The organism is Streptomyces alanosinicus, from assembly GCF_014650595.1.
GTDB lineage: Bacteria > Actinomycetota > Actinomycetes > Streptomycetales > Streptomycetaceae > Streptomyces > Streptomyces alanosinicus.
In genome coordinates this window covers 864,034-921,704 of sequence record NZ_BMVG01000001.1, presented here as the reverse complement: position 1 = coordinate 921,704, position 57,671 = coordinate 864,034, and the positions used below count along the sequence as shown (strand labels likewise).

General features: G+C 71.1%; 48 protein-coding genes, 2 tRNA genes and 2 pseudogenes (2 of these 52 only partly in view). 36 read left to right on the top strand and 16 right to left on the bottom strand.

Annotation, left to right across the window (positions count from 1 at the left end; all coding sequences use genetic code 11):
• From IE277_RS04180 to IE277_RS04170, 3 genes are all read left to right on the top strand, one after another.
• Positions 1–99: the 3' end of an NUDIX hydrolase gene (locus tag IE277_RS04180; protein ID WP_189948564.1), read on the top strand. Its footprint begins 387 nt before the window's first position; 99 of the gene's 486 nt are visible here — the last part of the coding sequence; its start codon lies beyond the left edge, outside the window; it ends in the stop codon at positions 97–99.
• Between the two features lie 200 nt (positions 100–299).
• A complete protein-coding gene (locus tag IE277_RS04175) occupies positions 300–2,081 on the top strand; it encodes a TIGR03767 family metallophosphoesterase (RefSeq protein ID WP_189948562.1) in 1,782 nt (593 codons plus the stop codon).
• 148 nt (positions 2,082–2,229) lie between these two features.
• Positions 2,230–3,423, top strand: coding sequence for a glycosyltransferase (locus IE277_RS04170; RefSeq protein ID WP_189949213.1), 1,194 nt, complete (start codon positions 2,230–2,232; stop codon positions 3,421–3,423).
• Between the two features lie 222 nt (positions 3,424–3,645).
• On the opposite strand, the gene IE277_RS04165 is transcribed toward IE277_RS04170, so the two are convergent.
• Entirely contained in the window at positions 3,646–4,455 is an 810-nt protein-coding gene (locus IE277_RS04165) for an SGNH/GDSL hydrolase family protein (RefSeq protein ID WP_189948560.1), read from the bottom strand.
• A 69-nt stretch (positions 4,456–4,524) separates the two neighbouring features.
• Here IE277_RS04165 and IE277_RS48730 point away from each other — a divergent pair, with 69 nt between their 5' ends.
• On the top strand, positions 4,525–4,659 hold the full coding sequence (locus IE277_RS48730) for a hypothetical protein (protein ID WP_268252141.1): 135 nt from the start codon (positions 4,525–4,527) through the stop codon (positions 4,657–4,659).
• A gap of 17 nt (positions 4,660–4,676) precedes the next feature.
• On the opposite strand, the gene IE277_RS04160 is transcribed toward IE277_RS48730, so the two are convergent.
• Together IE277_RS04160 and pepN are read right to left on the bottom strand one after the other, a co-directional pair.
• Positions 4,677–5,714: a hypothetical protein gene (locus IE277_RS04160; protein WP_189948558.1), complete on the bottom strand. Its 1,038-nt coding sequence runs from the start codon at positions 5,712–5,714 to the stop codon at positions 4,677–4,679.
• A 229-nt stretch (positions 5,715–5,943) separates the two neighbouring features.
• Positions 5,944–8,523 (bottom strand): aminopeptidase N, encoded by a 2,580-nt coding sequence (gene pepN / locus IE277_RS04155; RefSeq protein ID WP_189948556.1) that lies wholly within the window; start codon positions 8,521–8,523, stop codon positions 5,944–5,946.
• Positions 8,524–8,677: 154 nt separating this feature from the next.
• Between pepN and IE277_RS04150 the strand changes: the two genes are divergently transcribed.
• On the top strand, positions 8,678–9,322 hold the full coding sequence (locus IE277_RS04150; RefSeq protein WP_189948554.1) for a DsbA family protein: 645 nt from the start codon (positions 8,678–8,680) through the stop codon (positions 9,320–9,322).
• Here the strand turns inward: IE277_RS04150 and IE277_RS04145 are convergent.
• Positions 9,309–10,067 (bottom strand): annotated as a pseudogene (locus IE277_RS04145) (FGGY-family carbohydrate kinase); the annotation flags it as partial. The gene IE277_RS04150 and the pseudogene IE277_RS04145 sit on opposite strands and share 14 nt — an antisense overlap.
• On the opposite strand from IE277_RS04145, the pseudogene IE277_RS04140 reads away from it, so the two are divergent.
• The 4 genes and pseudogenes from IE277_RS04140 to IE277_RS04125 all read left to right on the top strand — a co-directional run.
• A pseudogene (locus IE277_RS04140) lies at positions 10,047–10,735 on the top strand (FGGY-family carbohydrate kinase); the annotation flags it as partial. The pseudogenes IE277_RS04145 and IE277_RS04140 sit on opposite strands and share 21 nt — an antisense overlap.
• Positions 10,736–10,943: 208 nt before the next feature.
• The gene (locus IE277_RS04135) at positions 10,944–11,870 is read left to right on the top strand and encodes a terpene synthase family protein (protein WP_189948553.1); all 927 of its coding nucleotides are present in this window, start codon (positions 10,944–10,946) and stop codon (positions 11,868–11,870) included.
• A complete protein-coding gene (locus IE277_RS04130; protein ID WP_189948552.1) occupies positions 11,867–12,652 on the top strand; it encodes an SDR family NAD(P)-dependent oxidoreductase in 786 nt (261 codons plus the stop codon). The genes IE277_RS04135 and IE277_RS04130 overlap by 4 nt, the downstream gene beginning before the upstream one ends.
• Positions 12,649–13,260 carry a histidine phosphatase family protein gene (locus IE277_RS04125; protein WP_189948550.1) on the top strand — a complete coding sequence of 204 codons (612 nt, stop codon included), beginning with the start codon at positions 12,649–12,651 and terminating at the stop codon, positions 13,258–13,260. Before IE277_RS04130 ends, IE277_RS04125 begins: the two co-directional genes overlap by 4 nt.
• 124 nt (positions 13,261–13,384) lie before the next feature.
• Here the strand turns inward: IE277_RS04125 and IE277_RS04120 are convergent, their stop codons facing one another.
• The 7 genes from IE277_RS04120 to IE277_RS04090 form a co-directional block, all read right to left on the bottom strand.
• A complete protein-coding gene (locus IE277_RS04120) occupies positions 13,385–14,032 on the bottom strand; it encodes a superoxide dismutase (RefSeq protein WP_189948548.1) in 648 nt (215 codons plus the stop codon).
• 134 nt (positions 14,033–14,166) lie between these two features.
• The gene (locus IE277_RS04115; protein ID WP_189948546.1) at positions 14,167–15,555 is read right to left on the bottom strand and encodes an amino acid permease; all 1,389 of its coding nucleotides are present in this window, start codon (positions 15,553–15,555) and stop codon (positions 14,167–14,169) included.
• Between the two features lie 121 nt (positions 15,556–15,676).
• On the bottom strand, positions 15,677–16,573 hold the full coding sequence (locus IE277_RS04110) for a TauD/TfdA dioxygenase family protein (RefSeq protein ID WP_189948544.1): 897 nt from the start codon (positions 16,571–16,573) through the stop codon (positions 15,677–15,679).
• A 93-nt stretch (positions 16,574–16,666) separates the two neighbouring features.
• A complete protein-coding gene (locus IE277_RS04105) occupies positions 16,667–17,401 on the bottom strand; it encodes an ABC transporter ATP-binding protein (protein WP_189948542.1) in 735 nt (244 codons plus the stop codon).
• Complete coding sequence (locus tag IE277_RS04100) at positions 17,377–18,222, bottom strand: ABC transporter permease (RefSeq protein WP_189948540.1); 846 nt, start codon at positions 18,220–18,222, stop codon at positions 17,377–17,379. Before IE277_RS04100 ends, IE277_RS04105 begins: the two co-directional genes overlap by 25 nt.
• Positions 18,219–19,262, bottom strand: a complete 1,044-nt coding sequence (locus IE277_RS04095; RefSeq protein ID WP_189948538.1) for an ABC transporter substrate-binding protein — start codon at positions 19,260–19,262, stop codon at positions 18,219–18,221. Before IE277_RS04095 ends, IE277_RS04100 begins: the two co-directional genes overlap by 4 nt.
• A gap of 205 nt (positions 19,263–19,467) precedes the next feature.
• Positions 19,468–20,667 carry an ROK family transcriptional regulator gene (locus tag IE277_RS04090; RefSeq protein ID WP_189948536.1) on the bottom strand — a complete coding sequence of 400 codons (1,200 nt, stop codon included), beginning with the start codon at positions 20,665–20,667 and terminating at the stop codon, positions 19,468–19,470.
• A 481-nt stretch (positions 20,668–21,148) separates the two neighbouring features.
• Here IE277_RS04090 and IE277_RS04085 point away from each other — a divergent pair, with 481 nt between their 5' ends.
• The gene (locus IE277_RS04085; RefSeq protein ID WP_189948535.1) at positions 21,149–21,769 is read left to right on the top strand and encodes a biotin transporter BioY; all 621 of its coding nucleotides are present in this window, start codon (positions 21,149–21,151) and stop codon (positions 21,767–21,769) included.
• Positions 21,770–21,893: 124 nt separating this feature from the next.
• Here the strand turns inward: IE277_RS04085 and IE277_RS04080 are convergent, their stop codons facing one another.
• Positions 21,894–23,321, bottom strand: coding sequence for an amino acid permease (locus IE277_RS04080; protein WP_189948534.1), 1,428 nt, complete (start codon positions 23,319–23,321; stop codon positions 21,894–21,896).
• 215 nt (positions 23,322–23,536) lie between these two features.
• On the opposite strand from IE277_RS04080, the gene IE277_RS04075 reads away from it, so the two are divergent.
• Positions 23,537–24,022: a ribose-5-phosphate isomerase gene (locus IE277_RS04075; protein WP_189948533.1), complete on the top strand. Its 486-nt coding sequence runs from the start codon at positions 23,537–23,539 to the stop codon at positions 24,020–24,022.
• Positions 24,023–24,144: 122 nt separating this feature from the next.
• Positions 24,145–24,954, top strand: coding sequence for an Fpg/Nei family DNA glycosylase (locus IE277_RS04070; protein WP_189948532.1), 810 nt, complete (start codon positions 24,145–24,147; stop codon positions 24,952–24,954).
• Between the two features lie 95 nt (positions 24,955–25,049).
• Here the strand turns inward: IE277_RS04070 and IE277_RS04065 are convergent, their stop codons facing one another.
• Positions 25,050–26,288, bottom strand: coding sequence for a GNAT family N-acetyltransferase (locus IE277_RS04065; RefSeq protein WP_189948531.1), 1,239 nt, complete (start codon positions 26,286–26,288; stop codon positions 25,050–25,052).
• 175 nt (positions 26,289–26,463) lie between these two features.
• Here IE277_RS04065 and IE277_RS04060 point away from each other — a divergent pair, with 175 nt between their 5' ends.
• The 13 genes from IE277_RS04060 (at position 26,464) to IE277_RS04000 (ending at position 42,188) form a co-directional block, all read left to right on the top strand.
• Entirely contained in the window at positions 26,464–27,645 is a 1,182-nt protein-coding gene (locus IE277_RS04060) for a PP2C family protein-serine/threonine phosphatase (RefSeq protein WP_189948530.1), read from the top strand.
• Between the two features lie 170 nt (positions 27,646–27,815).
• A complete protein-coding gene (locus IE277_RS04055; RefSeq protein WP_189948529.1) occupies positions 27,816–28,148 on the top strand; it encodes a hypothetical protein in 333 nt (110 codons plus the stop codon).
• A 54-nt stretch (positions 28,149–28,202) separates the two neighbouring features.
• Complete coding sequence (locus IE277_RS04050; RefSeq protein WP_189948527.1) at positions 28,203–28,511, top strand: pore-forming ESAT-6 family protein; 309 nt, start codon at positions 28,203–28,205, stop codon at positions 28,509–28,511.
• An 88-nt stretch (positions 28,512–28,599) separates the two neighbouring features.
• On the top strand, positions 28,600–29,037 hold the full coding sequence (locus IE277_RS04045; RefSeq protein ID WP_189948525.1) for a DUF6507 family protein: 438 nt from the start codon (positions 28,600–28,602) through the stop codon (positions 29,035–29,037).
• Complete coding sequence (locus IE277_RS04040; protein WP_189948523.1) at positions 29,034–31,817, top strand: ADP-ribosyltransferase; 2,784 nt, start codon at positions 29,034–29,036, stop codon at positions 31,815–31,817. The genes IE277_RS04045 and IE277_RS04040 overlap by 4 nt, the downstream gene beginning before the upstream one ends.
• Positions 31,818–31,864: 47 nt before the next feature.
• On the top strand, positions 31,865–32,266 hold the full coding sequence (locus IE277_RS04035; RefSeq protein ID WP_189948521.1) for a hypothetical protein: 402 nt from the start codon (positions 31,865–31,867) through the stop codon (positions 32,264–32,266).
• A 5-nt stretch (positions 32,267–32,271) separates the two neighbouring features.
• Entirely contained in the window at positions 32,272–32,985 is a 714-nt protein-coding gene (locus tag IE277_RS04030; protein WP_189948519.1) for a DUF6508 domain-containing protein, read from the top strand.
• Positions 32,986–33,097: 112 nt separating this feature from the next.
• The gene (locus IE277_RS04025; protein ID WP_189948517.1) at positions 33,098–33,607 is read left to right on the top strand and encodes an HD domain-containing protein; all 510 of its coding nucleotides are present in this window, start codon (positions 33,098–33,100) and stop codon (positions 33,605–33,607) included.
• A 33-nt stretch (positions 33,608–33,640) separates the two neighbouring features.
• A complete protein-coding gene (locus tag IE277_RS04020; RefSeq protein WP_189948514.1) occupies positions 33,641–33,934 on the top strand; it encodes a hypothetical protein in 294 nt (97 codons plus the stop codon).
• A 13-nt stretch (positions 33,935–33,947) separates the two neighbouring features.
• Positions 33,948–35,303, top strand: coding sequence for a type VII secretion integral membrane protein EccD (gene eccD, locus IE277_RS04015; protein ID WP_189948512.1), 1,356 nt, complete (start codon positions 33,948–33,950; stop codon positions 35,301–35,303).
• Positions 35,304–35,329: 26 nt separating this feature from the next.
• Entirely contained in the window at positions 35,330–36,706 is a 1,377-nt protein-coding gene (locus IE277_RS04010) for a CpaE/TadZ family protein (protein ID WP_229880583.1), read from the top strand.
• A 48-nt stretch (positions 36,707–36,754) separates the two neighbouring features.
• Positions 36,755–40,747: a type VII secretion protein EccCa gene (gene eccCa, locus IE277_RS04005; RefSeq protein ID WP_189948510.1), complete on the top strand. Its 3,993-nt coding sequence runs from the start codon at positions 36,755–36,757 to the stop codon at positions 40,745–40,747.
• Positions 40,748–40,763: 16 nt separating this feature from the next.
• Entirely contained in the window at positions 40,764–42,188 is a 1,425-nt protein-coding gene (locus tag IE277_RS04000) for a DUF6177 family protein (RefSeq protein ID WP_189948508.1), read from the top strand.
• Between the two features lie 9 nt (positions 42,189–42,197).
• On the opposite strand, the gene IE277_RS03995 is transcribed toward IE277_RS04000, so the two are convergent.
• Complete coding sequence (locus IE277_RS03995) at positions 42,198–43,385, bottom strand: acyltransferase family protein (protein WP_189948506.1); 1,188 nt, start codon at positions 43,383–43,385, stop codon at positions 42,198–42,200.
• 441 nt (positions 43,386–43,826) lie between these two features.
• Between IE277_RS03995 and IE277_RS03990 the strand changes: the two genes are divergently transcribed.
• Both IE277_RS03990 and IE277_RS03985 read left to right on the top strand, forming a co-directional pair.
• Positions 43,827–44,021 (top strand): hypothetical protein, encoded by a 195-nt coding sequence (locus IE277_RS03990; protein ID WP_189948504.1) that lies wholly within the window; start codon positions 43,827–43,829, stop codon positions 44,019–44,021.
• Positions 44,022–44,148: 127 nt separating this feature from the next.
• Positions 44,149–46,347: a protein kinase domain-containing protein gene (locus tag IE277_RS03985; RefSeq protein ID WP_308433348.1), complete on the top strand. Its 2,199-nt coding sequence runs from the start codon at positions 44,149–44,151 to the stop codon at positions 46,345–46,347.
• Positions 46,348–46,419: 72 nt separating this feature from the next.
• On the opposite strand, the gene IE277_RS03980 is transcribed toward IE277_RS03985, so the two are convergent.
• A tRNA-Gly gene (locus IE277_RS03980) sits at positions 46,420–46,493 on the bottom strand.
• A gap of 161 nt (positions 46,494–46,654) precedes the next feature.
• Here IE277_RS03980 and IE277_RS03975 point away from each other — a divergent pair.
• From IE277_RS03975 to clpX, 5 genes are all read left to right on the top strand, one after another.
• Positions 46,655–46,731: transfer RNA gene (locus IE277_RS03975), tRNA-Pro, on the top strand.
• A 178-nt stretch (positions 46,732–46,909) separates the two neighbouring features.
• Entirely contained in the window at positions 46,910–48,277 is a 1,368-nt protein-coding gene (gene tig / locus IE277_RS03970; RefSeq protein ID WP_189948502.1) for a trigger factor, read from the top strand.
• Positions 48,278–48,595: 318 nt separating this feature from the next.
• Entirely contained in the window at positions 48,596–49,201 is a 606-nt protein-coding gene (locus IE277_RS03965) for an ATP-dependent Clp protease proteolytic subunit (RefSeq protein ID WP_189949207.1), read from the top strand.
• Positions 49,202–49,268: 67 nt separating this feature from the next.
• Positions 49,269–49,943, top strand: coding sequence for an ATP-dependent Clp protease proteolytic subunit (locus IE277_RS03960; protein WP_308433347.1), 675 nt, complete (start codon positions 49,269–49,271; stop codon positions 49,941–49,943).
• 169 nt (positions 49,944–50,112) lie between these two features.
• Complete coding sequence (clpX, locus tag IE277_RS03955) at positions 50,113–51,399, top strand: ATP-dependent Clp protease ATP-binding subunit ClpX (RefSeq protein WP_189948500.1); 1,287 nt, start codon at positions 50,113–50,115, stop codon at positions 51,397–51,399.
• A gap of 73 nt (positions 51,400–51,472) precedes the next feature.
• On the opposite strand, the gene IE277_RS03950 is transcribed toward clpX, so the two are convergent.
• Complete coding sequence (locus IE277_RS03950; protein WP_189948498.1) at positions 51,473–52,426, bottom strand: hypothetical protein; 954 nt, start codon at positions 52,424–52,426, stop codon at positions 51,473–51,475.
• 275 nt (positions 52,427–52,701) lie between these two features.
• Here IE277_RS03950 and IE277_RS03945 point away from each other — a divergent pair, with 275 nt between their 5' ends.
• From IE277_RS03945 to IE277_RS03930, 4 genes are all read left to right on the top strand, one after another.
• A complete protein-coding gene (locus IE277_RS03945) occupies positions 52,702–53,097 on the top strand; it encodes a transposase (protein ID WP_308433346.1) in 396 nt (131 codons plus the stop codon).
• A gap of 143 nt (positions 53,098–53,240) precedes the next feature.
• Positions 53,241–55,865 carry a valine--tRNA ligase gene (locus IE277_RS03940; protein ID WP_189948494.1) on the top strand — a complete coding sequence of 875 codons (2,625 nt, stop codon included), beginning with the start codon at positions 53,241–53,243 and terminating at the stop codon, positions 55,863–55,865.
• 105 nt (positions 55,866–55,970) lie between these two features.
• Entirely contained in the window at positions 55,971–57,485 is a 1,515-nt protein-coding gene (gene folC / locus IE277_RS03935; protein ID WP_189948492.1) for a bifunctional tetrahydrofolate synthase/dihydrofolate synthase, read from the top strand.
• A 9-nt stretch (positions 57,486–57,494) separates the two neighbouring features.
• A protein-coding gene (locus tag IE277_RS03930; protein ID WP_189948489.1) for a DUF4233 domain-containing protein crosses the window boundary here: on the top strand, positions 57,495–57,671 show its start. Its footprint extends 186 nt past the window's final position; only the first 177 of its 363 coding nucleotides appear in the window; it begins with the start codon at positions 57,495–57,497; its stop codon lies off the right edge, out of view.

The window sequence follows — 57,671 nt, the reverse complement described above, 5'->3', positions numbered from 1 at the left end:
CTCATCGACACCGCGCTGCGTCTGTGGCGGGAACGTCCCGCGAACGGCCGGCTCACCGCCGAGGCCCCTCCTCTACCCCGGGAGATGAACGAGGAGTAACTGTCCCTGGGCGTCCCGCAATCCACTCCATGGCCACACCCGGTACCGCGTGATCCACGTACGGTGATCGGCGGTGCGCGTTGCCGTCGCGTTCACGCGCAGGTCATCCCCGCTGCCAACGATCGAGAGCGAGCGGGGTGTTCGCGTCTGCGACGGCCCGCGACCACAGCCGACGCGTCCGCACCCGGGGAGATCGCGCCATGCCGCGCATACGCTCTGTCGCCACCTCCGCTCTGGGGGTCAACCGCCGTACCGTCCTCGCCGCCGCCGGAGCTGTCACGCTCTCCGCGGGCGTCGGCTACGCCCTGCGCCCCACGGACAGCGAGGCCGCCACCACGTCGCCGGAACCGGCCGACGGGGCCGGGGCCCCCGTCGCCCCCGCCGCCCGCTCCGGGCAGGCCGCCGAGGCGACCCCGCTCGCCCCCTACACCAAGGGCACCACCCTCGCCTCCGTCGCCACGCCGCGCGCCGGCTCCGGCTACCGCCGGCTCGGCGACGGTGCCGGCTGGCAGCGGGTCGTACGCGGCGAGCTGGCCGCACCCAAGTCCGGCCGGGCGGGCCGCCGTACCGCCCTCGCCGCCTTCGTGCAGTTCACCGACCTGCATCTGCAGGACGTGCAGCACCCGCTGCGGCTGGAGTACCTGCGCTCCAACGGCGTGCACTCCTGGCGCCCGCACGAGGCGCTCACCGTGCAGGGCGCCATCTCGCTCGTCGAGCGGGTCAACACGCTCAAGGGCGCCCCCGCCACCGGCGCCCCGCTGCACTTCGTGATGACCACCGGGGACAACACCGACAACAACGCCCACTCCGAGCTGGAGTGGTTCATGAAGGTGATGAGCGGTGGCCGCATCAGCCCCAACTCCGGTGACCCCAGGCACTACGAGGGCGTGCAGAACAGCGGGATGAAGCTGTACTGGCAGCCCGACGCCGCCCTGCGCGACAACGACAAGGCGCTCGGCTTCCCGCACCTGAAGGGCTTCCTGGCCGCCGCGATCCGCGAGGTGCAGAGCCCCGGCCTGAAGCTGCCCTGGTACTCCACCGTGGGCAACCACGACGCCCTCCCGCTCGGCTGCTTCGGCTCCCACGGCGACCCGTACCTCGCCGAGGCGGCCGTCTCCGGCAAGAAGCTGATGGACGTGTCCGCGCGGGACGCCATGAAGCTGGGGGACGCCATCAAGGGCGTCAACGACCCCAAGGGTGCCCACTACCGGGACTTCCTCAAGGCCCACGCCCGCTCGATGCGCTCGGTCACGGCCGACGAGAAGCGTGCCCCCTACACCCCGGCCGACTACCTCAAGGCCCATCTGGACCCCGCCCACCAGGGCCTCGGCCCGGTCGGGCACGGCTACTCCTCGGCGAACCTCTCCGCCGGCACCCAGTACTACGCCTTCCGCATCTCCGACGACGTCATCGGCATCAGCCTCGACACCACCGACGCCGGCGGCCTCCCCCAGGGCTCCCTCGGCACCGCCCAGCTGATGTGGCTGGACAAGACGCTGAAGGACAACAAGGACTCCTACGCCGTCGTCTTCAGCCACCACACCAGCACGTCGATGGACAACACCCGGCCCGACCCGGCCCGGCCCGGCGAGAAGCGGCACGGCGGCGCCGAGGTGCTCTCCGTGCTGGGCGCCCACGCCAATGTGCTGGCCTGGGTGAACGGGCACGTCCACAAGAACGTCATCACCCCGCACAAGGGCTCGGGCGCCCGCTCCTTCTGGGAGATCTCCACCGCCTCCCACATCGACTACCCCCACCTCGCCCGCATCGTCGAGCTGGTGGACAACAAGGACGGCACGATCTCCGTGTTCACCACGCTGATCGAGTCCGCCGCCCCGCACCGCACCGACTTCGCCGACCTCTCCCAGACCGGCCTCTCCGCGCTCTACCGTGAGCTGGCCTACAACGCCCCGGGCGCCAGCACGACCCTCGGCGGCGCCGCGGCGGACCGGAACACGGAGCTGGTACTGAAGAAGGGCTGAGCGTAGCATTCACGTCGTTTCGTGTTAACCCGTACGCAATGTCCGTACCGCCTCATATCGGCTAACCCGCTGTTCACGGGGATGGCTCGATCTTCTCGATCATTTATGCAAGGCGGGTGGTCGTGTGCGCGCTTCGCACGGACTGCGTGTGCTGTCGGTCTACGAGGGCTTCTTCTCCGGCGGAGCCCGGATCGTGCACAGTGACGTCGTACGGGGACTGGCCGAGGGCGGCCAGTCCCACCAGGTACTCAGCATCCATGGCGAGGTTCTCCGCGAGGCCACCCGGCAGCGCATGGAGGACGACCACTGCTACCGGGAGCTGACCGCCGCCGGCATCGGCGTCACCTCGCTCGGCCGCAGCGCCGGCCTGGTGGACGGGGCGCTCGCGGCGAATGCTTTCAGCGGGCCCGAGCTGGCCGAAACCGCGCGGGCGATGGCCGGGGCCGATGTGATCCTCTCCCTGAAGGAGCAGCCGCTGGCCCTGCTGAACCAGGCCGGTCTGCCCCGCCGCCCGGTCGTCGTCGCCCTGCACCGCTCCGACCCGGAGAACCAGGGCCCCGCCCTGGACGAGCTGAAGGCCGCCATCGCCGACGGCACGGTGGCCGCATGCGTGTGCTGCGCCGAGTCCACCCGGGCCGCCTACGAGGCCGCCGGCATCCCGGCCGGGCTGCTGCACGTCATCCCCAACGGCGTCGACCTGCTCCGCTTCCGCCCCGACCCGGCCGCCCGGCTCGCCCTGCGCACCTCGCTCCGGATCGCCGACCGGGCACCCGTCGTCGTCTTCGCGGCCCGGTACGCCGCGATGAAGAACGTCCCCCTGCTGCTGCGCGCGGCCCGCGTCTGGCTCGCCCGTGAGGGCGGTGGGCACCTGGTGATGTGCGGGGCCGGTATGACCCCGGGCAACCCCGGGCTGCGCGCGGACCTCGCCGACGCCTTCGCGGACGCGCCGGCCCTCGCCGACCGGGTGCGTCTGCTCGGCGTACGGCACGACATGCCGGCCGTGTACGCAGCCGCCGATGTCGTCGCCCTGACCTCCGTCTCCGGGGAGGCGGCGCCGCTGTGTCTGATCGAGGGCATGATGTGCGGCGCGGTTCCGGTGACCACCGATGTCGGCGACAGCGCGGCCATCGTCACCGGGCTGGGCTTCGTCACCCCGCCGGACCCGGCCGCGATCGCCCTGACCTGGTCCGCGGCCGTCGCCGGGCGCGCGGACCTGGCCCCGGACCTGGAGGCCGCCCGTGAGCGCTTCAGCCGCACCCGGATGATCGCGGCCTACGCGGCGCTGCTGGACCGGCTGCACGCGGAGGCCGCCCCCGCGCCGTCCCTGCCGGACCCGCTCTAGTGCCCCGGCAGGCAACGTTCGCCCCGTCGCGACGCCCGGCACGCCCTCTCGCCGCACCGGCCGAAAGCCCACGTACGCCCAGTACGGGGACTTCCGGCCGGCACTCCCCCAGCCTCCGGCCGGGGGGACCCCCAGAGCACGCACCGGACGCCGCTCCTTCACGGGCAAACGTTGCCTGCCGGGGCACTAGCGGGCACCGCTCCCGTTTCGGGCGGCCCGGTTTCAGGTGACCCGGTCGAGAGCCGCCAGATAGCCATGGGCCTGCCCGGGCGCGGTCGGGTGGTACGACTCGGTGACGATCGGTATGTCGACACCGCGCATCCAGGGGCTGCGGGAGCAGATCTCATGGCCGGCGAAGGCGGGCCTGACGTCGGCGAAGGTGAATCCGTGGGCCGCGGCGAGCCGGGCGATCACGGTGTCGAGGTGGTCCACGCCGTCGTTGACGGCGGCGCGGGCCCGGTCCTGCAGGCCGACCTGGCAGCCGCCGCTGAGGTGATAGAAGCGCGGATAGCCGAGCACCACGACACGGGCCGCCGGAGCCCGGTCCCTGATCGCCGAGTAGAGCCGGTCCAGAGCGTGCACGAGGGACCTGTCGACGGTCGAGCGGGCGCGGTCCACGGCGGACAGGCACAGCGAGGTGCCGCCGAGGGCGCAGGTCGCCATGACGGAGGCGAAGCCGGAGTCGCTGCCGCCGACGGTGAGGGTGACCAGCCGGGTCCGGGGGCCGAGCGGGCCGAGCTGGCCGGAGCGGACGTCGTCGGCCTGCGCGCCGTTGCACGCGGGGAACGCGAAGGAGCTCGCCCCGTGGGCCTCGGCCCACAGCACGGGGTACGCCCGGCTGCTGCGCTTGCAGGCCGTGCGGCCGGGGAGGTAGTCACCGGCGCCGACCCCCGCGGAGTAGGAGTCGCCGAGGGCCACGTAGCGCATGGCCGCGGTCAGGGGCGCGCCTTCCACGGTCGTGGGGGCGGCGGAGAGACAGGCCGTGGCGAGCAGGAGCGAGGACGAACACGCCACTATCCGGGAATGTCGCATACCTCTCGTCTACCGTGCCCCGATCGGCTGCCGCCTTTCGGGTTCCGCCGTCCGGGTGAACTCTCCGCGGTGGCCGACGGCGACGCGGTGGTCGACGACGCGGTGGTCGACGACGCGGTGGTCGACCACGACGAGGAGGGGCCGCCGGAATCGGTCCGGTGGCCCCTCCTCTCCCCTCCTGAGGGCTCCCCCTCGCCCCCTTGATGCCTCCCGGTCCGTCACTACCGGGGAAGCACCACGACATAGGCGGCCGGGTCGCGGTCGACGGACGCCATCAGAGCCGTGCGGATCACCGTCGCCTGCTGTTCCATCGCGTCCCTGAGCTTCTTCGGGGTGATGTACACGACCGTGATCCCCAGCCGCTCCAGGTGCTCGCGCTTGCGGGCGTACTCCGACCACAGGGCGTCCTCGTCCCCGCGGGGCGCGCGGGTGTCCAGTTCCACCGCGACCGCCTGGTCGGGCCAGTACGCGTCCAGGCCGCCGAGGTGCGGGCCGCCGGGCAGGCGCAGGTCGACGTTCCAGACCGGGTCGGGCAGGCCGTACTGGCCGACCATCCGGTACAGCCGGTCCTCGGCGATCGCGCGGCCCTCCGCCAGGAGCGCGTCCACCGCGTCCACCACATGGGGCCGGTTCAGCAGCTTGGCGTGGGTCAACTCCCGCACCACGGCGGCCGGTTCGCAGTGGCCGCCGCGCACCGCCTCGGTCAGCAGCCGGCGCACCGCCTGCGCGTCCGTCAGTTCCGCCACCGCGTCCGCGAGGGCCCGCGGCACCGGCGCCACCGGCAGGCCCGTCACCGCGCGCGGCTTGGGCAGGGCCGGAGTGCGCAGGACGCGGACGTACCCCGAGGAGCGCAGCCGGCGCGAGCGGGGGACCAGGACGTCGACGTGGTCCAGGGAGAGCAGCGGTGGGGTGGCCGAGAAGCCGTACAGGGTCAGGGCGGCCAGGCCCGTGATCACGGCCTCGGCGTAGACCGGGCGGTGCGGTTCCTCGGCGGTCGGCTGGGCCGGGACGCCCGGCGTCGACTCGCGGGCCGCGTACAGCAGCGCTCCGTGCAGACGCTCCTCGCTCGTCGGCGGGCCGGGGTGCAGCAGGACCACGCCCGGCAGCAGGTGCTGCCAGGGGCCGTCGGGCCGGCACTGCTCGGCCAGCTCGGCCGTCGCCACGCCGTGGGCGCGGAGCTGGGCCGTCGTCAGGACGCGGCGGTGGGCCTCGGAGAGGTGGCGCAGGGGGCGGGGGGAGAGCGGGGTGTTGTGCGTCATGGCGTCGGGATTCCCACGTCCGGACCCCCCTTTAACCGCTGTTACACGGCCGTCGAAGAATGCGGACAAGGTGGGACTAAAGGTCAAGTGTTCGGATGCCGACTAGGGACGGGAAACCCCTGGTCCGATCGGGTGCGGACCAGGGGTTACGGTTCCGATGGAACGAATTCCGTAACGGTCACCGGCGGCCCAAGCTCAGGCCAATGCTCACGCGTTGCCGGTGCCGGTCTCAGCCGGCGGTCGCCGTCGCGTCGCACGCCTGCGCGTTCAGCGCCCGCGCCAGGTCGTCCCGCGCCTCCAGCACCAGCCGGCGCAGCGCCGGCGGGGCGTCCCGGTGCTCCGTAAGCCACGCGTCCGTCGCCGCCAGCGTCTCCGGGCGGTCCTGCAGCGCCGGGAACAGGCCCTGTACGACGTCCATGCCGATCTGGATCGACCGCTCCCGCCACACCCGCTCGATCGCCGCGAAGTACTTCTCGGCGTACGGCGCGGTCAACTCCCGCTGCGCGGGCTGGTCGAAGCCCGCGATCGTGGCCTCCACCAGCGCGTTCGACAGCGCGTCGGACTCCACCACCTGCGCCCACGCCTGCGCCTTGACCGCCGCCGACGGACGGGCCGCCAGACACCGGACCTGGTGCCGCTTGCCGGACGCCGTGTCGTCGCGGGCCAGCTCCGCCGCCAGGACGGACTCGCCGGCCGCGCCGTGCGCCGCGAGCGGCTCCAGGAACGCCCAGCGCAGCTCCTGGTCCATCTCCAGGCCGTCGATCGTCGAGGTGCCGTCCAGCAGCTCCGTCAGCAGCTTCAGATCCGGCTCCGCGACGGCGACCGTCGCGAAGAACCGGGCCCAGGCCAGCTGGTGCTCGCTGCCCGGCTCGGCCGCCCGCAGCTCCCGCAGCGCGCCCTCGGCCAACAGCTCACCGCCGGCCGCCCGCCACCCGGGCGCCGCGTAGTGCACCAGCGCCGAGTTCGCCCACGCGTGCAGCATCTGCAGCACCCCGATGTCGGACTCCCGGCCCCCGAACCGCAGCACCAGGGCGATGAAGTCCCGCGCCGGCAGCAGCGCGTCCCGCGTCATGTTCCACAGCGCCGACCAGCACAGGGCACGGGCCAGCGGGTCGGTCAGCGCGCCCAGGTGCTCGCGCAGGGCGGCCAGCGAGGTGTCGTCGAAGCGGATCTTGCAGTACGTCAGGTCGTCGTCGTTGACCAGCACCAGCTCCGGGGCCTCGGCCCCGGCCAGCTCCGCCACGACCGTACGCGGACCGTCGACGTCCGTCTCCACGCGCGCGTACCGCGCGAGCGTGCCCTCGGGCGTACGCCGGTACAGGCCCACGGCGACCCGGTGCGGGCGCTCCTCGGGGTGTGACTCGGGGGCCTCCTGCACCACCGCCAGCTCGGCCACCCGGCCCGACGGGTCCAGCAGCACCTGCGGGGTCAGCGAGTTGACCCCGGCCGTCTGCAGCCAGGCACGCGCCCACGCCGACATGTCCCGGCCGCTGGTCTCGCCGAGCACCGACAGCAGGTCGCCGAGGCGGGTGTTGCCGTACGCGTGCCGCTTGAAGTAGCGGCGGGCACCCTCCAGGAACGCGTCCTGGCCGACGTACGCCACCAGCTGCTTGAGCACCGAGGCGCCCTTGGCGTACGTGATGCCGTCGAAGTTCAGCTTGGCGTCCTCCAGGTCACGGATGTCGGCCGTGACCGGGTGCGTGGAGGGCAGCTGGTCCGCGCGGTACGCCCAGGCCTTGCGGCGGTTGGCGAAGGTGATCCAGGCGTCCTTGAAACGGGTCGCGCCGACGTTCGCGAACGTGCCCATGAAGTCCGCGAAGGACTCCTTCAGCCACAGGTCGTCCCACCACTCCATGGTGACCAGGTCGCCGAACCACATGTGCGCCATCTCGTGCAGGATGACATTGGCCCGCGCCTCGTACGACGCCTGTGTCACCTTGCCGCGGAAGATGTACTCCTCGCGGAAGGTCACCAGGCCCGGGTTCTCCATCGCGCCCAGGTTGTACTCGGGCACGAACGCCTGGTCGTACTTGCCGAACGGGTACGGGTAGTCGAAGTGGTCGTGGAAGAAGTCCAGGCCCTGCCTGGTGACCAGGAAGACGTCGTCGGCGTCGAAGTGCGGGGCGAGCCCCTTGCGGCACAGCGCGCCCAGCGGGATCTCCAGCTTCGTCCCGTCCTCGAAGGTGCGGGTGTAGGAGTCGGTGACGTAGTGGTACGGGCCCGCGACCACGCACGTGATGTACGTGGAGATCGGCTTGGTCTCGGCGAACCTCCAGACGCTGTCGGCCCGTTCGCCCGCCCCGTTGCTCCACACCGTCCAGCCCTCGGGCGCCCGCACCTCGAAGCGGTAGGGCGCCTTGAGGTCCGGCTGCTCGAAGTTGGCGAAGACGCGCCGGGAGTCGGCCGGCTCGTACTGCGTGTAGAGATAGACCTCGCCGTCCTCGGGGTCGACGAAGCGGTGCATGCCCTCGCCGGTGCGTGAGTAGGCGCACTGCGCGTCCACCACCAGCTCGTTCTCCGCGGCCAGGTCCTCCAGCGCGATCCGCGAGCCGTCGAAGACCTGGCCCGGGTCCAGGTCCCGGCCGTTGAGCGACACGGAGGTCACGCTCGGCGCGATCAGATCGGCGAAGGTGGCCGCCCCCGGCTCGCTGCAGCGGAAGCGGATCGTGGTCACCGAGCGGAACGTGCGCGGCTCCCCGTCCCCGTCGCCGACGGCAGACCTGAGGTCCAGGGACACGTCGTACCCGTCGACGGACAGCAGGGCGGCCCGCTCCCGGGCCTCGTCGCGGGACAGATTCTCACCGGGCACGTGCGGCACTCCCTCGTGGTCGCGTGGACGACGGCTGACGTCGATGGCGGCTGAACAGGACCGATCCTGCCATGCGCCCCTGACACCGGGCACCAGGGAATGGCCGGGCGGGCAGGGGCGTTGTCCGGGAAAAGAGTCCCCTTTGAGGAGAGACATGTCGGAGAAGACCCCTGTCGACTTCTGGTTCGACCCGGTGTGCCCCTGGGCCTGGATGACTTCCCGGTGGGTCCTGGAAGTGGAGAAGGTCCGAGACATCGAGGTCCGCTGGCACGTGATGAGCCTGTCGGTGCTCAACGAGAACCGGCTGGACGAGCTGCCGGAGGAGTACGCCGAGAACATGCGCCCCGGCGGCAAGACCTGGTGGCCGGTCCGGGTGGTGATCGCGGCCCAGCAGCTGCACGGCGACGACGTGGTCGGCAGGCTCTACACCGCGCTCGGCACCCGCATCCACAACGAGGGCCTCGGGGTGAACCGCGAGAGCATCGCCGCCGCCCTCGCCGACGCGGACCTGCCCGCCGACCTGATCGAGTACGGCGAGAAGGACACCTACGACGCCGAGCTGCGCGCCTCCCACAAGGAGGGCATCGACAAGGTCGGCCAGGACGTCGGCACCCCGGTCGTCGCGCTGCCCGGCCCCGATGGGGAGCAGATCGCCTTCTTCGGCCCGGTCGTCACCCCCGCCCCCAAGGGCGAGGAGGCGGCCCGCCTGTGGGACGGCGCGGTCGCCGTCGCCTCGGTGCCGGGCTTCTACGAGATCAAGCGGACCCGCGTCAAGGGCCCCGATTTCAGCAACCTGTGAACCCGGTGAGCGGGCCCGGTCGGCGCCGGGCCCGCTCCCTCGCCCGCGCCAGCAGCTCCAGGTGCTCCTCGTACCCCTTCGCGTAGTACGCCGCCCGGTCCGGGTCCGGCTCGGTCACCCCCGTCGGCTCGGTCCAGGCGGCGGCGTCCAGCGGGATGCCGTACCGGGCGGCGGCCGCGAGCACCGCGCCCCGCGCGCCGACCTCGCCCTCGACCACCCGCAGCGGGCGGCCCAGCACATCCGCCGGCAGCCGTGTCCAGGCGGGGCTGCGGGTGCCGCCGCCGCACACCGCGAGCGTCCCGGCCAGACCCGCCGCCAGACAGAGCCGGGCCGCGTAGCCGATGCCCTCACAGGTGGCGCGGACCGGATCGGCGGGCCGGGTCTCCAGCGACACCCCGAGCAGTTCGGCCCGCAGCCCCGGCTCCACGAACGGCGCGCGCTCACCGGACGGCGCGAAGTACGGCAGCACCCGCACCCCGGACGCGCCGGGCGGCGCCGCCTCCAGCAGGGCGTCCAGGTCCCGGTGCCGGGCGCCGGTCGTGGCCGGCACCCGGTCCAGGGCCGCTGTCCCCACCATCGCGGGCATCGCGCGCAGCCAGTGGCCCGGCCGGTCGGTGGAGATGTACAGCCCGGCCGGTTCGCCGCCGAGGTCCACCGCGCCGGTGGCGACCAGGCTCGCCAGACAGGTGCCGACGATCAGCAGTCCGTCGCCGGGCGCGGTGACGCCGGCGCCGAGCGCGCACGCGATCCGGCCGGCGTGGTCTGCAACCACCGTGCGCCGGAGGGGACCTGGCTGCCCGGCGGCGCGTCCAGCGTCGGCGCCGGCGTCCTCACGGCCCGCTTCCCGGGCGCCGACCCGGCCGCCCTGGACGCCTGCGCGAGCGCGTACGAGCCCTCGGGCGCCGTCGCCTATCCGCTCGTCTCGCCCGGTGAGCGCTTCCCCTTCCGCGCCTCGCACGCCACCGCGCTGCTCCTCGGCACCCCGCGCTCGGACGCCGATCTGTGGGCGGCCCTGCTGCAGGGCGTGGCCTTCGCCGAACGGCTCTGCCTGGACCATCTCCAGCTGCTCGGCGCCCCGTCGACGGCCCCCTCACCTTCACCGGCGGCGCGGCCCGCAGCGGCTGCTGGACCCAGCTGCGCACCGATGTCCTCGGCCGCCCGGTCCGCGTCCCCGAACAGCCCGAACCCGCCCTGGGCATGGCCGCCCTGGCCGCGTACGGCACCGGCGCCGCGGCCACCCTCGTGGACACCGCCAAGGGCATGGTCCGCGCGGGCGGCACGGTGAGCCCGCGCCCGGAGCACACCGCGCGCTTCGCCGAGCCGTACGCCCGCCTGATCGGCGAGTTGGGGACGCGGGGCTGGCTGCCGTCGGCGGTGGCGGCATATTCACGCGCCCGGATCGGGACGACCTAGCACAAAACCTTCTGCTCGGCTTTTAGCTCGATCGGATGGACAGACCGGGACGAGTCTTGCAGGAGGCATGTGCGCCACAAGATCCTTTCCAGTGAGGGGACTTCAGAAAGGCGCAGGTGTGACGTATCAGGGTGTCGTTTTCACCACCCCGTGGCCGCTACGGACCAACCCGCATGTCGATGCGGCCCGGGAGAGCGCGATCGAGTGGATGAGACGGTTCGATCTGCTCCACGGCGACCAGGCCGTCCAGGAGTTCACCGACTGGCGGCTGGCGGAGGCCGCCGGGTTCCTCTACCCCCGCGCGGATCGCGAGGCGTGTGCCACGGCCGCGCAGATGATGGGCTGGTACCTCCTGCCGTTCGACGACCAGTTCGACGGGGAGGCCGGACGCGACCCGCGGCGGGTGGCCCGGGTCTGCGACGCCCTGATCGGCATCGTGCACGGGGCGTCCGGGCCCGAGCGCCATCCGGCGCCCACGGTACGGGCGTTCGCCGATCTGTGGGAGCGCATGGTGCGGGGCATGTCCGCCACGCTGCGCGCCCGGGTGGCCCACCACTGGTCGTCGTACTTCTCGTCGCAGCTGACCGAGGCGATCGACCGGGTCGAAGGCCGGGAGTTCACCGACCTGGAGGAGTACTTCCAGCTGCGGGCCGCCACCACCTGCGCCTTCGGGCAGAACGACCTCGCGGAGCACTGGGGCGGCATCGAGGTCGCCCCGGTGGTGTGGCACGACCCCGTGCTGCGGCGCATGCGGCGGCTCGCCGCCGATCTGGTCGGGTTGCGCAACGACTCCATGTCCCTCGTCCACGAGGACATCGCCGGCGGTCACAACGCCATCCACCTCCTCGAACGCGCCCACGGCTGTTCCCGGGCCGCGGCGCTGGCCCTCGCCTGCGAGATCGCCCAGGACAAGGCCGACGCGCTGGTGGAGCTGGAGCGGCGCGAACTGCCGCGGCTGGTGCGGGCCCTGGACGCCGACCAGCGGGCCGCGGTGACCGGATACGCGGACACCCTCCACGACCGGGTCCTCGGTGACGACGAGTGGGAGCGGATCACCACCCGCAACCGCGCCCACCGCACCCTGCCCGACTGGGCGGCCTGTCTGCTCGTCGGCGCCGAAGGCCCCCGGCCATGACCGGCACCGCGCGGATCGCCCTGGTCACGGGGGCGGCCGGGGTCATCGGCTCCGCCGTCACCCGGGCGCTGCTCGACGACGGTGCCGTCGTCGTCGCCGCCGACCTGGCGGCGCGGTCCGCCGGGCCCGTCCCCGGCGAACTCGCCGACCGGTGGCTGCCGCGCGCACTCGACGTCGCCGACGAGGCGTCCTGGAGCCGCCTGGCCGACGAGGTCGAGGAGCGCTTCGGACGGCTGGACGTCCTGGTGAACAACGCCGGTGTCATGCGCCCCGGCCCGCTGCAGACCACGACGGTCGAGGACTACGCGCGCATGGTGGCGGTGAACCAGACCGGTGTCTTCCTCGGCATGCGGGCCTGTCTGCCGCTGATGATCCGGGCGGGCGGCGGGCACATCATCAACATGGCGTCGTTCGCGAGCCTGGAGGGCATTCCCGGACTGTCGGCCTACTGCGCCTCGAAACACGCCGTCCTCGGCCTCACCCGCTCGGCCGCCATGGAGGTCGTCGGCCTGGGTGTCCGGGTCAACGCGATCTGCCCCGGAGCCGTCGCCACCCCGCTGATGCAGGGCATCGACCGGAGCGCCCTCGGCTACGCCCCGGAGGAGCTGCTGGCCCAGGTCCCCATCCAGCGGCCCGCCGCGCCGGAGGAGATCGCCGGGGCCGTCCTGTTCCTGGCCGGCGAAGCCTCCTCCTCTATGACGGGATCGACCCTGGTGGTGGACGGCGGCTGGAGCGCGGGCCGGGTCGCCTCCGGACGGCAGCGGGAATACTGCTCACCATGACCCCCACCACCCTGCTCCTGGCCCGCCACGGGGAGACCGTCTGGCATGCCGAGAACCGGTACGCCGGAGTCAGCGACATCGCGCTCACCGACACCGGGTACGCCCAGGCCGAGGCGCTCGGGCGGTGGGCCGCGGCGCACCCCGTGGACGCGGTCCGCACCTCCCCGCTGTCCCGGGCGGTCGCCACCGCCGACCCCGCCTGCCGGGCCCTCGGCCTGACCCCGCTGCGCGAACCCGCGCTGCGGGAGTGCGACTTCGGGGTGGTGGAGGGCCGTACGCTCGCCGAGTTCGCGGCGGAGAACCCCGGCGCGGCGCGGGCGTTCCGCGCCGACCCGGTGACGCATCCCTTCCCCGGTGCCGAGGACCCCGGCGCGGCGGCGGAGCGCGGGAGCGCCGCCCTGCGCCGGATCGCCGCCGCCCATCCCGGCGGGCGGGTCCTGGTGGTCGCCCACAACACCCTGCTGCGTCTGGTGCTCTGCTCGCTGCTGCGCATCCCGCTCGCCGACTACCGCCGGGTCCTGCCGGGGCTGCGCAACGCGGCGGTCAGCGAGATCCGGATCGACGGCGGGCACACGGCGCTGCTCTCGCTCAACGTGCCCTGTGCGTAGGGCGCGTACGTGACATGGGAGAACCCCGTGAGTCCTGTCCTCACGGGGTTCTCCGTCCATCCGCCTGCCGCCGTGAAGGGTGAGAAGACGATCACGAGGCAGGACGACTTGGGGGGAGCGGGGCTCAGGGGGCCAGCAGCAGCGCTCCGGCCCGGGACCTGGCGGCCTCGTAACGGCGGGCCACGTCCTGCCAGTTGACGACGGCCCACATGGCGTCGATGAAGTCCACCTTCTGGTTCCGGTACTGGAGGTAGAAGGCGTGCTCCCAGGCGTCGAAGACCAGGATCGGGGTGGCGCCCTGGCCGACGTTGCCCTGGTGGTCGTAGACCTGCTCCACGACGAGACGGCCGCTGAGCGGCTCGTAGGCGAGGACGCCCCAGCCGGAGCCCTGGGTGGTGGCCGCGGCCTTGGACAGCTGGGCCTTGAAGCCGGCGAAGGAACCGAAGGACTGCTTGATCGCCTCCGTCAGCTCGCCCACCCCGTCGGCGGCGAGCGGCTCACCGCCGCCGTCCTTCGGGCCGGTCATGTTCTGCCAGTAGATGCTGTGCAGGATGTGCCCGGAGAGATGGAAGGCCAGGTTCTTCTCCAGCCCGTTGACCGATCCCCAGCTCTCCTTGTCCCGGGCCTCCGCCAGCTGCTCCAGCGTGTCGTTCGCGCCCTTCACATAGGCGGCGTGGTGCTTGTCGTGGTGCAGCTCGATGATCTCCGGGCTGATCACGGGCGCCAGCGCGGAGTAGTCGTAGGGCAGGTCGGGCAGCGTGTAGACGGGCATGGGTGATCCCCTCCGGAACCTTATTGCAAGTCTCTTGCAACTACACACTAACAACAAGAGTGTCAGGGCAGCAGAAAGGCCCCCGCATGTCGCATGCGGGGGCCGTTCCCGTGGGGCCGTCTCGGGTGCCGAGGTCAGGCCCTGGCCGCCCGCACCCGCTGCCAGGCGTAGCCCGCCGCGGCCAGGACCAGGGTCATCGCGCCGGTCGAGTAGAGCTGGACGCGGGTGTCCGGTTCGCGGGCCATCAGGGCGAAGATGGTGACCATGCCGGCCAGGGCGACCCAGGTGAGACAGGGGAACGCCCACATGCGGACGACCAGTTTCTCCGGGGCCTCGCGCTCCACACGGCGGCGCAGCAGCAGCTGGGAGACCGCGATGAAGATCCAGACGACCAGGATGACCGCGCCGATCATGTTCAGCAGCCACTTGAAGACGTCGTCCGGCCGCCAGTAGCTGAGCAGCACACAGACGAAGCCCAGCACACAGGAGGTCAGGACCGCGAGGCGGGGGACCCCGCCGGAGAGCCGGGCCAGGAACCCCGGGCCCTGGCCGCGCTCGACGAGCGAGAAGGCGATGCGCGAGGAGCCGTAGATGTTGGCGTTCATCGCGGAGAGCAGGGCGACCAGGACGACCACGTTCATCAGCTGGCCCGCGCCCGGGATGCCGAGGTGGTCGAGCGTGGCGACGTACGGGCCGTTCGTCACGACGTCCTTGGAGTCCCAGGGGACCAGGGTGACGACGACCGCCATGGAGCCGATGTAGAACAGGGCGATGCGCCACATCGCCGTGCGGACGGCGGAGGCCACGCCCTTGACCGGGTTCTCCGACTCGGCCGCCGCGATGGTGACGGTCTCCAGTCCGCCGTAGGCGAAGACCGAGGCGAGCAGGCCGATGATCAGGCCGTTGCCGCCGTGCGGCAGGAAGTGGCTCAGGTTCGCGGTGCCGGGGGCGTCGGTGCCGGGCAGCACGCCCGCGATCGCCAGCACGCCGAGGATCAGGAACAGGCTGATCGCGCCGACCTTCAGCGCCGCGAACCAGAACTCGAACTCGCCGAAGTTCTTCACGGCGGCCAGGTTCGTCCCGCAGAACACGACCATGAACAGCGCCACCCAGGCCCACTCGGGGGTGCCGGGCAGCCAGCCGGAGACGATGTGCGCGGCGCCGATGCCCTCCAGGCCGACGGCCGTGCACAGCAGGATCCAGAAGGACCAGCCGGCCGCGAAGCCGGCCCACGGCCCGATCGCCCGCTCGGCGTGCGCCGAGAACGAACCCGAGGAGGGGTACGCGGCGGACATCTCGCCCAGCATCCGCATCACCAGCATGACCAGCAGCCCGGAGAGCGTGTAGGCGATCACGATCGACGGGCCGGCCGCGGCGATGCCCGCGCCGGAGCCGACGAACAGGCCCGCGCCGATCACCCCGCCGAGCGCGATCATCGACAGATGGCGCTGCTTGAGGCCGTGGGAGAGGGAGGCGCCGCCCTGGTGCTGTGGCGGCGTCTCGGTCGTCGTGCTGCTGGGCATGGGCGCGGCTCTCCCCCTGTAATGGGCGGGTAAAAACCCCGCCAGTCTGGGCGGCCCGTCCGCTCAGCCGGAGGGGCTGCCCAGCATCCGGACATCTGCTGTACTCAGGGTGAACCCCCGGTTACGCGGTCGTGAGCACCGGTGTGTAGTGCGAGGCGTCACCTTCGATCGCGTAGCTCTCCTTGCCCTCGATGCCGGCCGGGACGTCACCGGCGACGGTCACCCGGTGCAGCCGGCGCGGCAGACCGTCGTAGTTGTCGATGGCGTAGTGCTGGGTGATCCGGTTGTCGAACAGCACCAGCTCGTGCTCCGCCCAGCGGTGGCGCAGGATGTTCTCCGGGCGGGTGACGTACGACTGGAGCAGGTCCAGGATCTTGCGGGACTCGCCGCCGGACAGGCCCACGACGCGCTGTGCGAACCCGCCGATGAACAGGCCGCGTTCGCCGGTCAGCGGGTGGACCCGGACCACCGGGTGGGCGGTGCGGTAGGTGAGGGAGGTGAACTGGGCGCGCTGGGCGGCCTGTTCCTCGTCGATCTCCTCCTCCGGTACGGCGTAGTCGTAGTCGTTGGTGTGCTCGGCCCACAGGGTGTCCGCGAAGCGGCGCAGCGGTTCGGGCAGGTCGCGGTAGGCGGCCGCCGCGTTCGCGATCAGGGTCTCGCCGCCGTACGGCGGGATCGTGAGCGAGCGCAGGGTGCTGGCCTGGGGCGGGTTGAGGACGAAGGTGACGTCGGTGTGCCAGTGGTTGGCCCGGCCCCGTTCGCTGTCGACGGGCAGCACGTTCGGGGCGCCGTCGACCGCGCCGACCGTCGGGTGCGCGGTGGTCAGCTCGCCGAAGTGGCGGGCGAAGGCCTGCTGGCCGGCGTCGTCCAGACCGTCGGCGGCGAAGACGAGCGCCTTGTGGACGTTCAGGGCCTCCCGGATCGCGTCGACCTGATCGGGGGCGAGCGGCCGGGTGATGTCGACGCCGGAGACACGGGCGCCGATCCGGGCGGTGACTTTGGTGAGCTCGATGGACATCGGGGTTCCTCTCAGCTGGAGACAGGGGTCGGGGTCAGGTACTGGTGGGCGGAGCGGGGCGCGCCGGGCCGGGCCGGCGTGATGCTCCAGGGGTCACCGGTGGTCCTCCGTGACGCCCAGTGCGGTCAGCAGCCGCTCGCGGTATTCGCCCAGCACCGGTTCGCGGTAGGAGCGCGGATGGGGGCGGTCGATGGCCAGGTCGAGGCCGATCCGGCCCCGGTCCAGGACGAGGACCCGGTCGGCGAGCACGATCGCCTCGTCCACGTCATGGGTGACCAGCAGCACGGACGGCCGGTGGCGCGTCCACAGCTCGCGCAGCAGATGGTGCATCTTGATCCGGGTGAGCGCGTCCAGCGCCCCGAACGGCTCGTCCGCCAGCAGGAGTTCGGGCTCGCGGACCAGGGCGCGGGCGAGCGCGGCCCGCTGGGCCTCGCCGCCGGACAGCTCGCCCGGCCAGGCCCGCTCCCGGTCCGCCAGGCCGACCTCTGCCAGGGCGGCCCGGCCGCGCGGGCCGGCGTCCTTGCCGTCCGTGCCCAGCAGGACGTTGTCCAGCACCCGGCGCCAGGGCAGCAGCCGGGAGTCCTGGAAGACCACCGACACCCGCTCCGGCGCGGTGAGCCGCCCGTCGCCCGCGACCCCGTGGTCCAGGCCCGCGACCGCCCGCAGCAAGGTGCTCTTGCCCGAGCCGCTGTGCCCGAGCAGGGCCGTGAACTGGCCGGCGGGCAGGTCGAGGTCGATGCCGTCGAGGATCGTACGGTCGCCGAACGACCGGGTCAGCCCGCGTAGCCGTACGGCCGGACGGGTCAGCTGCTCAGTGTGCGGCGCCATGCCAGCACCCTCCGTTCGATCAGCCGGACCGCGCTGTCGGAGACCAGGCCGAAGACGCCGTAGATCAGCAGGCCGACCAGGATGATGTCGGTCCGGCCGTAGTTCTGCGCCTGGAACATCAGATAGCCGAGGCCGTTGGTGGCGTTGATCTGCTCCAGCACCACCAGGCCCAGCCAGGAGCCGGTCACGCCGAGCCGGAGCCCCACGAAGAAGCCGGGCAGCGCGCCGGGGATCACCACCTGGCGGACGAAGGCGAGCCGGGTGAGGCCCTGCGCCTCGGCGAGTTCGACGTATCTGCTGTCGATGCCGGACAGTGCGGCATGTGTGTTCAGATAGACCGGGATGTAGACGACGATCGCGATGATGGCGATCTTGAAGGTCTCCCCGATGCCCAGCCAGAGGATGAACAGCGGGATCAGGCCGAGGGTCGGGATCGCCCGGTTGAGCTGCACGGTCCCGTCGATCAGTGCCTCCCCGGTCCGGCTGAGCCCGGCGGCGAGCGCGAGCAGCACACCCGCGACCAGGCCGATCGCGAAGCCGTATCCGGCCCGCTCCAGGGAGGTCAGGATGTCGGTGGCCAGGGTGCCGTCGGTCCACAGACGACCGGCGGTCCGCACCACGGTCCAGGGCGCGGAGACGGCACCCGTGTCGAGTGCTCCGGCGGCGGAGGCGGCGGCCCACAGAGCGAGGACGGCAAGCGGGCCGGCCAGCCGGGCGGCGGGCAGCCGGCGGCCGGGGGAGAGCCGGCGGCGCCGCCGGACCTGGGGGAGTTCTCCGGCCTGTGCCGCAGGGACGGCGGTCGTCGTGGTCACGGTGGTCATTTCCGGTACTCCTCGGATACGGCCTTGGCGGCGATCGACTCGAAGCGGTGGTCGAAGAGGGAGGAGACGTCGAACTTCTTCACGAACCCGCCCTCGGCGAGCAGGTCGGCGGTCTCCTGCTCCCACTTGATCGCCTCGTCCCAACGGGGCGGGAACAGCGGCTTGTTGGCGAGCCTGGAAATGCCCTGCGCCTGCGCCGGGGTCAGGTTCTGCGTCTTGACGTAGAACTCCTCGTCCCACACGTCCGGGTGCTCGTGTGTCCACACCTGGCCCTGGGCCCACTGCGGGATGTAGGCGGCGATCGCGGCGGCCTTCGCGGGGTCGTTCAGCACCGACTGCGGCGCCCACAGCAGGTTGAGGAGGTCGACGACGTCGGTGGGGATGGTGCGGGCGCCCTTCGCCTCGTACTGCTTCAGGTAGGCCGGGGCCTGGCTGATGGCGAGCGGGGCCACGTCGACCTGCCCCGACTGCAGCGCGGTGAAGAACTGGTTGCTGGTCAGCGGGACCAGCGTCACGGCGTCGTACGTCAGTCCCGCCTGCTTCAGCGCGCGCAGCAGGACGACGCCCTGTGCCTGGCCCTGCGAGAAGGCGAGCCGCCTGCCCTTGAAGTCGCGGGCGGTGTGGATGTCGCTGCCGGGCTTGGTGGCGAAGAGGTAGGTGGGTTTGCGGGTGATGTCGATCGCCACGATCTTCGCGGCGTAGCCCTGGTAGTGCGCCTGGATCGGCGGGATGCCCGCGTTGTCGGCGAGGTCCAGGGAGCCGGCGCGGAAGGCGTTGATGACGTCCGGGCCGGCGCCGATGTTCAGCCAGTTCGACACGGTGAACGGCAGCTCGGGGAGCTTCGCCAGCCGGAACTGCAGCTGCTGCACGTTCTGGTACGAGGCGATCTTCAGGCTGGTCCCGGCCGGGACCTTGTCGGCGAGCGGCTTGGTGGCGGCGCCCTCGGTGTCCGCGGAAGCCTCGCCCTTGGCGCAGCCGCTGAGACCTGCCACGGCTGCGGACGCGCCCAGCAAGGAGGAGAGAAAGACACGACGGTGCATGGGAGAACTCCCAGGGGAAAAGAGGGGAAACGCAGCAGGAATTCCGGGCAGGCAGGCCGGAGGGAGAAAGACTCACGCAGCGGGAAACACGCGCTTCATGCGCGGCAATGTGTCAGCAACAGAGGGTGCGACAGCTCCAGAGCGAGTCCATGACCAGCATGTTCTCGGCCGCGATCGCCCCCTGTCAATATTCCGAGTTTCTGAATTAAATAGCCTCAGGTGACACGCTCAGCGGATCCCTGAACAGCACGTCCAACGCCACCGAACCGCCCGCGACGGCCAGCACGGAATCAGGGAAGCTCGTCGGCAGCACGGCCGCGGTGCGATGTATTCCGGCCGCTTCCCTGAGCGCGCTCAGGCAGTCCTCGAAATGGATCACGCCCACCTCGGTCACGACGACGGTCTCCGGATTGAGCACGTCCAGCAGCAGTCCGGCCGCCCGCCCCGTCATCCGGGCCCGCTCCACCAGCAGCCGTCGGGCCCTCGTGTCCCCGGCCGCCGCCGCAGCCACCACCCGCATCGGATCCGCCGCGCCGCTCACCCCGGCCGCGCGGGCCCGCCGGCACAGCGTGCGCTCGCTCAGCTCCACTTGAAGGCAGCCGGTACGGCCGCACGGGCAGGGTTCGGTGCCGCCCGGCACCGGCAGATGCGCGATCGCCCCGGCCGCCGAGCGCGGCCCGTGGTGCACCTCGTCATGGGTGGCGAAGGCCGCGTCGACCACATTGCCCACGAACAGATGCAGCATGCTCCCGCTGCCCCGGGCCCGCCCGAACAGTCGCTCCCCGTTCACCAACGCCCGTGCGTGCCCGTCCACATGGACCGGCAGCGCGGTACGGGCGCCGAGCAGCTCCCGCACCGGCACCTCGTGCCAGCCCAGCAACGCGTGCTCGACCACGCTGCCCGTCTCCCGGTCCACCCAGCCGCCGACCGCCACCCCGACCCCCAGCGGCCGGCGGCCCGCCGCCCGGGCGAGCAGTTCCGCAAGCCCCTCGGCGGCCCGCGCCAGCACCCAGCCGGGCTCGGTCCGGTCGTGCCGCAGCTCGCGCCGGGCCACCACCCGGCCGCGCAGATCCAGCAGCGCGACCGTCGTGTACGGCACGGCCACATGGACCCCGCCGACCAGGAACCCGGTGTCGTCGAGGTCGATGGGCACATGGGGGCGCCCGGCCCCGTTCGAGCGGCGGGGCGCGGCGGACCCGCGGATCAGGCCGAGGGCGGTGAGCCGGGCGCAGTGCTCGGTCACCGAAGCGGGAGACAGCCCGGTCAGTCGGGCGATGGTGCTGCGCGCCACCGGTCCGTGCGCCAGCACGGACCGCAGCACGGCACTGGCGTTGGTGCGTCGCCGGTCGCTGTCGGCGACACGCGGAATGGGGGAGGCAAGGGGGGATACCGCGGTACGGGGCATGGAGAACCGTCCTCGGGAACGGGGCCGACACGTCTCGGGCTTCGAGGGGGTTCGAGCTTCGATGAGTTCGAGCAAAGAGGCGTGCCGAGCGGTGCGCCCCTACCCCGGGCGGCGACAGGTGGCCGCGCCCTGGCGTCGCAGGTCGACATAGCGACGCGACGTGAAGTACCGGGCCTGGGCAACCATGCTTGCGAAGCTAGCAAAACGCTCCCGCGCTGCCCAGACGGCGACCGACGGGCGAGACGGGACCCCGCGGGGCTTTGGTGGGTCCCCACAGTTCTTTTTGGCGCCCGGGAAGTGAGCTGAGCGTCTCCACCTCAGTGACCGGCATCACGCCGGACCGCGTGTAAGTACCACCATTTGTTCGAAGGTCACCAAGGTGCCGTTCGACCCTTTGTCGAGCGCCGACGGTGATCGGTTCGAGGCGGCTGGGATAGCGTCACGACGTCCCGACGTGTCCACACCACCCCGCGGAGTCCCCATGAGCACCGCCACCGCCACCGCTCGCCCCGGAGCAGTCCTCGCCGACCTGCTCCCCTCCCCCAGGCTCTCGGCTTCGCTCGAGCTGGGCGGTGCCCCCACCCGCGTCCGTGACGCGGCCCTCGTCGTCGGCGGTGCCGTGCTCACCGGCCTCGCGGCCCAGGTGGCCGTGCCGGTGCCCGGCTCCCCGGTGCCGGTGACCGGCCAGACCTTCGCCGCGCTGCTCGTCGGCACCGCGCTCGGCGCCCGCCGCGGCTTCCTCTCCCTCGCCCTGTACGCGCTCGCCGGTGTCGCCGGTGTGCCGTGGTTCGCGGACGGCACCTCCGGCGCGGCCTCGGTCTCCTTCGGCTACATCCTCGGCATGCTGCTCGCCTCGGCGGCCGTCGGCGCCCTGGCCCGGCGCGGCGCCGACCGCTCGCCGCTGCGCATGGCGGGCGCGATGCTCCTCGGCGAGGCGGTCATCTACGCCGTCGGCGTGCCCTACCTGGCCCTCGCCGCCGACCTGCCCTTCTCCAAGGCGGTCGCGCTCGGCCTCACCCCGTTCCTGATCGGCGACGCCCTCAAGGCCGCCTTGGCGATGGGCGCCCTGCCCACCGCCTGGAAGCTGGCCGACAAGCGCTAGCCGCGCCGCGCGGGGCCTGTGCCAAGAGAGGTTCGCCACTCACGTCAAAGAGGTTCGCCGGGTCGAGGGTTTCCTCGACCCGGCGAACCTCTTTTTCGCGGGTGGGCTGCGTCAGGCGGTGCCGTCAGCCGGTGGTGACCTTCTCGACCGCGTCGACGGGCGGCACGCTCTCCGCGCGGTCCGTGCCGAACTTCTGCTTCAGCAGGGAGACGACGACCACGACCGCCGCCACACCCACCGACAGCAGCACGGTCGTACGACCGCTGCTCTCGCCCTTCGTGTCGGTCAGCATGTAACCGAGGACGAAGACGATGAAGGCGGCCGTCACCCAGGTCAGGTACGGGTACAGCCACATCTTCACGACGAGCTTCTCCGGCGCCTCGCGCTGGATGATCTTCCGCATCCGCAGCTGCGAGAAGCAGATGACCAGCCACACGAACAGGGCGACCGCGCCGGAGGAGTTGACCAGGAAGAGGAAGACGGTCTTCGGGTAGGCGTAGTTGAAGAAGACGGCCACGAAGCCGAAGACGACCGACGCCAGGATCGCCGCCAGCGGCACACCGCGGGAGGTGGTGCGGGCGAACGCCTTCGGGGCGTCACCGCGCTGGCCGAGCGAGAAGGCCATCCGGGAGGCCGTGTACAGGCCGGAGTTGAGACAGGACAGCACCGAGGTCAGCACGATCACGTTCATGATCTGACCGGCGTGCGCGATGCCGAGGGAGTCCAGCGCGGCGACGTAGGAGCCCTCCTTCTTGATGGCGGGGTCGTTCCACGGCAGCAGCGAGACCACGACGAGGATCGAGCCCAGGTAGAAGACGCCGATACGCCAGATGATGCTGTTGGTGGACTTGGTGACCGCGCGCCGCGGGTCCTCCGACTCACCGGCCGCCAGGGTCGCGATCTCGCTGCCCATGAAGGAGAAGACGACCAGCAGCACACCGGTGAGGATGGTGCCGGGTCCGTGCGGCAGGAAGCCGCCGTGGTCCGTCAGGTTGCCGAAGCTCGCCTTGTCGGCGTGCACGCCCGGCAGTACTCCGAAGACGGCCAGCAGACCGATGACGATGAACGCGCCGATCGCCACGACCTTGATACCGGCGAACCAGAACTCGAACTCGCCGTAGGAGCCGACGGAGACCAGGTTGGTCGCGGTGAGCACGGACATCACGATGAGCGCCCAGGCCCACTGGGGCACGCCCGGAACCCAGCCGTGCAGGATCCCGGCGCCGGCGGTGGCCTCGACGGCCAGCACGACGACCCAGAAGAACCAGTAGAGCCAGCCGATGGAGAAGCCGGCCCAGCGGCCGAGGGCACGGTCTGCGTGCGCGGAGAAGGAGCCGGACGCCGGGTTGGCGGCGGACATCTCGCCGAGCATGCGCATCACGAGGACGACGAGGGTGCCGACGAGGGCGTACGACAGGAGGATGCCGGGTCCCGCGGTGGCGATACCGGTACTGGAGCCGACGAAGAGGCCGGCACCGATCACACCACCGATCGCGATCATCGACAGATGGCGGTTCTTGAGTCCTGCTTGGAGGCCCGAACCAGGGGTCATGGACGGATTTCCTTTACGCCAGGAGGAGCAGCTCGTATGAGCGGTGTACGAGGCGGTCCAGTGAATCCGAGGCGAACGGATTCGGGAACCTCTGAATCCGTATCGTTACTTGAGGTTCCCTTGAGGTTCTATGGCCTCACTCACATTTCCCACGGTCAATCGGGGCGCCGCGACCCGAGGCTGCCGCCCTCAAACAGCCGTGTCACACTCATGGCATGCGCGTGTATCTTGGCTCCGACCATGCGGGCTACGAACTCAAGAACCACCTCGTCGACTGGCTCAAGGCGGCGGGGCACGAGCCCGTCGACTGCGGGCCGCACATCTACGACGCCCAGGACGACTACCCGCCCTTCTGCCTGCGTGCCGCGGAGCGGACGGCCGCGGACCCCGACGCCCTCGGCATCGTGATCGGCGGCTCCGGCAACGGTGAGCAGATCGCCGCGAACAAGGTGAAGGGCGTACGGGCGGCGCTGGCCTGGAGCGAGGAGACCGCGTCGCTCGGCCGGCAGCACAACAACGCCAATGTCGTCGCCGTGGGCGCGCGGATGCACAGCACGGAGGAGGCGACGAAGTTCGTCGAGACCTTCCTGGGCACGCCGTTCTCCGGTGACGAGCGCCATGTCCGGCGGATCGAGATGCTCTCGGCCTACGAGACGACCGGCGACCTGCCGCCGATCCCGGCGCACCACCCCCAGCAGTAGGGCCCCTGGGGGCGCTCCGCCCCCGGACCCCCGCTCGGCGGGCGGGCACACCGCCCGGCGAGCGGGCACATGAAGGACATCAGCGGGCACCTCAAGGACATGCGGGAAAGGACAGCTCAGCCTTGCCGGAAGGGCACACCATCCATCGGCTGGCCCAGGACTACGCCGGGCGCTTCCAGGGCACGGCCCCCCGTGTGACCAGCCCCCAGGGCAAGTTCTCCGACGCCGCCGCGCTGCTGGACGGATCCGCGCTGACGGCCACCGAGGCCCACGGCAAGCACCTCTTCCTCCGCTTCCGCGACGCCGACTGGGTCCACATCCACCTCGGCCTCTTCGGCAAGGTCGGCTTCGGCGACGCCCCCGCGCCCCCGCCGACCGAGACCGTCCGCCTCCGGCTCGCGAACGACACCGGCTATGTCGACCTCCGCGGCCCCACCACCTGCGCGCTGATCACGGAAGAGGAGAAGCGCGCCGTACACGAGCGCCTCGGCCCGGACCCGCTCCGCGAGGACGCCGACCCGGGTGCGGCGTACCGCCGGATCTCCCGCAGCCGTACGACCGTCGCCGCGCTGCTGATGGACCAGAAGATCGTCGCCGGCGTCGGCAACGTCTACCGCGCCGAGGTCCTCTTCCGGCACGGCATCGACCCCTACCGCGCGGGCCAGGACCTCACCCCGGCCGAGTGGGACGCCCTCTGGGCCGACCTCGTCGCACTGATGCGCGAGGGCGTGCGGAACAACCGGATCGACACCGTGCGCCCCGAACACACCCCGGAGGCGATGGGGCGCCCGCCGCGCGTGGACGACCACGGCGGCGAGGTGTACGTCTACCGCCGCGCCACCCTGCCCTGCCATGTCTGCGGCGACGGGATCCGCACCGCCGGCCTCGCCGCCCGCAACCTCTTCTGGTGCGCCACCTGCCAGACCCGATGATCCGGACCTGCCGGGCCCGATGATCCGGCGGCCGGCGATCGGAAGGCGTTCTGTCGGAAGGCGTTCTGCCAGAAGGCACTCTGCCGGTAGGCGCTCTAGAAGCCGTGCGGCAGCCAGGGGGCCCGCTGGGAGCCGAACGCCAGGGACGCCTCCGACAGGGCTCCCGGCCGCAGCTCGCGCACCCGGCCGGCCGCCGCCAGCGACACCAGGGGGACCCCGCCGAGATAGGCCGATCCCAACTCCCGTACCGACAGCGCGAGATCGGCCGCGTCCGCCGTGCGTTCGCAGGATGCGCCCTTCGGGTCGCCGGTGAGCCGCCAACGCCCCTCGTTCCAGGGGCAGAAGGCGTCCTCGACCTCGAACACGACGTCCAGCGGCGCCTGGTAGGTGCGCGCCGACAGAGCCGCGCCGACATCGACGAGCCGGACATGACCGGCGTCCCGCTGCCGCGTGCGACAGCGCCGGATGTCGTCCACCAGATACTGCCAGGCGTCGTCCACCGGACGGCGCCGCACGGCCAGGGTGGTCATCAGGTCGAGGCCGAACAGGAACCGCCACAGCGCCGCGTCGGTCGCGGGATCCAGCGCGGCCAGGTCCTCCAGCGTGACCGTGCCGTCGTGCCCGCTCGCGCCCCAGCCCATCCTGGTGCGGAACCGGGCGTACCCGGTGACCTGCCCCGCCCGCTCGGCGACCACGCACCGCAGCTCCGAGCCGCCGTCCCGCTCGCTCTCCGGGTCGAGCAGGCCGGCCCGCTCCCAGCCGGGCAGCCGGGCCAGCATCCCGGGCCGGGCCGGCACCAGCGCCGCGTACACCGCCTCGCACGCGGTGAGGGCGTCGGCGGGCTCCGCATAGCGCACCCGCACGTCCTCCGTGCCGGCGGGCAGCGCCAGGGAGACCCGGCTCGTGTCGATCTCGGCCCCCAGCTGGAAGGTCGCCGCGCCGTACCCGAAGCGGCCGTAGATGGCGGGCTCGGACGCCATCAGCACCGCCAGCGGCTCGCCCAGCGCGCGCACGTCGTCCAGCTGCCGGCGCATCATCGAGGTCAGCAGCCCGCGCCGCCGATGGGTGCCCGCCACACTCACCATGGTGACGCCGGCCGAGCGGACCTCGGCACCGCCCGGCACGGTCATCCGGAAGCTGAACGCGCCCGCCGTCCCGACAATCTCGTCCCCGTCACGAACGGCCAGCGAGCGGTCGAACTCGGTGAGGGAGCGGTCCAGTTCGCGTTCCTCGGCGGAACCGGAACCGCCGAAGGCCCGGACCACACCGTCCCACCACCGGTCGAAGTCGGCCGGCGCCAGCACCGTCAAATCGGTCACGCGTTCAGTCCCCATGAGTCATGCCTATCAGGGCATTGCGGGACGAGCCAGTGAATTTCCTCCGGAGGCCCGCGCGACGGTCCCGCGTGCCGTTCACTGTGGGGACGAACCGCGAAGTGGAGCCTCGCACGGGGGACAAGTGGGACCTCCCGTGCCAAGCGGCCGGTCCGATGGATAGGGTCCCGAACTGATGGCAGCAGGACGAGAGCGGCGCGCGAAGGCCGAGACGTTCACGGCCCGGTGGCGTATGCAGTGGCACCGGGTCCGCACCGGCCTGCGCAGAAGCGCCGTGGACTACTTCCGCGGCGACGGCTCCGACTGGATCGCGTTCGTCGGACTGCTGCTGACCATCCCCCTCCTCATGGCCGTGACCCTGGTCGACTCCGTGTGGTGCTCCCCGGCCACGCTGGTGCTGCCGATCATCGCGGGCGGCCTCCTGCTGCGCCCGGCGAGCCTGCTCGGCCTGTACGCGGCGGGGGCCACCGCGCTGATCGTGGAGTCGGTGCGGCTCGGCCCGTACACCGAGGGACCCTCCCGGGTCACCCCGGGCGTGGTCCTGGTCGTGGCCGCGTGCGGATTCTTCGGCCTGCTCACCGCCCAGTTCCGCAGCCGGGTCGGGGTGCCCTGGCGGCGCGGCGGCACCATGCTGTTCGACCTGCGCGAGCGGATCCGGGTACAGAGCAAGCTGCCGAAGCTGCCGCAGGGCTGGCATCACGAGATGGCGCTGCGGCCGGCCGGCGGTCAGTCCTTCTCCGGCGACTTCGTCGTCGCGGCCCGCACCAACGGCGGCCGCACCCTGGAGGTCGTGCTCACGGACGTGTCCGGTAAGGGCATGGACGCCGGGTCGCGCGCCCTGCTGCTGTCCGGCGCCTTCGGTGGCCTGGTCGGCTCGCTGCCGCCGCACGCCTTCCTCCCGGCCGCGAACGGCTACCTGCTGCGTCAGGACTGGGACGAGGGCTTCGCCACCTCCATCCATCTCGTCCTGGACCTCGACTCCGGCGACTACGAGCTGTACTCCGCCGGCCATCCGCCGGGGCTCCAGCTGAGCGCGGGCAGCGGCCGCTGGGAGGAGAAGGCCGCCGAGGGGCCGCTGCTCGGTGTGTACGACGGCGCCCAGTTCGACTCCGTGAAGGGCTCCCTGCGCCCCGGTGACGTCCTGATGCTCTTCACGGACGGCCTGGTGGAGACCTCCGACCGGGACATCGTCGAGGGCATCGACCGGCTCACCGGCGAGGCCGACCGCTATGTCGCCGGCGGCTTCCACGGTGCCGCCTGGCATCTCATCGAGGCCGTCGCGAAGGACGTCAACGACGACCGGGCCCTGCTCCTCATCTGCCGTCAGGCGTCGTCGCCGGCCCAGCCGACGCGCTGACCGCGCCCAGCGGTCAAGGCGATTCTTCGCCAAGCTTTGGTCACGGAAGTTTGCTGACTTTGTGACGGCGTGCACCCCGGATTGCCCGGCCGATTCAGGAGTTGATAGAGATGATTCCGCATGCGAGACGAGCGGCACACGCCGCATGAGCCCGTCCGGGGGGAGACGACATGAAGTTCGACATGGGTGCGCAGACGCTGTCGACGCTGATGCGCGATTCGCGTGGGTCCAGTCAGGATCTGGGTGCGCTGATCCGGCAGTTGGTGCAGGCTGCGGAGCCGTTGGAGGGGAAGTTCCACGGTGCGGGCCGTTCGGCCTTCGACAACTTCAAGACGCGGGCGGACGGGATCGCGAAGGAGCTGAACCAGTCGCTGGCGGCGATCCTGGGCGGTCAGTCCGGGATGGACGGCGCGTTCGGCACGGGTGACCAGGAGCAGGGCGACAACGCCAAGCAGCAGATGGGTGCGGCCAACTTCGACGCGGCGCGTTTCTCGGGCCGCTGAGCGTCGCCCTGCTGTTCTTCAGGTAGTTCGGTTCTTTTCGGGGAGTGGTGTGTGATGGCGGGTGCGGATCGTCGGTCGTACGACACGTCGGCGTCGGCGGATGTGCAGGGGAATCTCGCGGGGGTGATCGCCCAGTTGGAGACGGTCATCGGGGCGCGGGACAAGCAGGTGAAGAAGGCGATGGCGGACTTCACGGCGGATGGTGTGGCGGATGAGTACCACGGCAAGGAGCGCCGTTGGAACCATGCGTCGCAGGAGGTCCGGAACATCATCCATCTGCTGAAGACGACGATGGAGAAGAACGACTCGACGGCGCATTCGACGCTGGCGAAGGCGAAGGCGGCGGTGGACAACATCGGCTGACCGGTGGCGGTCCGGTAGTTGGCGTTTTTCGTTCTTGTCGTTGTTGAGGGTTCGTGTTCGGCCGGGTGCCGGGTTCACGGGGGTTGGTATGACGGGCTGGGATCTGCATCCGCAGGGCATCAATCATGTGCTGACGACGACGGGGAAGTCGGCGTCGCATCTGGAGACGCACGCGAAGGATTTCGGTAAGCATCTGCAGTCGGCGGCGTCGAGTGCGGGCACGATTTCCGCGGACGGCGGTTCCGGCGGGCACGACGGCCACGGTGGCCATGGTGGCCAGGGTGGCAAGGGCGGCGGCAAGGACGGCGGGAAGCCGGCGGGCGGTCTGGTGGCGTTGGCGTTGTCGCAGTACGCGGAGCATGCGACGAAGGACTTGCAGTTCATCGCTGCTCGGGCGGGTAAGTCGTTGCAGGGTGTGGTGGATGCGACGACGGCGTATCTGGATGGTGACCAGGCGATGGCGGCGCGTGCGCAGAGTGCCGCGTCCATGCCCGGGGTGAAGATGCCGGGAGTGGGCAAGTCGTGATCAAGCCGGAGGAGATTCCGCAGTTCACCGGTGATCTGGAGCAGTTGGAGAAGGATTACGGCGGGCTGAAGAAGGATGCGGGGCAGGTCCGTTCCACGGGTGCGGATGTGCATGATCAGTTTCAGAAGCTGCGGGGGTTCTATCAGGCTCCGGAGGCGGAGAAGCTGTTCGGTTCGACGAAGCCGGTGTCGGAGCGTTCGGACACGTTCGCCACACATCTGGAGACGGTGTCTTCGGCTCTGTCGGGTTATGCGTCGGAGATCCGTCCTTTGGTGGCGAAGCTGAAGCGGCTGAAGACGGAGGCGACGGAGTTCGTCGACTCGGTCAAGGGGGACGACGACTGGGAGTACGACGGGGACAAGGTCGACAAGCACAACCGGATCCGTGACGATGTGACGGCGACGGTGGCGGCGTTCTGGGCGGCGGAGCGGACCTGTCACAACAAGATCACGGCGTTGTGGCACGGGACGCAGATGATCGCCGGTGACGGTTCGAACAAGTCGAACATGTACGGCTACAACGCGTCCGATCTGAAGGGTGCGAAGGGGCTGCCGTGGGGTGATCCGGTCGAGGAGAAGCACCACTGGTACGAGTTCGGGCACTGGGCGAAGTCGTTCTTGTGGGACGGCATCTGTGTGGACGGTATCTGGGGGACGATCAAGGGTCTGGGCACTCTGGTGGGTGTCGACGGCTGGGACGCGATGAAGCAGGCCTGGAAGGGTCTGGCCCAGTTGTCGACGGCGCTGGCGTTCATGTCGTCGCCGTTCTTGGCGGGGCTGTTCCTGGCGACGCCGGACAAGTACATGCCGTCGTGGCTGCGTGAGTCACGCAACACGATGAAGCAGACCGGGAAGGCGTTGCTGGCGTGGGACGAGTGGGGCAAGAATCCCGCGCGTGCCGCGGGTGCGGTCACGTTCAACGTCCTGACGACCGTCTTCACGGGTGGTGAGGGTGCGGCCGTGGCCGGGGCCGGCAAGGCGGGCGCGGTGGCCAAGGCGATCTCGGCGGCGGGCAAGGTCGGCCGGATCATCGACCCGATGACCTACGTCATGAAGGGCGCGGGCGCCGGCCTGTCCAAGGTCGGCGACATCGCCAAGGGCCTGAAGGGCATCGGGAAGATCGACATCCCGAACCTGCCCGAGGGCTCCATGCACCTGCCCGACGGCCATGCCCTGGATCCGAACGGAAACCTCCTCGATCACGCCGGCAACGTCGAAACGGTGTCGATCCCGAAGGGAGCGGCCCCCGGACTCCCGCCCCACTGGACCCTCCCGGCCTCGGAACCGGCATCCGCGGGCGTCCCCCATATGACGGACGGCGCCGGACCCGGGACCGTCACGCACCCGCCCGTGCACGGCGGCTTGCCGCCTGCCGCGAACAACGGCGTCCACGGCGGAATCCCCCAGCCTGTGACCAACGGCGTCCACGGCGGAATGCCACACATCCCGGACAACGGCATCCACGGCGGAATGCCGCATGCCCCGGCCAACGGTGCGCATGGCGGTGTTCCGCACGTGCCGGCCAACGGCATCCATGGAGGAATGCCGCACGTGCCGGGCAACGGCGTTCATGGCGGGGTTCCGCATGTCCCGGCCAACGGTGTGCATGGTGGGGCTCCGCATGTCCCGGCCAACGGTGTGCATGGTGGGGCTCCGCATGTCCCGGCCAACGGTGTGCATGGTGGGGCTCCGCATGTCCCGGGTAATGGCGTTCACGGTGGGATGCCGCACGTGCCGGACAACGCCGTCCACGGAGGCGTCCCGCACGGCACGGACAACGCGTTCCCGGCGGGCGAGCACGCCGGTACGACGCCCTCGGCGTGGCATCACGCCGGCCCGACGGCCCCCGCGCACGACGTGCCGCACGCCCCGCACCCCGGCGGCCACGACGCCCCTGGTGCCGGCGGCCACACGGATCACGGTGCCGGTCACGACGGTGCCGGTCACGATGGTCACGACGCCGGGCATGTCGGCGATCACGGCGGCTTCGACCACACCGGCTTCGGCCACGACGCTGCGGACATCGCCGGGCACGACGGCGCCGACGTGGCGACGCCGGGTCACTCGGGCACGGAGGTGCCGGGCCACGGCGGGGCCGGGGAGCCGTTCGAGTACAAGCCGCACATGTCGGACGCGGAATTCGACGCCCTCAGCGACGCCGACAAGCACGCGGTGGCCGAGGCCGAACTGGCGCACGGCACGAACCCCGCGCCCAGCGTCAGCAACGAGGCGGGACTGGCCTACGGCAACGCCTACTGGGAAGACTTCATGAAGGGTCTCGACCGCGAGACGCGCAGCGGGGTTGTCACCTACTCCGGTTCCGCCTACGACCCGATCAACAACCATCTCCGCTACGGCACAGACGTGCCCCAGCACATTCTCGACACCATCAAGAACATGGACGAGATCATGGACGCCCGTCCCGTACCCGAGGACATCATGGTCGTCCGCGGCACCGGGGTCGGCCACATCGAGGTCGGTGGACACCCGATCGATTCACCGCTCGACATGATCGGGGGGACCTTCGACGACAAGGCGTTCACCTCTACGGCACTCGGTGAGTCACCGCCGCCCCCGTTCAACCAAAAGCCCGTGTGGATGCACCTGCGGGTGCCCAAGGACACTCCGGCCCTTTGGCTGGAACCGATCACCCTGGTCAAGGATGAACGCGAGCTGCTCCTCGCCAAGGGTTCCTTTTACAAGGTGACGCGTGTCTTCTTCGACGAGGCGCACAACAAGTGGCACGTCTACGGAGAGGTCCTGCCGAGGCCGAAGCCGTAGCGGCCGCCGCATTGAGGATCAGGCAGAGTTAAGGGAACGTGGACTTCATGAGCAGCGAACGACCGATCAACCCGCGCTTCGACGAGGATGTGCACTTCAACCTCGTGACGCCGGGTCCGGCGAGGTACCAGACCAGGACTGACAAGCCGGTGCGGTACTTCACCGTGGTCGACAAGGAGGGCGGCGCCGCGCTCGGATATGTGTGGGGGAACGACGAGGACGACGCCGCCGCGTGGGTGCCCCGCGCGGCCGCCGGCGGACGGGCCCTCGCCGAAGGTGGTCACTGGCATGCCCGGTTGCAGGAGGCCAAGGGGCGGGGCATCCCGCCGTCCCAGGCCCTCACGGAGATGCTGGCCAACCCGGAGGGCAACCGCGGCCGAGCCCTCCCCGCCTCCCTCGTCGACGCCCCCAACGCCGCAGCCGTCAAGGCCCTCGCGCAAGAGGCCTGACGTCCGTGCAGTACCCCGTCCAGTACATAACCGTCGAGGCCCCCGACGGCGACGTCGTCGGGTACGTCTGGGCCGATTACACCGCGGGCACCCTCGCCTGGGCTCAGCGCCGGGCGACCGGTGTTCATGGGCATCAGCTCGGTCAGGAATGGTCGGCGCAGGTGGAGTCGGTCCGCGCGCAGGGCCTGCCGCCGGCCGGTGGGCTGACCGCGCTGGCGCGCAGGGCCGGCACCGGGCCCCCGGTCGACGCCTCCGGCGCGGACGTGGTCGAGGAACTCGCCCGCGCCGTCACCGAGGCCGACGACCACCGGCTGCTCGCCCAGCTCGACCACGGCAACGCGCAGGCCTGGCAGGAACTGGCCGACGCCTACGCCGCCCTCACCGACGACGACCGCGTCGTCCGCTGGGGCGGCGGCGAGAAGAACGCGAACGGGTCGATCCACGTGCCGTTTCCGATCCACAGCAGGCCGCTGTGGCGGGTCGTCACGGCGCTGTGGGGCGTCGGTGCCGTCACCCCGGAGCACCGCTTGAGCGCTGGCCCCGATCCCACGAAGCCGCCGCGCGGGCGGCTCAGGACCGCGGACGCCGTACGCGCCGCCACCCTCCTCGCCGTCGGCGAGCGCATCAGTGAGGGGACGGTGGACGAGGCCGTACGGAGCGGTCTGTTCGACGCCATGGTCCGCGCACTCCTGGAACACCACGCGACACACACTCTCTAGGTGTGCAGGTTCTGCGGAGGTTTCCCCGGTGTCCCGTCAGCCGGGCCGCCCCGGGTGTGCCGGCCGCGCATCCATGCCTTATGTTGCACGGGCAAAGTGAGGGGGACGCCGGATGTCGTACGAGGAACCGTCGGCCGCGGTCATGACGCTCGCCGAGGTCGAGGCCGTCGCCCGCGCCGCACACGCCGCGCAGCGGGACAAGGCGGGCCGGCCCTACGCCGAACACCTGCAGGCCGTCGCCGACGGTGTCCGCGCCCGCGGCGGAGGTGACGAACTCGTCGCCGCCGCCTGGCTGCACGACGCGGTCGAGGACGGCGTGCTGAGCGCGGAGTGGCTGGCGCGGGCCGCGCTCGCCCAGCGCACCAAGGACGTCGTACGGGCCGTGACCAAGCGGCCGGGCGAGGAGCCGCGGGCGTACGCGCAGCGGATCCTCGCCACCGAGGGCGCACGGCTCGTCAAGACGGCCGATCTCGCGCACAACGCCGACCCGCGCCGGCTGGCCGTGCTCGACGAGCTGACCGCACGGCGTCTGACGCAGAAGTACGCCGCCATGCGGCAGTACCTCGGCCTCGCCCCCGAGGACCTCGCGACCTGCGAAGACCTCGCTCCCTTCGACGACTGACCGCACACAGAGCACGGACACGGGACCAACTCGATGGCACGGGACTACGACAGCCAACTGCTGGAGTCGGTGGCGGTGCGCCGGCGCCGGATGCGCGACGCCCTGCTGTTCGGCGCACAGCGCGCCCGGCGCTCGGCGGACGAACGGCTCGGCAAGGTCTTCACGGGCATCGCCATCGCGGCCGTACTGTGCGCCGGATGCGTCGGGTGGTCCTTCCTGCAGCACACCCTGGCCAAGCAGAAACAGCAGCAACAGCAGCAGGAACAGCAGTACGGCACCCCCTCCGGCCAGCCGTCCTCGGCATCCTCGGCCCCAACTTCGCGATGATAGGTTCCGGTAAGTGGTGAGCACAGCAACGTCGTCCCGGACGCAACTGAGCCGGGTCACGCTGGTCGGTGAACGGCGGCGTGCCGACATCGTCCTGCCGTCGGACACCCCGATCGGCCAACTGCTGCCCGACATCCTGCAGTTGCTCGACGACCGGGCCGCCTCGCGGCCCATGACCCGCCAGCTGATCACCTCCGACGGCTCGGTGCTGCCGCACGAGGCCACCCTGTCCTCGGCCGAGGTGCCCGACGGCGCCGTGCTCCAGCTGGTGCGCGCCCATGCCGCGCCGCCCGCGCCCGTCGTGCACGATGTCACCGACCAGGTCGCCGACGACCTCGATCTGCGCGCCTGGCGCTGGCGGCCCGCCGCCCGCCGGGCCAGCGCCGGCGTGGCCACCGTCGTGTTCGCCGTGGCCGCGGCCCTGCTCGCGCGGCACGAGTTCGCGCTCACGTCCGTCGGCGCCGCGCTCGCGGTCGTCGCCGTCCTGTTCCTGGCCGCCGGCGCGCTCGTCGCGAAGATCGGCGAGGGCAACCGCGGCCTCGCCACGGCGCTGCTGCTCGCCTCCGGGGGGCTCGGACTGCTCGCCGCCTGGACCGCCGCCGACGCCTACCACTGGCCCGGCCCGGCCCGGCTGGCCGGTGTCGTCGCGGCGCTGGTGCTCACCCTGGTGCTGCTCGCCTACTTCTCCCCGCTCGGCCGTGGCGCGCTCCTCGGGGCCGGCGCGACCGCCGGTATCGCCCTGGTGTGGGAGGCCGTCGCCGCCGTGCAGGACCGGCCGGCCCGGCTCGGCGCGGTGATGGCCGTGTTCTCCGTGGTGCTGCTCGGGCTGCTGCCCCGGTTCGCGCTGATGGCCTCGGGGCTGACGGGGCTCGACGACCGGCGCTCCGCCGGCACGTCGGTCAGCCGGCACCAGGTCGCCAACGCGCTCGCGGCGACCCACCGCGGGCTCGCGCTGGCCACCATCGTCACCGTCGTCTCGGCGGCCGCCGGCGGCTGGCTGCTGACCGCGACCGGGCGGCCCACCGGGTGGACGGTGGCCCTCACCTCGCTCACCGCCGTCGTGCTGCTGTCCCGGGCCCGCGCCTTCCCGCTGGTCGCCGAGGTCGTGGCGTTGTTCGGCGGGGCCGCGCTGCTCGTCGTACGGCTCGCGGTGCAGTGGATGGACCACACCGGCGGCGCCGGCCCGCTGGTGCTGCTGTGTGCCGCCGCGGCGCTGCCGTTGCTGGTCCTCGCGGTCCAGCCGCCGGAGCATGTGCGGGTACGGCTGCGGCGGATCGGCGACCTGATCGAGTCCGCCGGCGTGATCGGGCTCTTCCCGCTCGCCGTCGGGGTGTTCGGCATCTACGGGCAACTGCTCGACAAGTTCTGAGAGCAGGGGCAGGAATGAAGGGCGACATGCCGAGCGGGGACAACAACTGGCAGGGCGACGTGCTGCGCGAGCTGAGGGGCGGCTCGCCCGGACAGCCCGCGCCGAAGCAGCAGCAGGGGGCCTACGGCTACCCGCAACAGACGCCGCAGCAGGCAACGCAGCAGGCACCGCTGCAGGGCGCCCCCGGGCAGGTTCCCGCCCCGTCGTACGGCTACCCCCACCAGCAGCAGCCGTACACCGACCCGTCGGCCTACCAGCAGCAGGCCTACACCGAGCAGCAGCAGTACGCCGAACAGCAGGCCTACGCGGCCCAACAGCACTACGCCCAGCAGCAGGCCTACGCGGCCCAGCAGCAGCAATACGCCGAGCAGCAGCAGTACGACCGGCAGCAGTACGCCGAGCAGCACGCCGCCCGGCAGCAGGCCCAGGCCCAGGCCCAGGCCGCGCCCCGGCCGCAGCCCGCCCCCGCCGCGCAGCGCGGTACGCCCGACTCCCGGCCGGTGCTCGACAAGCGGCTCGCCTCCACCGCGCTCAAGCCGCGCCACGGTGAGCCGTTCGGCGCCCGTGCCCTGCGCGCCGTACGCCGTACCGTCTCCTCCTCGGCGTCCCGTGAGGTCGCGGGCGCCGCGGCGACCGCCGAGGTGCTGCAGCAGGCGGTCACCACCGGCCGGCAGATCGCGGTGACCTCCATCCGCGGCGGCTCCGGCAAGACGACCGTCGCCGCACTGCTGACCGCCACCTACGCCCACTACCGCCAGGACCCGGTGCTCGCCGTCGAGGCCGACCCGGCACTCGGCTCACTGCCGCTCAGGCTCGGCGCGGAGACCCTGCGCTGGACCACCGGCGACCTGGCCGCGCTGGTGGAACCGCAGATGTCGCTGCTCGACGTCACCGGATACCTGGTCCAGCTCCCCGGCAACGCCTGGCTGCTGCCCGGCAGCCAGGGCCAGGTCGGCGCCATGCTCGACACCAAGGGCTACGAGCGGGTCATGGTGGCGCTGCGCCGCTACTTCGGCGTGACCGTCGTCGACTGCGAGACCCTGCCCGCCGAGGTCGCCCGCACCGCGCTGTCCGCCGCGCAGGCCCGGGTGCTCACCGCGCCCGCGACACTGGAGGGCGTCGCCAGCACCCGTGCCGTCCTGGAGTGGATGCGCAACCTGCCCCGGCATGTGCTGGCCTCCACCGTCGTCGTCCTCATCGAGGTCACCCCGCACCCCGGCCTCGACCTCGACAAGGCCACCGAGGAACTGACCGCGACCGGGGTCACCGTGTCGGTCCTGCCCTACGACCGCCACCTCGCGGCCGGCGGCACCATCCGCACCGACCTCCTCGCCCGGGCCACCCGGGACGCCGCCGCCCGACTGGCCGCCGACGTCTTCCAGCTCTCCCAGAAGCAGCGCTGACCGTCCGACGGGAAGGGCCACGAGGAACTCCAGGACGAGGCAACGAAGATGAGCACCCGACTGATCCACCGCCCCGCGCGCACCACCCGCCCGCCGGCCGCCCCCGAGCCGCGCACCATAGAGTCGCCGCCCAATCTGCCCGAGGGCAAGGCCGGCTCCGTGCTGCACTCGCTGTTGCCCGTCGCCGGGGTCATGTCGTCCGTCGTGATGATGACCATTGTGCGCAACAGCCAGTTCGCCGGGCTGGGCGCGATCATCCTCGTCGTCACCCTGACCGGCTCCCTGGCCATGGCCTTCTCCCAGCGCGGCAAGGCCCAGCGCACCCGCCGCACCCAGCGCGAGGCCTATCTGGCCTACCTTGAGGAGCTGCGCGAGCAGCTGGCCCGGGAGGAACGCGAACGGCGTGAGCGGGCCCAGGTCCTCAACCCGCCGCCGGACGCGCTGTACGACATCGTGCGCGACCCCGCCCGGCTGTGGGAACGGCGCCGGACCGACGCGGACTTCCTGCGGGTGCGGGTGGGCACCGGCCAGATGCCGGTGCGTGATCTGAAGGTCGCCCAGCAGGGGTCCTCCGTGCTCACCCCGCCCGACCAGTTCATGCTGAACGAGGCCTCCGCGCTGAGCTCCCGCTTCAGCACCGGCACCGAACTCCCGCTGACCGTCCCGCTGGACCGCGTCGGCAACATCAGCGTCATCGGCCCGCGCGAGGACACCCTGCGCGTCGTCCGTGCGCTGCTCGTCCAGGCCGCCGCCACCCACGCGCCGGACGACGTGGCCCTGGCCGTGGCCGCCCCCGGCGAGCGGCTGGCCGACTGGGAGTGGGCCAAGTGGCTGCCGCACATGCTGGACAGCGAGCAGTTCGACGGCCCGGTCGCCGCCCGCCGGATCGCCCCCTCGCTGCCCCAGCTCGCCCGGCAGATCGGCGCCGAGCTGGGCCGCCGCGCCTCCTACGCGGCCGAGGTGCGCCGCGGTCTGTCCGGCAAGGACGCCCTCGCCATGACCTCGCGGCTGCTCGTCGTCGCCGACGCGCACGGCGACGACGCCGTCGACCTGCCGCGCCCCGACGACGCGGTCGGTCTGCGGGACATGGGCGTCACCGTGCTCCATCTGCTCGACGAGCGGGTGCAGGAACCCGGCAGCGTCGGCGTGCGCATCACCGTCGAGGGCGTCCGGATCCTCATCGAGGATCTGCGCGAGGAGGAGCCGATCAGCGCCCACGGCACGGTCGACGAGGTCGGCACCGCCCTCGCCGAGGGCCTCGCCCGGATGCTCGCCCCGCTGCGGCTGTCCGCCGAGTCCCTGGTCGACGCCCCGCTGACCGGCCCGGTCGACTTCGCGGAGCTGCTCGGCATCGACGACGTCGCCCAGCTCGACCTGGACCGGCTGTGGGCGCCGCGCGGCGAGCGCGCCTTCCTGCGCGTCCCGATCGGCGTCAGCGACAGCCACGAGCCGGTGCTCCTCGACCTGAAGGAGTCCTCCGAGCTGGGCATGGGCCCGCACGGCCTGTGTGTCGGCGCCACCGGCTCCGGCAAGTCCGAGCTGCTGCGCACCCTCGTCCTCGCGCTGGTCGCCACCCACCCGCCGGAGGACCTCGCACTGGTCCTCGTCGACTACAAGGGCGGCGCCACCTTCGCCCCCTTCGCGGACCTCCCGCACGTGGCGGGTGTGATCACCAACCTGGAGAACCAGGCCGGTCTCGTCGAACGGGTCCACGCCTCGCTCGCCGGCGAGGTCAAGCGGCGCCAGCAGGTCCTCAAGGAGGCCGGCAACGTCGCCGACATCGGCCACTACGCCGCCCTGCGCGCCGAGAAGCGCCCCGACCTCGACCCGCTGCCGCATCTGTTCGTCGTGATCGACGAGTTCGGCGAACTGCTCACCGCCAAGCCGGACTTCATCGACCTGTTCCTGTCCATCGGCCGTATCGGCCGCTCCATCGGTGTGCACCTGCTGCTGTCCAGCCAGCGCATCGAGGGCGGCAAGCTCAAGGGCCTGGACACCTATCTGTCGTACCGGCTCGGCCTGCGCACCTTCTCCGCCGACGAGTCCCGTACGGTCCTCGACACCACGGACGCCTTCCACCTCCCGCCGCTGCCGGGCTTCGGCTACCTCAAGGTCGACACCAGCCACTACGAGCGGTTCAAGGCCGGCTATGTCTCCGGCGCCTACCGCGGCCCCGTCCAGCGGGACACCGAGGACACCGGGCCGCTGGCCCTGGAGTACACGACGTACAACTCGCTCGGCCAGGAGGAGAGTTCGGGCCCGGCCGAGCCGCAGATGCGGCGCCGGGAGACCGGACCGACCGAGATGGGCGTCATGGTCCGGCAGATCGAGGACTCCGGCACCCGGCCGGTCCGCCAGATCTGGCTGCCCCCGCTGCCCGACGCCGTCGCCCTCGACCAGGTCGCCGGGCCCGTCGAGGTGGGCGCGCGCGGCATGCAGCTGTCCCGGCGCCGCGGCCCGCTCCAGGTGCCGCTCGGCGTCCTGGACGACCCGACCCGGCAGTGGCAGGGCCAGTGGTACCTGGACCTCACGATGGCGGGCGGCCACGCGGTGGTCATCGGCGGCCCCCAGTCCGGCAAGACCACCCTGCTGCGCACCCTGGCACTGTCCCTGGCGCTCACCCACACCCCGCAGGAGGTCGGTATCTACGGCCTCGACCTGGTCGGCGGCGGGCTGCAGGCGCTGTCCGGGCTGCCGCACGTCGGCGGGGTGGCCGGCCGGGCGGACCGGGAGCGGTGCGCCCGCACCATCGACTCCGTGCGCGGCATGCTGGACCAGCGCGAGGAGCTGTTCCGGCTGCACAACGTGGACTCCCTGGAGCAGCTGCGCACCCTGCGTGCCGCGGGCCGTGTCCCCGAGTTGGCCTCCACAGAGATCGTGCTGCTCATCGACGGTTTCGGCGCCCTGCGCGACGACTTCGAGGAACTCGACGATGCGGTCGGCGACATCCTCAAGCGCGGCGGCGGCTACGGCATCCATGTGGTCGCCGGCATGCTGCGCTGGAACGACGTGCGCATCGCCGCCCAGTCCCAGTTCGGCACCCGGGTGGAGTTGAGGCTGAACGACCCCGGCGAGTCCAGCGTCGAGCGCAAGCTCGCCCAGACCCTCTCGCCCGAGGAGAAGGGCCGCGTCCTCACCGACGGCAAGCTCTTCGCCCAGGTCGCGCTGCCCCGCACGGACGGGGTCGCCGACACGGCCGACCTCGGCGCGGTCCTGGAGCGCACGGCCCGTACGATCCGCGCCACCTGGACCGGCGAGACCGCCCAGCCGGTCCGGGTGCTGCCGCACGTCCTGGAGCCGCAGCTGCTGCCCGGCCCGGCGACCGAACCGCGCCGGGTCCCGGTCGGCCTGGACCAGACCCAGCTGGCGCCCGTCCTGCTCGACCTGTTCCACCACGATCAGCACCTGGTGATCATGGGTGACAGCGAGTGCGGCAAGACCAACCTGCTCAGGGCCGTCGCCGAGGGCCTGATGGAGCGCTACAGCGAGGACGAGCTGGTCTTCGGCGTCATGGACCCGCGGCGCGGGCTGCGCGGCGTCATCCCGGAGGAGTACCGGGGCGGCTACGCCTACAACGCCAAGCTGTGCGCGGGCCTGTCCGCGGGCATCGCCACCGAACTGGAGAAGCGGCTGCCCGACGAGAGCGAGGGCGGCGCCGACCTCGAACCGGGCAGCTGGGGGTCGGGCCCGCGGATCGTGATCCTCGTCGACGACTACGACGTCCTCACCACCGCCGGCCAGCAGCCGCTCGCGCCCTTCCTGCCGTACATCGCCTCGGCCCAGGACATCGGTCTGCACTTCGTCCTCACCCGCCGGGTCGCGGGCGCCTCGCGCGGCCTGTACGAGCCGCTGCTGCAGAGCCTGCGCGAGTCCGGTGCCTCGGCGCTGGTGATGGCGGGCGACCGCGGCGAGGGCCAGCTCTTCCCCGGTGTGTACGCCGGCCAGCAGCCGCCCGGCCGCGGTGTGCTGGTCCGCAGGGGCGAGCCGAACCGGCTGATCCAGACCGTGTACACGGGCAACAGGCAACAGGGCAACAGGTAAGGGACCGGGACCACTCATGACGAAGGACGTCGTCGCTCTCACCAAGAACATGCCCGATCCGCTCAGTGTGCTCGCGGCGCTGCTCGCGGGCGGCCCGGACCTGCTGGCGGGCGTCGAGGGGGACGGCGCGGTGGTACAGCTCTGCGACGAGCAGGGCCGCCCCCTCGTCTCCATCGAGGCACCTCAGCTGGTCCAGGTCAGGGGAGAGGCACAGCGGCTGCTCGGGGCGAGCGAGCCCGAGGTGCCGTACTGGTGGACCGAGGCCCGTGCCACCACCGGGGTCAAGGAGGCCGAGGAACTCGCCGGGGCCTTCGCGGCCCGTATCGCCACCCTGGTCGGCGGCACCGCCTGGCCGCCGCAGGCGGCGCGGTCCCTGGCGGTGGTCGACACCGACGGGATGCGCGCGGTGCCGACCCCGGCCGCGGCGCAGCCCGCCGTGGACGTGCTCACCGACAAGGTGGCCGTGGTGATCCAGGACCGCCCGGTGGTCGCGATGACCGCCTGGCTCTCGAACGCCTTCCGGGCCGTGGCCGAGGCCGAGCTCGGCCTGCAGATCGTCACCCCCGCCGGCACCCGGCTGTCCCCGGCGGTCCGGGGCAGCCTGCCGGGCTGGCCCTCGCGCTGGGTGGTGCAGGACGAGAAGGACGGCTACTACGACGGTCTGTCCGGAGCCGTACTGCACTGGGCGGACGGCCTGTTCGTGACGGCCGAGTCCCCGGACGGGACCCCGGAGGACCCCCGTACCCCCATGGCGGACTCCTTCGCCCCGACGGTCGCGGACGACGGCGAGCGCCAGCTGGCCGTGTCCTTCCGGGCGATCCACCCGGCGGACGAGCGGCTGGTGCTCGGCGGCGCCCTGGAGGCCGTATGGCGTGAGCTGACCGGGGAGCCGCCGGCCGGCTGGGGCACCGAGGAGCCCGCCAACCTGCCCTGGTCGGTGCGTCAGCTGACGGACCTGGCGTACGAGCGGGCACCCGCGCCGACCTGGCTGGTGGTCGTCGGCAGTCCGGAGCGCCCGGCGCTGGCGACGGTCCGGATCAGCCGTACGAAGGGCGGTGTCGAGGAGGACGTCACGCTGGCGTTCGGCTACGGACCGGGCGAGGAGGTGCCGACGGACGCCGATGTGACCCGTGCGGCGGAGGTCCTCGCCACCCGGCACGATCTGCAGTCGATGCTGGTCCAGGTCCGCCGGGCCCGCCGTGATCTGTCCGTGCCGCCGCGCTTCGAGGGGCCCGGTGTGCCGTACGCCTTCGTCCTCGGTGCCGACGAGGTGCGGGAGATGCCCGGTGACCGGGCCCGGCGCACGCCGCTGTCCCAGCCGCCGCGCGAGCTGGGCCCGAAGCGGCGCCCGGCGTTGTACTACCCCTTCCGGGGCGATCCCTCGGACCTCTCGGGGTGGACGGACTTCGAGCGCCTGATGAGTCACCTCAAGGGCAACTGAGGCCCTTCGTCAGGCGGTCGGCGCCTGCTCGTGCTTCTCGCGCGCGCGGGCGCGTTCGCCCGCGTCCTGCCGGAACGCCCACTCCATCCTCGGCTCCATCACACACCGGAAGACCCGCCGCACGGGCTTGGTGCACAGTACGGTGACGGCGGCGGCGAACAGGAGGGTGACCAGGATCTCGCCGAGCGGGTGGTGCAGCCAGGGGTGGTCGAACCAGCCGCGGTAGTCGGCGAACTTCACCAGGAAGCCGTGCAGCAGATAGCCGTACAGGGTGCCCGCGCCCAGTGCCGTGAACCACGTCCTGCGGCCCGGCACCCAGGCGAAGAAACAGGCCGTCAGCAGCAGCGAGCAGCCCATCAGCGCGAGCGTCATCACCGGTCCTGACCACCAGGGCGCGGCCAGCTCCTGCGCGGCGTCGCGGTGGTAGAACCACGCGGTGTTCATGCGCGGCACCGCCCACCAGCCGACCAGCAGCGCGGCGGCGAACACCGGCACCGCGGCGATCCGCACCGAGCGGCGGCGCACCAGCTGGAAGTGCTCGGGCTTCATGCACAGGCCGAGCACGAAGTACGGCAGGAACTGCAGGACGCGCTGCAGATCGAGGTCGTCACCGATGTTCGGGGTGGCGGACGCCAGCATCGCGATACCGAGGGCGACCGCGAACGGCGAGCGCACCAGTTTCCAGATCGGTGTGGTCAGCCGCCAGATGAACAGGGCGACCAGGAACCAGGTCAGATACCAGGGATCGAGCAGGCTGATCTCCTCGTGCGAGCCCGTGACCAGGTTCTTGAAGAGCGGATAGGCGGTCTCGAAGACGACGTACGGCACCACGACACCGGTGATCAGCCGCTTCAGCCGGTCCGGACGCAGGTCGAAACCGCGGGAGAAATAGCCGGAGATGATGATGAACGCCGGCATGTGGAAGCAGTACACGACCGTGTACACGCCCTCCAGGATCCGGCTGTCACCCTTCAGGGGTTCCCAGGCGTGTCCCATCGCGACGAGCACGATCGCCAGATACTTGGCGTTGTCGAAGAACGCGTCGCGCTGTCCGCCGGGTCTGTCCGCCCGCGCCGGGCCCTTGCGCACACTCGTCGGGGAACTCGGGGTGCGCGGAGCGGGCACTCCGTCCGCCGGCGACTGTGCCGGGGGGAGCGGCCGGCGGCTCTGGCCGGGGGACGAGGCGGCGTCAAACATCTCAGGCACCCTAGCGTCGTCCAAGGATTTCGTAAAACCCCCGCAGCCATTCCTGGTTATCGCCTTCACTTACCCCCCCCGATTTACCGAACTTGACCTCGGTGTCCACGTGATGGTGGGCATACAGAGGTCGCGAGTTCACCCTCGATGTCCCGATTCATGCCGACTAAATGGGGCATACGGCACCTCGGTATCATCAATTCGAATTACCTGCGCACGGGATGTGTGGAGCCGGAAACGAAGTCGCGTAATTACCCGGGAAGTCGGGCGCGGGCGGCCTGTCGAATTACCGTGCGGCGGGTCGCCCGGGCAGGTCCCGTGTCCGACGTTGTGTCACGGGCCGCATGAGGCGGCCGGGTTGGTGGCACGATGGTTCTGGCGGGGGTGCGGTGGCCGTACCTCCGGGCCGGGAGAGCGGACCGACCGAGGGTGTGATCAGTTGTGGCCATTTCACTGTCTGTGGTGCTTCTGTTGGCGATCATCCTGGTCGTCATGCTGAGAGGGGGGAACATCAAGACAGGGCCGGCGATCGTCGCGATCCTCTTCGGGTTCTTCCTCGCCTCGACCGGCATGGCCCCCTCCATCGACCGCTTCCTGAACTCGATAGCGGACTCCATCAGCTCGATCAAGTTCTGACCCGGCATGGGCGGACCGGGCGCAACACGTTGAACAACTGAACCAGGGAGACGTACGGGGATGGCGCTGCGCGACACCGACCCGGCGGAGATAGGCGGCTACCGGATCGAGGACCGCCTCGGCACCGGTGGCATGGGTGTGGTGTATCTCGCCCGGTCCGCGTCCGGCCGCCGGCTCGCGGTCAAGGTCGTCCACGGCCGGTACGCCGACGACGACGAGTTCCGCATCCGGTTCAGCCGGGAGGTCGCCGCCGCCCGGCAGGTCAGCGGTGCCTTCACGGCCCCCGTGGTGGACGCCGACGCCGACGCCCCGCGTCCCTGGATGGCCACGCTCTACATCCCCGGCGAGGACCTCGGCACCCTCCCCCAACTCTCGGCTTCGCTCGATCCGGGGGGACCCCCATCGCCGCCTCGGCCCGCTCCCGCCGGAGCGGCTGCGCGAGCTCGCCGCCGGCCTCGCCGAGGCGCTGTGCGACATCCACCGCGCCGGAGTGGTCCACCGGGATCTGAAACCGGCCAACGTCATGCTGGCCGAGGACGGCCCGCGCGTCATCGACTTCGGCGTCTCCCGCGCCGCCGAGTCCGCCGACGCCGACGCCCTGACCCAGACCGGCCGGGTGATGGGCACCCCGCCCTTCATGTCCCCGGAGCAGTTCACCTCTCCGCACGAGGTCGACGCGGCCACCGACGTCTTCTCGCTCGGCGCGGTCGTCACCTACGCCGCCACCCGGCACGGCCCCTTCGACAGCGTGAGCCCCTGGGAGACGGCGACCCGGGTCGTCGACGGCACCCCCGACCTCGACGGCGTCCCCGACGCACTGCTCCCCTTCGTCCGGCTCTGCCTGGAGAAGCACCCCAAGGCCCGGCCCACCCCCGCCGAACTCGTCCGCCTGGTGCGCGACGGCCGCCTGCCCGACCGTACCCGGGACACCCGATCCGGCCCGGGCGGCTCATCCGGCTCATCCGGCTCATCCGCCCCCTCCGGGCCGGCCCCGTCCGCCGCGGACACCGGCCCGGCCCCCCGGCCCCCGCGCCGGCGCCGCCGGGCGATCCTCGTGACGGCCGTCGCCGCACTGGCCGCCGGGGCCGGCGCCGGCACGCTCGTCCTCGCTCCCGACGGCGGGGGCGCCCCGGACGCGCTGCCGGCCGGCTGGCACGCCTGGCATCGGCAGGCCAGGAACCCCCGGGTCAAGGGCTCGGACGTGCTGCCCGCCGAAGGCCCCTTCAGCGGGTGCGTCAGCTCAGGGACCTCACTGGTGTGCGCCGGCGACGGCGTCATGGCCGCCCGGTTCGCCCTCGCCGACGGCCGCAACACCTGGTCCCTGCCCCTGGACCCCACGCCCTCCTCGTCCTCGGGCCCCGCCGCCGGCACGATCATCGGCACCCGGCCCGGCGGCGTGTACGTCTTCGGCGCCGACGACAGCGAACTGAAGCCGGCGAAGAACCAGAACGCGCCGGGTGTGCGCACGCACTACACCGTGCAGTCCATCGACGCCGCCACCGGCAGGGCGCTCTGGCGGACCCCCGTCTCCGACAACACCGACGGCACGGGCCCGGACACCACCGGCGCCGTGGCCACCCCGGCCGGCGTCATCACCCCCTACGGCGACTCCTTCGACTCCTATGCCCTCCTCGACGCCGCCCACGGCACCGTCCGCTGGCACCACCGCCTGCCCTACGGCCCGGAGGACCAGGGCGACTGCCGGCTCACCGGCGCCGGCGGACAGGCCTACCTGGTCTGCCACGCCGTCAAGGCCGACGGCGCCCCCGACCGCACCACGATCGCCCAGCTCGACCCCGCCACCGGCAAGGCCCGCTGGACGCGGACGGCCGAGGGCTCGGTGAACCTGCTCGGCCAAGCGCACCGCCATCTGGTGCTGGGCACCGACCCGACCGCGGCGAAGCTGACCGGCCTCACCCTGATCGACCTCGCCTCGCAGATCATGACGACGGTACGGCTGTCCGTACCGTCCACCGCCTCCGGCGGCTATCTCGTGCGCGGCACCCTGTACCTCACCCTCACCAGCGGCAGCGTCCGGGCCGTCGACCCGGCCACCGGACGCCAGCTGTGGGAGAGCAACTCCACCGTCGAACAGCCCGGACCGCCCACCGCCTCCGCCACCCGGCTCTACCTGGCCTCGCCGAACGGCCGCCTGGCCGCCCTGGACCTGCGCACCGGCAAGGTCACCGGCACGCTCCCCGGCCGCGACGACAGCGACAGCACCGGCGCCACCGACCCCCTCGGAGCCCCCGTCCTGTCCGGCGACGCCCTCTACGTCCCCTATGGCCTGCGCTCCGTCTACAGCGTGGACGTGAAGAGCCTCTGAGCCGCATCGCCCGCTCAGAACGCGCTCAGGGCCAGGCTGAGGAGTGATCCTCCGGCCTGGCCCTGAGCGAAGTGGAGCGGGCGACGGGAATCGAACCCGCGTAGCTAGTTTGGAAGACTAGGGCTCTACCATTGAGCTACGCCCGCAACAGTGCGCCGCAGGTCGGTGACCGCGGCACTGGAAGCATCGTAGCGGGTCGCCCGCCGCCGAGGCCAACGAGTCGGTCCCCGAAACGGCCGCACATGCCGCCTCGGGGAATGCGGCCGACGACATCGTCCGGGCCATGTACCCTACGTCTCGCACCAGACGGGGTGTGGCGCAGCTTGGTAGCGCGTCCGCTTTGGGAGCGGAAGGCCGTGGGTTCAAATCCCGCCACCCCGACCAACTGCGCATGACGTCGCGATGATCGCCTTTTGGGGCGATGAGCGGCTGCGGTTACTATGCAAGCTGCGCGCCCGTGTGTCTCGGCCCTCATGGCCTACGTACTCCTCCGGGCGGCGAATCCGCCGGACCTTTCTGGCTCCGGCAGAACCCAAGCAGTCAGCCACAAGGAGACCGAACCGTGAAGAGCGCCGTGGAGACCCTGAACCCGACCCGGGTTCGGCTCACTGTCGAGGTGCCCTTCGAGGAGCTCAAGGACAGCCTCGACGCGGCGTACAAGAAGATCAACCAGCAGGTCACGGTGAAGGGCTTCCGTAAGGGCAAGATCCCGGCCCGGGTCATCGACCAGCGGTTCGGCCGCGGTGCGGTGCTGGAGGAGGCCGTCAACGACGCGCTTCCCAAGTTCTACACCGAGGCGGTCAACGAGGCCGAGCTGAGCCCGCTGGGCCAGCCCGAGGTCGACATCACGGAGCTGAAGGACGGCGAGACGCTGAACTTCACCGCCGAGGTCGACGTCCGCCCGGCCCTGGAGATCCCGGACTACTCCGGCATCGAGGTCGAGGTCGACGCGGTCGAGGTCACCGACGAGGACATCGAGAAGTCGGTCGAGCAGCTGCGCGAGCGCTTCGCCTCCACCTCCCCGGTGGAGCGCGCCGCCGAGGACGGCGACGTCGTCACCATCGACCTGGAGGCCAAGGTCGACGGAGAGGTGCTGGAGGACGGCATCGCGAGCGGCGTCTCCTACACCATCGGCTCCGGTGAGCTGCTGGACGGCATCGACGACGCCGTCAAGGGCAAGTCCGTCGGCGAGGAGGCCACCTTCGCCTCCGAGCTGAAGGGCGGCTCCGCCGCGGGCAAGGAGGCCGAGGTCACCGTCAAGGTCACCCAGGTCGCCGCCCGTGAACTGCCCGCGCTGGACGACGACTTCGCGCAGCTCGCCTCCGAGTTCGACACCCTGGACGAGCTCAAGGCCGACAGCCGCAAGCGCCTCGCGAACATGAAGCAGTTCGACCAGGCCACCCAGGCCCAGGAGCGCGTCCTGGAGAAGCTCCTCGAACTGGTCGAGGTCCCGGTTCCCGAGAAGCTGCTCGAGGACGAGATCAACACCCGCAAGCACAACCTGGAGCACCACCAGCTCGGTCAGATGGGCCTCGACCTCGACAAGTACCTGGAGATCCAGGGCAAGTCCGCCGAGGAGTTCGAGACCGAGACCCGCGACGCCGCGGTCAAGGGCATCAAGACCCAGTTCGTCCTCGACGAGCTGGTCAAGAAGGAGCAGCTGAACGTCAACCAGGAGGAGCTCACCGAGCACCTCATGCGGCGTGCGGCCTCCTCCGGCATGTCCCCCGACCAGTTCGCCCAGGCCGTCGTCGAGGGCGGCCAGGTGCCGCTCCTGGTCGGCGAGGTCGCCCGCGGCAAGGCCCTGGCCGTCGTGGTCGAGTCCGCCACGGTGAAGGACACCAACGGCGAGATCGTCAACCTGGACGACGAGGAGGAGACCGAGGCCGCCGAGGCGTCGGAGACCTCCGAGGAGAACGCCGAGGGCTGAGCGCCCCTGCGGCGCCGCTGAGCCACGTACAACGGGCCCTGGGAACTGTCCCCGGGGCCCGTTTGCCGTACCGCCGGGTCACGTAGTCAGGGGCGCGGGGAACTGCGCGAACAACCCCAACGCGCCCGCAGTCCCGACGAAGACCGCACCACCCCCCACGAACCGTCCCGGCCCCCCAGCGGAGCGCTACGCCCCCGGCGAACACCGTCATCTGCGGGATTCCCGGGAGGGACCATCGCGTTAGGGTCCATGAAAGGCAGAACAATGAGACGGCCCGGCGCCGTCGTAAGACGAGCAGGTGGATACGTGACGAATCTGATGCCCTCCGCCGCCGGCGAGCCTTCCATCGGTGGTGGCCTCGGCGACCAGGTCTACAACCGGCTGCTCGGCGAGCGGATCATCTTCCTCGGCCAGCAGGTTGACGACGACATCGCCAACAAGATCACCGCACAGCTGCTGCTCCTTGCGGCCGACCCCGACAAGGACATCTACCTGTACATCAACAGCCCCGGCGGCTCGGTGACGGCCGGCATGGCGATCTACGACACCATGCAGTACATCCCGAACGACGTGGTGACGATCGGCATGGGCATGGCGGCCTCGATGGGCCAGTTCCTGCTCACCGGCGGTACGGCCGGCAAGCGCTTCGCCCTGCCGCACACGGACATCATGATGCACCAGGGCTCCGCGGGCCTCGGCGGTACGGTCTCGGACATCAAGATCCAGGCCCAGTACCTGCTGCGCACGAAGAAGACCATGTCCGAGCTGACCGCGCTGCACTCCGGCCAGACCGTCGAGACGATCGTCCGCGACGGCGACCGCGACCGCTGGTTCACCCCGGCAGAGGCCAAGGAGTACGGTCTCATTGACGAGATCATCACGCATGCCTCGGGTGTTCCGGGAGGCGGCGGCACCGGTGCCTGACCGGCCCGGCCACGCCACGCACCGCCGAGACCCCAGCCCCCCGAACGCCACCAGGACGGTGAACCCCATGACCAATTCCTCCGGCTTCCCCGGCGCCGCCAGCGGCATGTACGAAGGGCCCCGCCCCGACAGCCGCTATGTCATCCCGCGCTTCGTCGAGCGCACCTCCCAGGGCATCCGCGAGTACGACCCGTACGCGAAGCTCTTCGAGGAGCGCGTGATCTTCCTGGGCGTCCAGATCGACGACGCCTCCGCCAACGACGTCATGGCGCAGCTGCTGTGCCTGGAGTCGATGGACCCGGACCGGGACATCTCGATCTACATCAACAGCCCCGGTGGTGACATGACCGCCCTCACGGCGATCTACGACACCATGCAGTTCGTGAAGCCCGACATCCAGACGGTCTGCATGGGCCAGGCGGCCTCCGCGGCGGCCATCCTGCTCGCCGCGGGTACGCCCGGCAAGCGCATGGCGCTGCCGAACTCCCGGGTGCTGATCCACCAGCCGGCGGGCTCCACCGGCCGCGGCCAGCTCTCGGATCTGGAGATCATCGCCAACGAGTTCACCCGGATGCGCGAGCAGCTGGAGAACATGCTGGCCAAGCACTCGAACCAGCCGATCGAGAAGATCCGCGAGGACATCGAGCGCGACAAGATCCTCACGGCCGAGGAGGCGCTGGAGTACGGCCTCGTCGACCAGATCATCTCCACCCGCAAGCTGAACAACAGCTCGGTCCGCTGACGCGGAGCGGCTTGTTCGCCGCCCCTCTTGGCACGGTCCACGTCAAAGTGAACCCTGCCAAGGGGGGCCCGAACACCGGGCCCGGCAAGGTACCGTCGGACATAAGGCAGCACCAGGAGCCGCTGGACCTCCGCGTCCAGGCGTCTCCCAGGCGAAGGGGAAGCACACCGTGGCACGCATCGGTGACGGCGGCGATCTGCTCAAGTGCTCGTTCTGCGGCAAGAGCCAGAAGCAGGTCAAGAAGCTCATCGCAGGGCCCGGTGTGTACATCTGCGACGAGTGCATCGATCTCTGCAACGAGATCATCGAGGAAGAGCTCGCGGAGACCAGCGAGGTGCGCTGGGAGGAGCTGCCCAAGCCCCGCGAGATCTACGAGTTCCTCGAAGGCTATGTAGTCGGCCAGGAGGCGGCGAAGAAGGCCCTCTCCGTCGCGGTGTACAACCACTACAAGCGGGTCCAGGCGGGCGAGAACGGCGGCCCGGGCGGCCGTGACGACGCCATCGAGCTGGCGAAGTCCAACATCCTCCTGCTGGGCCCCACGGGCTCCGGCAAGACCCTGCTCGCCCAGACCCTGGCCCGCATGCTCAACGTCCCCTTCGCGATCGCCGACGCGACGGCGCTCACGGAGGCCGGCTATGTCGGCGAGGACGTGGAGAACATCCTCCTGAAACTGATCCAGGCGGCGGACTACGACGTCAAGAAGGCCGAGACCGGGATCATCTACATCGACGAGATCGACAAGGTGGCCCGCAAGAGCGAGAACCCCTCGATCACCCGCGATGTGTCGGGCGAGGGCGTTCAGCAAGCCCTGCTGAAGATCCTGGAAGGCACCACGGCCTCCGTCCCGCCGCAGGGCGGCCGTAAGCACCCGCACCAGGAGTTCATCCAGATCGACACGACGAACGTCCTGTTCATCGTGGGCGGCGCCTTCGCGGGCCTGGAGAAGATCATCGAGGCGCGGGCCGGCGCGAAGGGCATCGGCTTCGGCGCCACGATCCTCTCCAAGCGCGAGCTGGAGTCCAAGGACGTCTTCGAGGACGTCATGCCCGAGGACCTGGTCAAGTTCGGCATGATCCCCGAGTTCATCGGCCGCCTCCCGGTGATCACGAGCGTCCACAACCTGGACCGCGAGGCCCTCCTCAAGATCCTGGTGGAACCCCGCAACGCGCTCGTCAAGCAGTACCAGCGCCTCTTCGAACTCGACGGCGTGGAGCTGGACTTCGAGCGCGAGGCCCTGGAGGCCATCGCCGACCAGGCCATCCTCCGCCAGACCGGCGCCCGAGGCCTGCGTGCCATCATGGAGGAAGTCCTCCAGGGCGTCATGTACGAGGTCCCGTCCCGCAAGGACGTGGCCCGCGTCGTCATCACCGCCGACGTGGTCCTGTCCAACGTCAACCCGACCCTGATCCCGAGGGACGCACGGGGGCGGGGGTCGGGGGAGCAGAAGTCGGCCTGACACACACGCCGTACGACGGCGAAGGGGCCCCGGTCGACCGACCGGGGCCCCTTCGCCGTACCGACTGACGACGTCAGAGCTTGACGCGGACGTCGTTGCGCAGCTTGGCGGCGATGTCCGCCGTGTCGTTGATGGTGCCGCCGTCACCGGTGGCCAGCCCGGCGATGCTGAGCGTCATGACCTTCACGACGGTGCTGTGGTCCGCCCAGATGCAGACCGGCAGCTTGACCGTCTTCGCCGCACCGGCGGGCGAGTCCGACGAGCCGGTGTTGTCCAGTTGTGCCACCTGGCACTTCATGACGCCGTTGGAGAAGCCCGACGGGGTGACCGTCTCGGGGCTGCCGATCAGCTTGCCCTTGATGTCCGAGTCGCTCTGGTCCTTCTCGGACGCCGCCTTGGCCTTGGCGAACGCCGCGTCGATGACCGCTTCGGGGTTGGCGATCGTGCCGTAGACACCGCTGAAGGAGAGGTTCTTCGCGGTCAGCCCGGTCCCCATCTTGTAGGACGCGCCGGCGCCCTTGGGGTCCTTCACCCCCGCCTTCTTGAAGTCCGCGAGGTCGGAGTCGCTGACCGGGTCCGAGGAGCCCGAGCTCTCCGACTTCGTGTACGTCCCGTTGATCACCGTCGAGGGCGTGATCAGCTTGTGCGGGCCGTCGTCCGCCACGCTCGTGCTGCCGCCGCTGAAGGCGAAGTACGCCCCCACCGCGATGGCTGCCACCACGGCCACACCGCCGATGATCAGGCCCGTCTTCTTCTTGCCGCCGCCCGGCTGCGGGGGCTGCGGCATGCCGTAGGGCTGCTGGCCGTAGGGGGCCTGCTGGCCGTACGGCTGCTGCGGCGGCACGCCGCCCTGCTGCGGGTAGCCGTAACCCGGCTGCGGCGGGGCCGGGGGCGCCTGCTGGGGGTAGCCGTAGCCGGGCTGCGGAGCCTGCGGCTGCTGACCGTACGGGCCCGGCTGGCCCGGCTGGCCGTACGGACCCGGCTGCTGGGGCTGCTGGCCGTACGGGCCCGGCTGGTTGTAGCTCATTTCTGGGTTCCCCCTAGGACGCTTATGTGTTCCTGACATCCTGACCCAGGCCCGGAAAGCACGCGTCACCGGGGGCCGCATCGTTACGAAACATGCAAACGCCTGTGGCGAAGCGGTGGGGTAGGGGAGCATGCTCAGCCGTCGGCGCTCTGAGCCTGTTGCCGGATGCAATCGGCTACAGCGCCCGCTACAGCTCCCGCGGACGTCCCCACCGATGACGAGGCGAAGTACGACGCCGGCCAGACACGAGTCTGTTCGGCCGCCGATGGAACGGATTGTTGGCGCACTGCACGCGCAGCAACCGGCTCAACAGGACGCTCCGTGCCGTCGCGGAGTTGAAAGCTCGGCAAGCACGCCGTCGACTGGATTTCACGCACAAGCTCACCACTGACCTCGCCAAGAGCCACGGACCGGTCGCCATCGAGGACCTTCGCGTGAAACAGATGACGAAGAGCGCGAAGGGCACGAGGAACGCACCTGGCGTGCGGGTATCCCAGAAGTCCGGCTTGAATTGCGCCATCTTTGACAATGTGCCGGGTGAACGGCGACGACAGCTTGCCCACAAGTGTCCCGCTCACGGGCCCCTTCTCGTCGCGGTCTCCCCTGCTGGGACCTCGCAGACGTGCGGCGACGATGCGGACCACAACGCCTCGGTCGTGATCCACACGTGAACCCTGATCCTTCCTTCCGTGCGGTCCTGACCACTGCGGACATCGGAGACCGTCAGGAATCCCCGCCACGCTTGATCACGGGGAGGATGTCAAAGAACAAACGCGTTTCGGGACCACCCCGTGACACCTCTAAACTGACCCCCGTGACCGAGAACGCTCAGCAGCAGCCACCCGCGCCCGACACCGAACTGCCGACCCAGTACGCGCCGGCCGATGTAGAGGGGCCGCTGTACGAGCGCTGGGTAGAGCGCGGTTACTTCGAGGCGGACGCCAAGAGCGACAAGCCGCCGTACACCGTCGTCATCCCGCCGCCGAACGTCACCGGCAGCCTGCACCTGGGCCACGCCTTCGAGCACACCCTCATCGACGCCCTGACCCGCCGCAAGCGCATGCAGGGCTTCGAGACGCTGTGGCAGCCCGGCATGGACCACGCCGGCATCGCCACGCAGAACGTCGTCGAGCGTGAGCTGGGCAAGGAAGGCAAGTCCCGGCACGACCTGGGACGGGAAGCCTTCGTCGAGCGTGTGTGGCAGTGGAAGGGTGAATCCGGAGGCCAGATCAGCGGACAGATGCGCCGCCTCGGCGACGGTGTCGCCTGGTCGCGTGAGCGCTTCACCATGGACGAGGGGCTTTCGCAGGCCGTTCAGACCATCTTCAAGCGGCTCTACGACGACGAGCTGATCTACCGCGCCGAGCGCATCATCAACTGGTGCCCGCGCTGCCTCACGGCCATCTCGGACATCGAGGTCGAGTACCAGGACGACGACGGCGAGCTGGTCTCCATGACGTACGGGGAGGGGGACGACACCATCGTCGTCGCCACCACCCGTGCCGAGACGATGCTCGGTGACACGGCCGTCGCCGTCCACCCCGAGGACGAGCGCTACAAGCACCTCGTCGGCAAGCTCATCAGGCTCCCGCTGACCGACCGTTCCATCCCGGTCGTCGCCGACGAGCACGTCGACCCCGAGTTCGGTACCGGCGCCGTCAAGGTCACCCCGGCCCACGACCCGAACGACTTCGAGATCGGCCAGCGCCACGACCTGCCGTCCATCACGGTCATGGACGAGCACGCCGTCATCACCGTCCACGGCCCCTTCCAGGGCATGGACCGCCTGGAGGCCCGCTCGGCGATCGTCGCCGCGCTGCGCGCCGAGGGCCGGATCGTCGCCGAGAAGCGGCCGTACGTCCACTCGGTCGGCCACTGCTCGCGCTGCAAGACCACCATCGAGCCCCGCCTGTCGATGCAGTGGTGGGTCAAGGTCGGCCCGCTCGCGAAGGCCGCCGGTGACGCCGTCCGCGAGGGCAAGGTCACGATCCACCCGCAGGAGATGGAGAAGCGGTACTTCGACTGGGTCGACAACCTCCACGACTGGTGCATCTCGCGGCAGTTGTGGTGGGGCCACCGGATTCCCGTCTGGTACGGGCCGAACGGCGAGGTCGTCTGCGTCGGACCCGACGAGGAGCCGCCCACGGGTGAGGGCTGGCACCAGGACACCGACGTCCTCGACACCTGGTTCTCCTCCGGACTGTGGCCCTTCTCCACCCTCGGCTGGCCCGAACAGACCGAGTCGCTCGCGAAGTTCTACCCGAACTCCGTCCTGGTCACCGGCTACGACATCCTCTTCTTCTGGGTCGCCCGGATGATGATGTTCGGCCTGTACGCGATGGACGGCACCCCGCCGTTCCACACCATCGCCCTGCACGGCATGGTCCGCGACCAGTTCGGCAAGAAGATGTCGAAGTCCTTCGGCAACGCGGTCAACCCGCTGGACTGGATGGACAAGTACGGCTCCGACGCCCTGCGCTTCACCCTGGCGCGCGGTGCCAACCCCGGTGTCGACGTCCCGATCGGCGAGGACTGGGTCCAGGGCTCCCGGAACTTCGCCAACAAGATCTGGAACGCGACCCGCTTCGCGCTGATGAACGGCGCGACGGTGGAGGGCGGACTGCCGGACGCCGCCGAGATGTCGGCGACGGACCGCTGGATCCTCTCCCGGCTGAACTCGGTCGTCGCCGAAGTCGACGCGTTCTACGAGGACTTCCAGTTCGCCAAGCTGTCGGACACCCTCTTCCACTTCGCGTGGGACGAGGTCTTCGACTGGTACGTCGAGCTGTCCAAGACGGTCTTCATGGCGGGCGGCGCCCCGGCCGAGGTCAGCAAGCGCGTCCTCGGTGAGGTCCTCGACGTCACCCTCAGGCTGCTGCACCCGGTCGTCCCGTTCGTCACGGAGACCCTCTGGACGACCCTGACCGGCGGCGAGTCCGTCGTGATCGCCGACTGGCCGACGGACAGCGGCTTCCGTGACGCCGACGCCGAGCGGGAGATCGAGACGCTCCAGTCGGTCATCACCGAGGTCCGCCGCTTCCGCGCCGACCAGGGTCTCCAGCCCGGCCAGCGCGTCCCGGCCCGCCTGACCCTGGACGGTACGGCCCTCGCCCCGCACGAGGCCGCCATCCGCCAGCTCCTGCGTCTCCAGCCGGAGGGCGAGAGCTTCACGGCGACGGCGACCCTGCCGGTGGCGGGTGCCGAGGTCGCGCTGGACCTCTCCGGCACGATCGACGTGGCAGCCGAGCGCAAGCGCCTCGCGAAGGACCTGGCCGCCGCCGAGAAGGAGCGCCAGCAGGCGGAGGCCAAGCTGGGCAATGAGGCCTTCCTGGCCAAGGCTCCGGAGAACGTGGTCGACAAGATCCGAGGCCGCCTGGCCAAGGCGGAGGAGGACATCACCCGCATCCAGGCCCAGCTGGACAGGCTGCCTGAGGCGTAAGCGGTTCTGTGTGGCTGAGGCCCCCGGCGCGTATGAGGCGCCGGGGGCCTCAGCCCGCCCAGGGGCGCGCGGCCCGTTGTCACCTCCGCTCCGTAGACTGGCCCCGTGAGCGACCTCCCGCACGAGAACGACCAGCCCGACCCTCTCGACGGCTTCGACGAACTCATCGAAGCCGAGACCACCCGCGACCCCGACCTCGCGGTGATCGAGGCCGGCAGCCGCACCCTGCGCACCCAGGGCGGCCAGCCGTCCGCCGACGTACCCGGGCGTCCGAAGGACCCCGAGGTCGACCGTGCCCTGCGCGAGGTCGAGACGGACCTGGCCGGCCGCTGGGGCGAGACCAAGCTGGAGCCCTCGGTCAGCCGTATCGCCGCGCTGACGGACCTGCTCGGCGACCCCCAGCGCTCGTACCCCTCGATCCACATCACGGGCACGAACGGCAAGACCTCCACCGCCCGCATGATCGAGGCCCTGCTCGGCGCCTTCGACCTGCGCACCGGTCGCTACACCAGCCCCCATGTGCAGTCGATCACCGAGCGGATCAGCCTGGACGGCGCCCCGGTCTCCGCCGAGCGGTTCATCGAGACGTACCAGGACATCAAGCCGTACGTGGACATGGTGGACGCCTCGCAGGAGTATCGCCTGTCGTTCTTCGAGGTGCTCACGGGCATGGCGTACGCCGCCTTCGCGGACGCCCCGGTGGACGTCGCCGTCGTCGAGGTCGGCATGGGCGGCTCCTGGGACGCCACCAATGTCATCGACGCCGACGTCGCCGTGATCACGCCGATAGACCTGGACCACACCGACCGGCTCGGCGGGACGACCGTGGAGATCGCCGCCGAGAAGAGCGGGATCATCAAGCAGGGCGCGACCGTGATCCTGGCGCAGCAGCCGGTGGACGCGGCGCAGGTGCTGCTGAAGAAGGCCGTCGAGGCGGACGCCACCGTGGCCCGCGAGGGGCTGGAGTTCGGGGTCGTCGCCCGGCAGGTCGCCGTCGGCGGGCAGCTGGTGACGCTGCGCGGCCTCGGCGGTGAGTACGGCGAGGTGTATCTGCCGCTGCACGGCGCCCACCAGGCGCACAACGCGGCCGTCGCCCTCGCCGCCGTGGAGGCGTTCTTCGGCGTCGGCGCGCAGCGCGCCGAGCCGCTGGACATCGACACCGTGCGCAAGGCCTTCGCGGGTGTCTCCTCGCCGGGCCGCCTGGAGGTCGTACGGCGTTCCCCGACCGTCGTGCTGGACGCGGCGCACAATCCGGCGGGCGCCGCGGCGACCGCGGAGGCGGTCCGCGAGGCGTTCGACTTCACGCGGCTGATCGGCGTGGTCAGCGCGAGCGGCGACAAGAACGTGCGGGGGGTGCTGGAGGCCTTCGAGCCGATCTTCGCCGAGGTCGTCGTCACCCAGAACTCCAGCCATCGGGCGATGGACGCCGACGAACTGGCTGCGCTCGCCGTCGAGGTGTTCGGCGAGGAGCGGGTGCAGGTCGAGCCGCGGCTGCCGGACGCCCTGGAGGCCGCGATCACGCTGGCCGAGGAGGAGGGCGAGTTCGCGGGCGGCGGTGTGCTCGTCACCGGTTCCGTCATCACCGTCGGCGAGGCCCGGCTGCTGCTGGGGAAGGGCTGAGGACCGAGGATGCGTACGCTCTGTGCCTCGACGCTGATCGGCGAGTTCTTCATCATCGGGTTCGCCGGGCTCGTCGCCATGAAGGACCCGGGTCTCGCCGTCTCCACGGTGTGGCTGGTCAGCGGTATCGCGATGCTGCTGTGTGTGCTGCTGTGCGGCATGGTGACCCGGCCCGGCGGGGTGGCC

Excerpts from the sequence above, each read along its gene's own strand:
- IE277_RS04175 (WP_189948562.1), top strand. The coding sequence starts at position 300 with ATGCCGCGCATACGCTCTGTCGCCACCTCCGCTCTGGGGGTCAACCGC.
- IE277_RS04165 (WP_189948560.1), bottom strand. The coding sequence starts at position 4,455 with ATGCGACATTCCCGGATAGTGGCGTGTTCGTCCTCGCTCCTGCTCGCC.
- IE277_RS04160 (WP_189948558.1), bottom strand. The coding sequence starts at position 5,714 with ATGACGCACAACACCCCGCTCTCCCCCCGCCCCCTGCGCCACCTCTCC.
- IE277_RS04150 (WP_189948554.1), top strand. The coding sequence starts at position 8,678 with ATGTCGGAGAAGACCCCTGTCGACTTCTGGTTCGACCCGGTGTGCCCC.
- IE277_RS04135 (WP_189948553.1), top strand. The coding sequence starts at position 10,944 with ATGAGACGGTTCGATCTGCTCCACGGCGACCAGGCCGTCCAGGAGTTC.
- IE277_RS04130 (WP_189948552.1), top strand. The coding sequence starts at position 11,867 with ATGACCGGCACCGCGCGGATCGCCCTGGTCACGGGGGCGGCCGGGGTC.
- IE277_RS04125 (WP_189948550.1), top strand. The coding sequence starts at position 12,649 with ATGACCCCCACCACCCTGCTCCTGGCCCGCCACGGGGAGACCGTCTGG.
- IE277_RS04120 (WP_189948548.1), bottom strand. The coding sequence starts at position 14,032 with ATGCCCGTCTACACGCTGCCCGACCTGCCCTACGACTACTCCGCGCTG.
- IE277_RS04115 (WP_189948546.1), bottom strand. The coding sequence starts at position 15,555 with ATGCCCAGCAGCACGACGACCGAGACGCCGCCACAGCACCAGGGCGGC.
- IE277_RS04110 (WP_189948544.1), bottom strand. The coding sequence starts at position 16,573 with ATGTCCATCGAGCTCACCAAAGTCACCGCCCGGATCGGCGCCCGTGTC.
- IE277_RS04105 (WP_189948542.1), bottom strand. The coding sequence starts at position 17,401 with ATGGCGCCGCACACTGAGCAGCTGACCCGTCCGGCCGTACGGCTACGC.
- IE277_RS04100 (WP_189948540.1), bottom strand. The coding sequence starts at position 18,222 with ATGACCACCGTGACCACGACGACCGCCGTCCCTGCGGCACAGGCCGGA.
- IE277_RS04095 (WP_189948538.1), bottom strand. The coding sequence starts at position 19,262 with ATGCACCGTCGTGTCTTTCTCTCCTCCTTGCTGGGCGCGTCCGCAGCC.
- IE277_RS04090 (WP_189948536.1), bottom strand. The coding sequence starts at position 20,667 with ATGCCCCGTACCGCGGTATCCCCCCTTGCCTCCCCCATTCCGCGTGTC.
- IE277_RS04085 (WP_189948535.1), top strand. The coding sequence starts at position 21,149 with ATGAGCACCGCCACCGCCACCGCTCGCCCCGGAGCAGTCCTCGCCGAC.
- IE277_RS04080 (WP_189948534.1), bottom strand. The coding sequence starts at position 23,321 with ATGACCCCTGGTTCGGGCCTCCAAGCAGGACTCAAGAACCGCCATCTG.
- IE277_RS04075 (WP_189948533.1), top strand. The coding sequence starts at position 23,537 with ATGCGCGTGTATCTTGGCTCCGACCATGCGGGCTACGAACTCAAGAAC.
- IE277_RS04065 (WP_189948531.1), bottom strand. The coding sequence starts at position 26,288 with ATGGGGACTGAACGCGTGACCGATTTGACGGTGCTGGCGCCGGCCGAC.
- IE277_RS04060 (WP_189948530.1), top strand. The coding sequence starts at position 26,464 with ATGGCAGCAGGACGAGAGCGGCGCGCGAAGGCCGAGACGTTCACGGCC.
- IE277_RS04055 (WP_189948529.1), top strand. The coding sequence starts at position 27,816 with ATGAAGTTCGACATGGGTGCGCAGACGCTGTCGACGCTGATGCGCGAT.
- IE277_RS04050 (WP_189948527.1), top strand. The coding sequence starts at position 28,203 with ATGGCGGGTGCGGATCGTCGGTCGTACGACACGTCGGCGTCGGCGGAT.
- IE277_RS04045 (WP_189948525.1), top strand. The coding sequence starts at position 28,600 with ATGACGGGCTGGGATCTGCATCCGCAGGGCATCAATCATGTGCTGACG.
- IE277_RS04035 (WP_189948521.1), top strand. The coding sequence starts at position 31,865 with ATGAGCAGCGAACGACCGATCAACCCGCGCTTCGACGAGGATGTGCAC.
- IE277_RS04025 (WP_189948517.1), top strand. The coding sequence starts at position 33,098 with ATGTCGTACGAGGAACCGTCGGCCGCGGTCATGACGCTCGCCGAGGTC.
- IE277_RS04020 (WP_189948514.1), top strand. The coding sequence starts at position 33,641 with ATGGCACGGGACTACGACAGCCAACTGCTGGAGTCGGTGGCGGTGCGC.
- IE277_RS04010 (WP_229880583.1), top strand. The coding sequence starts at position 35,330 with ATGCCGAGCGGGGACAACAACTGGCAGGGCGACGTGCTGCGCGAGCTG.
- eccCa (WP_189948510.1), top strand. The coding sequence starts at position 36,755 with ATGAGCACCCGACTGATCCACCGCCCCGCGCGCACCACCCGCCCGCCG.
- IE277_RS04000 (WP_189948508.1), top strand. The coding sequence starts at position 40,764 with ATGACGAAGGACGTCGTCGCTCTCACCAAGAACATGCCCGATCCGCTC.
- IE277_RS03995 (WP_189948506.1), bottom strand. The coding sequence starts at position 43,385 with ATGTTTGACGCCGCCTCGTCCCCCGGCCAGAGCCGCCGGCCGCTCCCC.
- IE277_RS03965 (WP_189949207.1), top strand. The coding sequence starts at position 48,596 with ATGCCCTCCGCCGCCGGCGAGCCTTCCATCGGTGGTGGCCTCGGCGAC.
- IE277_RS03960 (WP_308433347.1), top strand. The coding sequence starts at position 49,269 with ATGACCAATTCCTCCGGCTTCCCCGGCGCCGCCAGCGGCATGTACGAA.
- IE277_RS03950 (WP_189948498.1), bottom strand. The coding sequence starts at position 52,426 with ATGAGCTACAACCAGCCGGGCCCGTACGGCCAGCAGCCCCAGCAGCCG.